We start from the raw sequence: 57671 nt of genomic DNA, 5'->3' as shown, positions 1-57671 counted from the left end.
TTCAATGCCTGGAGTACCTGCTGGGTGGTACCAAATGCATTCACCTTACCATTGGCTAATAGTAACAACTTACTAGTCATCGATAGCAAGTTGGTTCGATGCGTAATCAATACCACCGTTTTTTGGCGTTCCCTAAGTAAAGCAACCGCTTTATTCAGAGCCAATTCGCCGGCATCATCCAGATTAGAGTTAGGTTCATCAAGGACAATCAGAGACGGGTCGCCATATAGTGCCCTTGCCAGGCCAATACGTTGTTTTTGTCCCCCTGAAAGCCCGCTACCACCGTTACCAATCACGGAGTCATAGCCATGAGGGAAACGCAATATAAGTTCGTGTACCCCAGCAAGTTTCGCCGCAGCAATAACTTTCTCAGCATCGACGTCATTAAATCGAGCAATGTTTTCCGCGATGGTACCGGCAAACAATTCAATATCTTGCGGAAGGTAGCCTATGTAAGGACCAAGTTCATCTTTATTCCACTGATAGATATCAGCGCCATCCAGACGCACAATTCCTTCGCTTACAGGCCAGATTCCAACTAACAATCGTGCCAGCGTCGATTTTCCCGATGCGCTGGGCCCAATGATGCCCAGCACATCGCCAACCTGTAAGTTGAATGACACACCATGTAATACCGCTTCGCCTTGCGCGCCAGGCGGTATCGCAGAAACATTTTCCACACTCAGCGCCCCTTGAGGTTTCGGCAGAGACATACCTGTACCCCGAAGAGGATTGCGATCCAATAATTTCACTAATCGCTGATAAGATAGTTTAGCGGAACTCCAGCTTTTCCAGACGTTAATGACTTGTTCGATAGGCGCAAGCGTCCTGCCCATCAGAATAGAACCCGCGATCATCATCCCCGGAGTAATATGCCCATCAATAGCTAACCAGCCACCAAGTCCAAGAACCAGGGATTGCAAAGAAAGACGTACAAATTTAGTAATAGAACTGATTCGGGAAGCGCGTTCGCTCGCAATTCGCTGACTTTTCAGGAATCGCTGATGCAAGCTAAACCACCGACCTTTGATATTCGGTAACATGCCCAATGCTTCAATAACTTCCGCATTGCGCAGATTAGTGCTGGCAAGACTGCCGGATTGCAGCGCGAACTTACTCGCTTCAGCCAGTGGTTCTTTAGAAACCATTTCATTCACAATGGCCAAAGCTATCAGTATTAGAGAACCAATTAATGCGAACAACCCCAACCACGGATTGAACAGAAAAATAACCAGCAGATATATCGGGAACCAAGGAGCATCAAAAAAAGCAAAAAGCGCGCTGCCAGTCAAAAACTGACGCATGTTGGTCAGATCATTGAGCATCTGCCCTGCATCAGCAGATTTGTTTTTGAGATTATCCTCGTATGCCGCAGTATAAACACGCGTATTTAAGCGCATATCAAGCTGCGCACCAATGCGTATCACTACCATGCTACGAATATACTCTAACAATGCCATCATACCGAACATGGCCAGCATGATGAGAGTTAGCATCAGCAGAGTGATTTCATTACCAGAGGGCAGCACCCGGTCGTAAACCTGGAGCATATAAATCGAAGGTACCAACATTAAAATATTTATGAATGCGGTAAAAACACCAACGGTCCAGAATATTTTACTGCGTGTGCGTATAACATCCGCAATTTCATTGCGCGGTAAATAGTGCTCCACTGCTTTTTCCCTTAATTTTGTGTACCTTCAGCCACACCTCTACCAACAGTAGAGCAATCAGATCCCAACAACTCAGGCTGGAGATATTTATAATATATAGATAGGAAAGCACTAAAATATCAAGCTACTAAAAAAATATTTTTCGTAAACCATGGAAAATACAATGTTAATTAAAATACGATAGAGATCACAATAGAAAGGGGAAAGTTCCCCCTTTCTATTTATAAAACATCTATCACATCACACTACTTAAGCATAGTGTAAAGTATCAACCAACTGCTGATGGGTTTGCCCGTTGAGATACACTACCGTATCGTTCGCATCCAGAGTATGGTCGTTGTTGTTATCAATGATCAAATAGTTACTGGCTTCATGGGAGTTATCTGTCCAGACCACCGATGCCACCCCAACTTTCGAGGTGAGATCACCAGTACCACCAATACCAAGGATTTGCCCTAACAGGCCGACAACGCCGCCAACCACACCACCAACTAGTGTACCCAACAACGCGTCAACAACATCCGTCGTACGTACACCATAATCAGCTACCTGGGTATGCGTGGCGTCATTATTAATAGTAAGGCCTGAAGTAGTGTCAAAAATGCTATCTTTACCGCTATTAAAATCCGAAATGGTGACACCCGAATTGATGGTACTCGCTTTCAGTTGATAGAGATTCGCCCCATTACCTCCTGAAACAACCGTGTTACCCAGGACCTTGAAGGTATCCGCAGCGCCAGTTCCCTGCACCGTTAAGTTGTGACCGCCATCCAATCCCAAAAGCGTAATAAGGGTTGTTGTCACAGCTGAGCCAGGAAGAATAGTCAGGAGTTGATAAAGAATCCCTTTACCTGTCCCCCCCACATTGGCTTCCAGATTCAACCCTGCAGAATTTGCCGAGGCATTAATAGTCTCCAGGTTTCCGTAACCGGTGCCGACCGTTAGATTAAGCAAATGGTCTCCGGTAACATTGATTGTCTGTACTTGACTACTGGTTCCCGCCAGCGAAATGGAGTTAGCAAAATTGCCTGTACCACCAGAACCAATATTCAATGTTGTCAATGAGGTACCGAGTACTGAATTACTGCTGTTAAGAGCTAGCGACCCCGCATTAATATCGCTATTACTGGTTGCTGTGAAGTTAACATTGAAATGGTCAGTAGCATTTTGCAAGAACGTGATATCCACGCTGCTGGTAGATGTCGCATCCCCCGTTACTTCTAGCTGTGCAGAAGTACCACCCGCAGCATTGATGACATGGACCTGATCAGCATAACCTGAGAGGACAAAACCCTGTGAACCTATAGTTGAAGTTGCTGTTGGTTGAACTACGGTATTGATTATTCCTGTAACACTAGATTCAGAACTTGCTTTCCCAGTCAGGATACCAAAATCAAACGTATGGTTTGCTGCAGTTGAACCATTGTCCACGCTTGCTTTTCCAATATAACCAGCTAAGTCAAGCTTTTCAAAATTAGAAAATTGGTTTGTATTCGTGGTGACAGTAAAAGTTTTGTTGACCCCCCCCAAGCCACTAGACGTTACCGCAACATTTTTTGTTATGAGGTTAGCAGATATCGTGTCTACTCCAGCACCACCATCAGCTCTAATAGAAGTACTTACGGTATTAGCTCCAGTAGTTGCATTCCCAGTCCATTTCAGAGAATCATTACCATTGCCAAGATTGAATTGTCCATTTGCAACAGCAACATTAGTAGCAAGTGTTACTACATCAGCTCCTGAACTCGCGTTCAAAATTACACTACCGTTATTAACGGTAACATTAACACCAGGATTAACGCCATTATCAGATAAATTAATCGTAGACGCGCTATTACCGTTAATAACCAGATTTGCAAGATGGTCAGCAAACTTCAAATTTACTGTATCGGCTGAGTTGGCGTTCAGTTGTATATTGGTTAGTACTGCAGTCTCAGCATTGCTGATTTGATGGCTATTATCTGTATTAACTGTTCCAGTTGCGTTACCACCACCTGCAGTTGTCGTCAGTATTGCTCCGGTTTTGTATATCAGTCCCGTACCAATTTGATATTCAAATGCATGTTGAGCACTCACTGTTACAGCATCAGTTGCGGTAGAACTGCGGAGGTCATTGAGAATGGCCTTGGTGATCGCAACCTTGTCCGAGCCTAAAGCACTATAAGTAGCAAGTTGTTGTGCTGTAGGATCAACACTGTAAACCCCCTTGTATATATGCTTAATAAAAGCATCACCCGTTAACTGGGCTCCCTTGGAATTGAATTCAGCAGAACTAAGCATACCGCCCAACGCATTATCAAATGTTTTTCCTGAACTAGTAAGCGTCGAGGTCCACCCTCGTAACCCACTCATGTCAACAGAACGGCCAGCTATGGCCAAATAGGCTGAGACAACTTGCTCTTGTTGGGCTAAAGACTGACTCCATACATCCCAAGCCGCGGTCCCATAACCTTTATACATCATACCATCAAGAGTTTGATCCAGACTATGCTGCGAAGCAAGAGTTGAGCTATCAAACTCATTATAATTTAATAAGTTACTAATAGCCGTATAAATTGCCGTATTTAAATCAGTCGACTGGAGATATCCTTGCAGAACAGAATCAGCGGGAGGTGTTCCATAAAGTGTTGTATAGACGCCTTTCAGAATATCTAAACTACTTTTTCCTGCATAAAGAGCTTGTCCAGCACTGGAGGCTATCAAGTTACCAACATATTGCTGTTCGGTTAGAGTACCGTAGATGAACCCCTTAGATGCTGCATCAAATGCAGTATCACTAGTATAAGAATGATTACCCAGAACAACATATTGAATTGCTGCGACTATTTTTTGATTCAATAAGTATTGATAAGCCATTTTATAATCCTCAAAATTTCTGTGGCAATTGCTGCATGTTGCTGACACGCCGAACCGATAACAGAAAAAACATGTCTTAGCATTATAAGCAAAGTCTAAAAAATCATTTTTGTCAAAGCCACCAGAGAAATTATAATCATAATATATAACAATAAGTTACAACCCCACCCAAAGGTCGTTAAAACATTAATACGACTAAAAAACCCTCACGTTAATAATAAGGTTGTTCTTTTAAAAATTAATATGAGACACTGACCCGCAGTTTTTAATTACCTTTTGTAAGTATCCCGCATAATTGATCTCCTCTTGTGATTGTTCTCCTCCCTGAAAACAGTGCCAGGCTAAACTGAAGTTTCCGGTCTTTCTTCCATCTTCCAAAGAAGCACATCGCCATGGAAAGGACCACTATAACGAAGAACAAATTTCGTTTGCGCTGAAACAGGCCGAAACCAGCACCCACGTCGGGGAAGTCTGCCGAAGGATGGGCATTTCTGAAGCCACTTTTTATAATTGGAAGAAGAGATTCGCCGGTCTGGGCGTAACGGAACTGCGGCGTCTGCGGCAGCTGGAGGATGAAAATCAGCGACTGAAGAAACTGGTGGCTGACCAGAGTCTGGACAAGAGATGCTGCAGGAGGTACTGAAACAAAAGTTCTGAGGCCGGCTCAGAAGCGTCACGAGGTGCGTTTTCTGCGGGAGGCTTACCATACCGGTGTCCGACAGGAGCTGACTGTAGTCGATAATTTTAGTCGGGAGTGTCTCGCGATCCATGCCGGAAAGTCGCTGAAAGGTGCGGATGTGGTCGGTGTGATGGAAGGTTTGCGGGTACTGGGCAAGCGCCTATCGGTACGTATTCAGACAAATAAAGGCAGCGAGTTTATTTCGGAAAGTCTGGATAAATGGGCGTATGAGCACGGTGTCACAATGGACTTCTCCCGCCCCGGAAAACCATCGGATAACCCGTTTATTAAATCATTTAACGGCAGGCTGCGGGATGAATGCCTGAACATTCACTGGTTCCCTCGCTGGAAGATGCGCAGGACAAACTCGACAACTGGTGTAGGGAATATAATCATGAGAGAACGCATTCATCATTAAATGACATGACTCCGGCTGAATTCATCCGAAGACGAAGATCTCTGATTTAGTGTAAGTATCCCGCATAATCATGCCATTCATAATTTGAGATCATCCGGCATAATCAATCTGCCTACGAACGAGATCGCTATGCGTAAAGCCCGCTTTACTGAGCATCAGATCATCGCTGTGATTAAGTCGGTTGAAGGCGCACGAAGCGTTAAAGATATCTACCGGGAGGCCGGTATATATGAAGCCACCAAACTACAACTGGAATTCCAGATATGGCAGTATGGAAGATTGGATATAAAAAAATCAAGGATCATGAGGATGAGAACCGCCGTCTCAAACAGATGTTTGCCGACCTGAGCCTGGAGAACCGGGCGCTGAAAGACGTTATCGAAAAAAAGCTTTAAAACCAGCCTGTAAGCGTAAGCTGGTCATTCATCTGATAATGACATTTGGACTCAGAATCCGTAAGGCCTGCCGGAGTCTGAACCTGAGCAGAACGGTTCAACATTACCGTCCGGATATCTCCCGTGACGAACCCATTATTGTCGCGTTGCAGGCAGTGGCCGAGCGATACTCACGATACGGTTTTCCGATACTTTTTCAGGTTCTGAGGCGGCAGGGACAACCGTGGAATCACAAAAGGATCCATCGTATTTAATGTCTGTTGAAACTGAATTTTCGCCGTAAGAGCAAACAGCGATTGCCAGTGCGTAATCCCTCGCCACTGGCCACGCTGGAAGCACTGAACCACAGCTGGTCTATCGACTTTATGTATGATGCCCTGGTTTGTGGCCGCCGTTTTCGCACGTTCAATGTCGTTGATGACTTTAACCGTGAGGCGTTGTCGATTGAAATCGCTCTGAATCTGCCAGCTCTGCGCGTGGTCCGTGTACTCGACAGGATCGCGACAAATTGCGGCTATCCTGTCATGCTACGCATGGATAATAGTCCGGAATTTATCTCACTGGCACTGCCTAATGGGCAGAGAAATATGCAGTAAAACTGGAGGTTATCTAGCCGGGTAAGCCGACACAGAACGCTTTATTGATCACTTTAACCGAACATACCGTACAGAAATACTCGATTTTTATCTGTTCAGAACGCTGAATGAAGTGCGGGAAATCACTGAAAGATGGGTGTAAGGATATAACTGTGAACGCCAATAGGAGTCACTAAACAATATGACACCGGAGGAATACCGACAGCACCATTATTTAGCCGGAATCTCAAAAAATGCATGAAACTAAAACGAGTCTATATATGCTTATAATTAAGTGTTTTTATTTTGAATGGAAAAGGGGGAGTAATATTTGATTTTTACAGCTAATAAAAATGAAGATAATAATTCACAAATCAAATTTCCCATGCGAGTATATCGACAATTCAATAAAATAACCACAAGGTACAAATACTTTTAAGCTGGCTATGTCGAAGCAAACAGTAGCTAAGTGATTAAGCAAACTATAATATATAAAGAAATTACTCAACCTGAAAGTGATTTATTGATGATATTTTCAGAAAATGATAAGGAATTGATGGCAGATATTGGATTTTGCTAAAGACCTGCCATCTGATACCAAATTATCAGTCGTTACCAAATAAATCCCTGGTATATACTTTGCTTTTTACGTTCATTAATTCCTCAGCCATACGATTCGAAATTATGACATCAGCTTTATTTTTGAACTCTTCTAAGTCTCGAACAACACGTGAGTTAAAGAATTCATCTTCTTTCATTACTGGTTCATAGATTATAACTGGTATCCCCTTAGCCTTAATTCGCTTCATTATTCCCTGAATCGAAGAAGCGCGGAAGTTATCTGAACCACTTTTCATTATCAAACGATAAACACCAACTACCTTCGGCTTACGAGCAAGGATTGAATCAGCAATAAAATCCTTGCGTGTACGATTTGCATCTACAATCGCAGAAATAATATTGTTTGGTACCGACTCATAATTCGCCAGAAGTTGTTTGGTATCTTTTGGCAAACAATATCCGCCGTAGCCAAACGATGGATTATTATAATGGTCTCCAATTCTTGGGTCCAAACAAACCCCTTCAATAATCTGTTTACTGTTTAACCCTTGGCACTCAGCATAGCTATCAAGTTCGTTAAAGTAAGCAACACGGAGTGCAAGGTATGTGTTGGCAAATAACTTAATTGCCTCTGCTTCTGTGGAATCAGTGAAGAGTAATGGAATATTATTTTTGAGAGCTCCTTCTTGCAATAGGCGAGAAAATCGCTCAGCTCGCTCAGAACATTCGCCAATTACAATACGTGACGGGTACAAGTTATCATATAAAGCACGACCTTCACGCAAGAACTCAGGGGAAAATATAACGTTATCTATTCCCATTCGTTCCTTAATTTCGCGAGTAAACCCAACTGGGATAGTAGATTTAATAATCATTACCGCATTGGGATTGATCTCAGTCACATCACGAATAACAGCTTCAACTGTAGATGTATTAAAATAATTCGTCTTCGGATCGTAATCGGTTGGCGTTGCAATAATGACATAGTCCGCATCACGATATGCATCGTGCTTATCGGTAGTCGCTCGAAAATTAAGTGGTTTATCTGATAGATATTCTTGAATTTCTTTATCAACAATTGGCGAAATCTTTTGATTAAGCATATCCACTTTGGATTGAATAATATCTAATGCAACAACTTCATGATTCTGAGCAATTAGTATGCCATTTGATAAACCAACATAACCTGTACCAGATATAGTAATTTTCATTCGATTGCACTTCAATTAGTTAATGAGATTACGGAATGTAAGCCGTATTATTAATCAACACATTTAGTGTTCCCCTCCAGCATCCACGCATGCCAAGAAATCACTATAAGTAATTAAGTGATGTGAAAATTCTATTAAAGCAGAGGCGTCGCGAGGAGCGGAATTTTAAAGCCCAGCAGTTGGCCCGCTGGGCATAGAGTGAGAACTTTCCGAGATTAATCTAACCACTCGGTATGGAAGATACCTTCTTTATCAGTACGCTTATAGGTATGCGCCCCGAAGTAGTCTCGCTGTGCCTGAATCAGGTTTGCAGGCAAAACAGCAGAGCGATAGCTATCATAATAAGCAATAGCAGCGGAGAAAGTTGGGACTGGAATACCATTCTGTACAGCATAGGCCACAACATCGCGCAAGGCTTGTTGATACTCGTCAGCAATTTTTTTGAAATATGGCGCTAGCAGCAGGTTCGCAATATCCGCATTTTGTGCATAAGCATCGGTTATTTTTTGTAAGAATTGAGCACGAATGATACATCCCGCACGGAAGATCTTGGCAATTTCACCATAGTGAAGATTCCAATTATACTCATTAGATGCAGCACGCAACTGCGAAAACCCTTGAGCATATGATACAATTTTACCTAAGTAAAGAGCACGACGAACCTTCTCAATAAACTCAAGTTTATCGCCTGCTGGTTGTGGTTGCGGACCACTAAGAACTTTCGATGCAGCTACACGCTGCTCTTTAATGGACGAGATATACCGAGCAAATACAGATTCTGTAATAAGGGACAGCGGTTCGCCAAGGTCGAGGGAACTCTGGCTCGTCCATTTTCCAGTACCTTTATTCGCAGCCTCATCCAGAATGACATCTACAAGATATTTACCATCTGCATCTTTTTTGGTAAAAATATCTTTAGTTATATCAATTAGATAGCTATTCAGCTCGCCTTCATTCCATTTGGTGAAGGTTTCTGCAAGCTCATCATTAGAAAGAGCAAGACCGCCTTTCAGCAAAGCGTACGCTTCAGCTATCAGCTGCATATCACCGTACTCAATGCCATTATGAACCATCTTAACGTAGTGGCCTGCGCCATCTGCGCCAATATATGCGACGCACGGTTCGCCATCATCTGCGCGAGCAGCAATCTGCTCAAGAATTGGTGCAACTAATTCATAGGCTTCTTTCTGACCGCCAGGCATAATCGACGGCCCTTTTAATGCTCCTTCTTCTCCACCAGAAACACCAGTACCAATAAAATTAAACCCTTCGGCAGAAAGTTCACGGTTACGGCGGATGGTATCCTGGTAGAATGTGTTACCACCATCAATAATGATATCACCCTTATCAAGATATGGCTTCAAAGAGTCGATTGCGCTGTCAGTGCCAGAGCCTGCTTTCACCATCAACAGAATACGGCGAGGTGTTTCAAGTGATTCGACAAACTCTTTAACTGTATAATATGGAACCAATTTCTTGCTGGGATTCTCAGCGATAACCTCTTCGGTCTTTTCACGGGAGCGGTTGAATACGGAGACGGTATAACCACGGCTTTCGATGTTTAGTGCAAGATTGCGTCCCATCACTGCCATACCGACAACCCCAATCTGTTGCTTGGACATTACATACTCCTGTCTGATGTGATCACTGCGATACGTTCGCAGATAGAATTTAACGATTCTAACTCAAAGCGCGCAAGGAACATAGGTCATAAAAAGCAATGAGCACAATACATTAAATATACCTAAACTCAAAAAAACAGGTGCAGAAGAGCAAAATATCTACAACCAACCATAAACATATTATCTCAATGATTTAATATCCTCTCTATAATAATGAAATTGAATTCAAGGCAGAATATTTTTTTCAATACAAACTATAAGCCCAAGCATCTAGAGTAGAGAATATAACACGTTTTCTAAATTGGCAGTAATCATGGTAATAATACACCCGATGTAACTAAAACAATACATCCTCATGAATACAGTATACTTAAATTGTTATTTAACGTTCGATGAGCAACCGTTTCAAATATTCCCCATATTCAGTCTTCTTCAGACACTCAGCTTGGGCAGCAACACCCTCAGCTGATAGCCATTTATTACGCCAAGCTATCTCTTCCAAGCACGCGACTTTAAGTCCTTGACGTTTTTCAATTGTATGGATAAATTGGGAGGCTTCTATCATACTATCGTGCGTTCCAGTATCTAACCACGCAAAACCTCGGCCTAACAATTCAACTTGTAGTTCCCCTCGTTTCAAATACATCTGATTTAAGGTAGTAATCTCCAATTCTCCACGATCGGACGGCCGAACTTCTTTTGCCATGTCTACAACATTGTTATCGTAAAAATACAATCCTGTGACTGCCCAATCAGACTTAGGTTTCAAAGGTTTCTCTTCAAGAGATATCGCCTTAAAGTTTTTATCAAACTCCACCACACCAAATCGCTCTGGATCAAGTACTTTATAGCCAAAAACTGTCGCTCCGGAAGTTTTGACAGCCAGCTCTTCTAGTTTTTTACTAAAACTCTGACCAAAAAATATGTTATCACCTAATATTAATGCACAAGTATCATTTCCAATAAATTTCTCACCAATAATAAATGCTTGGGCCAAACCATCAGGTGATGGTTGCACAGCATACGAGAAATTAACACCAAATTTTGAACCATCACCAAGTAAACGTTGAAAAGCAGGTAGGTCTTCTGGCGTAGAAATAATAAGAATATCACGTATTCCAGAAAGCATCAGTACCGAAACAGGATAATAAATCATTGGTTTATCATAAATTGGTAATAGCTGTTTGGAAACACCTTGCGTAATTGGATAAAGACGCGTGCCAGAACCACCGGCTAGAACAATACCTTTCATTTTTTCACCTTATTATTTATTCAGACCAAGACGCTCACCTGCGTAAGAACCATCAAGCACACGTTGCCACCAGGTCTGATTGTTCAAATACCAATGCACCGTTTTTTCGATGCCGCTTTCAAATGTTTCTTGAGGTACCCATCCCAGCTCTCGCTGAATTTTTGAGGCATCAATAGCATAGCGTAAGTCATGACCTGGGCGGTCCGCAACAAAAGTAATCAACTCCGCGAAACTACTTATATTATTAGGCTTCTTCTCTAGAATACTGTCAAGAATAGAACAAATAGCAAGAACGACATCAATGTTTCTACGTTCATTATGCCCACCAATATTATAGGTTTCTCCACTCTTTCCTTTTGTCGCGACTGTATATAATGCTCGGGCGTGATCTTCAACATACAACCAGTCGCGAATTTGCTCGCCATTACCATAAACAGGTAGAGGTTTACCAGCCAAAGCATTCAGGATCGTCAACGGAATTAGCTTCTCGGGAAAGTGATATGGCCCATAATTGTTGGAGCAATTAGTTATTACGACAGGCAAACCATAAGTTCTGTTCCAGGCACGCACTAAATGATCGCTACCAGCTTTAGAGGCAGAATATGGACTACTTGGCGCATATGATGTTTCCTCTGTAAAGAGGGCATCTGTACCATCAAGGTCACCATAAACTTCGTCTGTAGATATATGATGAAACCGGAATATATTTTTCATAGAAGTATCCAGGGAAGACCAGTAATTACGTGCAGCTTCTAATAAAATGAAAGTACCGACCAAGTTGGTTTGAATAAAAGCTGCCGGTCCATCAATAGAGCGGTCTACATGGCTCTCAGCGGCAAGATGCATCACTATATCTGGTTGGAATTCGCTGAATTGCGTTGCAACGGCTATTGCATCAGTAATATCTGTGCAAGAAAAAGAGTAGCGCTCGTTATCTACGACAGAAGACAAGGATTCTAGGTTCCCTGCATAAGTCAGACTGTCTAAGACCCGCACCTCGTCCTGAGTATTATCAATGATATTACGTACAACAGCAGACCCAATAAAACCAGCGCCACCAGTAACAAGAATTTTCATATTTACTTACCTAGATTATCTATATCAAATGTAAACAAAAATAGAGCATAACATAGTAGACACTATAAAATCGCATACGTATCTATAAATCTTATAAAAATATTGTACTTCATGTTTGATGGTCAAATAAGTTATTCATTATAACGCCTTCCTTTTCATCAAATTCACCAACAAGCCTCTCTTTTTAAAGAAAAATAGCATCAATACTACTACCCAGTAATATTTCAAATACATGCTGTAATTTCGCCCCCAGAGAGCCTCTACCATCGCACCAAAAACACACAGAAAGGTAAAAAAATATAAGTCTAAGCGCGGCATTTTTTTCCAACTGAGTATTGAAAATTCAGTTCGAAAAACAAGAAAAAACCAAAAAGTTAAGCAAGTACTGACTGCCGCACCAGAGGCTCCATACTTGGGAACCATTACATAGTTTAATACAAGGTTAATACCCAATGCTAATAATGATGCAAGCATAGAATAAGACGTTTTTTTACTAATACCAATTCCAACTACCGTAGTTTCCGATAGTGTATATAGCAAAGGATATCCCAAGCATGCTAACAGAATAAACTTAACATCAGCATAAGTAGTAGGTATGAAAAAATCCACAAGCCAAGAAAATAATCCTGCGATACAAAATACAGTTACAACAACCAATAATATATATTGCGATGCTTTATTAACTAACTTAATACTTTCTTCATCATCATTAGATATTTTATACACCATTGGTGCCCAAAGCGTGGAGAAAATATTCTGTATTATACTTGCAGCATTTGCAAAACTTATAGCTACAGAAAATATAGCCAACTGTTCGAATGTTGACAAACTGCGTAAAAAAATGCGATCCATGGCAGTTACGCCCCAAAAGGCTATCCCCCCCCATATTAATGGGAAACCGAAAAAAAACATATCCTTCAATTTTTGATAGTCAACCTTTGAAGAGATTGCTGCTATCCAGTCTTTTTTTGTAATTAATAAAATCACAAGTAAAGTAGATAAAAAGCCGAAAAGGTTAGCCCATAACAATTGGGGAAAATCATGTTTCTCCCAAAAAAAATAAAAAAATAGAAAACAACCAATAACGACAAGCTTTGGAATCAGCTGACTTAATGAAAAATAAACACCACGTCCTTCCATTCTAAGAACAAGTGATAAAAACCTCAAACTAAAGTTGATAATAATAATAAAAATTGATAAAAAACCAATCTCGGAAGAATCAACCCCAAATAGCAATGAGGATAAATAGCCTGGCTTTATAAGGAATACTGCAGCTGTAAGCAGTATTAATAACAACCCTGGAATCACTGATATCTTGAGTAACTTGGCTTTATCTTCACTTTCATGATACTGGCGAACGTACGCCTGATCTAGCCCCAAACAATAAATTAAAACAGAGAAAGATATAGCTACATTCAACATTCCAAAACGGCCAACATCTTCAGGAGAATATAACCAAGTCATCAATGGCAAAGTAACGAACCCTAAAAAAGCTGCCCCTACTGGCCCAATTGCGAATGATAAAATAACTTTAAGTTTCAATACCTCCCCCTTACTTGTTCATCAGAGTATATATAATTTTTTTTGTTTTTTTCAATAATGTGGAATTTGACCACAAGCTCTCAACTATAGTCCTATTATTCACAACTTCTAATTGAGATAAAGGAGAAAACAAAAGCTGGGGATTATTTTCAAGCTCCTGAACTGAAAAAACTGTCACTCCGTTTCTTTTAAGATATATAAAAGTTGGGTTTTCTTCACGAATAAACACCTTCGCTCCCATATAAAGCATGCTTATTATATTACCAACCCCCTGCTGTCTCACGTGATTCATAATAACAAATCCACATGAACTAATTTTATTCATGTAATCATCAATAGGCATGAATTTGAGTAGAACATCAGCATGCTCACCAAGCAATTCATTTGCCATTCTACCAATTTTTTCTCCATATATTTTATCACCATAGTTAAGTGGGATGATAAACTTCCTTCCCTGTAAGTTTATATTCCTTAGCGTACGAAAAATCTCCAGGTGGTTATTCGTATTAGTTGCACTATTCCCTACTAATACATTATTACCAATAGCACCGACATCATCGGAGCTAGAAACATAGTAAGACAAATCTTTTTCAGCAGGGCTATAATTCCAGTCGACTTGTTCAGGAAAAGATTTCCACGCGCGACAATTTCTTAAAGTCTGATATTCATCTTGTAATACAGGCGAGAAATACTGTATTTTTTCAATAACCCGAGACTGTCTCCATCTCGGGTAGAGAATTGCATCCTTGAGGATTTGTGTTAAGTTTCTTTTTTGGGACTCCTCTTTATAAAAAGAATAGGTATCTTGAAGCAACCATTTTTCATCGCCACCAATTAAATCATAATAATCATATCCCCATCCCAACCATACAATGGGGATATTTTTATCTAATCTCTCGATTGTTCTATACCAAATTTTGGCCAATGCATGAACAACTACTATATCAAAGTGACCAATATCTGAAAAATTGACTCCTAAAAGTGACTCTTTGGCTCCGACACAGATATCAACTGGTCTTTTAATATGTACTATAGGTTTCCCTTTATTGTATACACAAAGTGAATTCTGTTCAGGGAAGGCTATTTCGAAAATATTAACCGCTCGGTCTATAAACTTCTCATCTGTACAAAGATGTAATATATTTATCTTTTCCATCATTAAATTTTTGCTTTTTTTAGCATCTCTTCAAGATGCAATAAATCTTTTTTTCGCTCTTTTAGAGGACGTGCCGGCGTCCCTCCATATATGAGAAAAGCCTGGCAATCAGTATTAACTAAACTTAGCGCTCCTATAGCAACACCGTCCTCAATATTTACGCCAGGTAGCACGACACTACCGCAACCAATTATGACATGTTTCCCTATGAAAACATCTGCATGCAATACACGAGTATACTCTTCACTAACTGTTGGATTAGTCATAAACTCGCCACTATAATCATCATTGCTGCTATAAATCGCAACTCTAGATGATACATTAGCAAAATCAGAAAGGGTAACCTTCCCTGCACCAATAATTGAACTATTAATCGCTAAATGAATATTGTTTCCAATAAGAATGCCGCCTTCTCCTGCTGATAGAACGCAAAAGTCGTCGATCCTCACATTATTACCTATCGAAATTTTCTTGCAATTATATAAAGATGCTTTTTTGGAAATTTTAACATTATTGCCAATTTCACAAAATCCTAAGCCGGCCAATTCAGCATTTGTATAATATGCCATTACGCCCCCCATACCAGTGAAATTACTCGCTCTTGATCTTCTTTTGTCAATGTAGGATATATTGGCAGACAAAGAACCTTACGTGCTATTTCATTGGCAACAGGAAGATTTTCCTTAGATGCTGACTTCATTCCTTTATACATTGAAAAATCGCTAATCAAAGGATAGAAATAACGGCGGGAATACACGTTATTTTCCTTCAAAAAATCATAGAGTTCCTCTCTATTCATGCGGAAATCATCCTCTACTAAAATAGGGAAGTATGCATAGTTAGCATTCACTTGTCCTGATTGAGGTACTACAGTAATTCCTTTTAATTCAGAGAAAGCCTCGCGATATCTTTCATCAATTTCTTTGCGACGTAAGATGGTATCATCAACATATTTAAGTTGTAGCAAACCAAATGCTGCATTAATTTCGCTCATCTTACCATTGATGCCGGGAGCTACAACAGTTGTCTCATCGACAATTCCGAAGTTTTTGAGGTTATTAATTCTTGTCTTTGTTTTCTGATCTGGACAAATAATAGCACCACCTTCAAAAGTATTAAAAACTTTTGTAGCATGAAAACTGATGGCACTTAAATCGCCATGTCTAAGTATACTCCCCCCCTTATCAGTCACACCAAATGCATGAGCTGCATCATAAATAACCTTTAAATTATAGTTGTCGGCGATTTCCTGAATACGCTCTACATCACAAGGATTACCATAACAATGCACCGGCATGATTGCTGTTGTTTGAGGTGTAATTGCAGCTTCAATTTTTTCCGGATCAATGTTTAATGTAACCGGATCTATATCTACAAAGATAGGTTTAATTCCATGCCATAATAAAGAATGTGCAGTTGCGACAAATGAATATGGTGTAGTTATTACTTCCCCCGTAATCCTAAGCGCCTGCAGAGCGGTAAGAAGCGCGATAGTTCCATTATTAAACAAGGCAATTTCATTTACTCCCAAATGATGACAAAGCTCTTTTTCTAGATCTTGGTGCATAGGGCCACCATTCGTCAGAACTTTATTCTCCCAAATATTCTCCAAATACGGAATAAATTCATTCAGTTCTGGAAGATAAGGTTGTGTTACATATATATTCTTGTTTTTCATATAGTTTTCGTCTTTATGTTAATTTTTAAGTTAATGACCAGCAAGTACTTTGACAAAAGTATCTTGCTGAGTTTTTTTTACTGAATTTAACTAGAAATTACTCAAGGTAACTAAGTATTTCTTTGGTTTTGTTTTCCATAAGTACTTTATCCGCTTTCGACTCCACGTTCAGACGAACGACTGGTTCTGTATTAGATGTACGCAAGTTAAATCGCCATTCAGGGTATTGGATACTTATGCCATCTATAGTATTTACTTCCACCGCTCCTGGCTCATATCGAGCTCGAATACGTGAAATAGAATCCGCAGCATTGATCAATTTACGGTTAATTTCTCCGGAAGCAGGAAAAGCTGCTTGTCGATCGGAAACTAGCGACTTCAGGGAGCTTTTTTTCAGGCATAATAACTCCGCCACCAATAACCACGGGATCATACCACTGTCGCAATACGAAAAATCACGGAAGTAATGATGTGCACTCATTTCCCCCCCATAAATTGCATCCTCCTGACGCATTCTCTCCTTAATAAATGCATGCCCCGTCTTAGACATTACTGGTATTCCACCACAGCGATTCACTATATCGACCGTATTCCATGTCAAGCGGGGATCATGGATAATTTTTGCGCCAGGTTGTTTCTGTAGAAATGCTTCTGCTAGCAGGCCAACAATGTAATACCCCTCAATAAATTCCGCCTCGTTATCGAAAAGAAAGCAACGATCAAAATCACCGTCAAAAGCGATACCCATATCTGCTCGATGATCACGAACCGCGTCAGCTGTATCTTTACGGCATTCGGGGAGCAAGGGGTTGGGAATACCATTCGGGAAATTACCATCCGCTTGATGATGTACCTTCACAAAAGTCACAGGGGAACCAGCTGATAAGAAGCGTTTTTCAATTTCATCAATAACGTGACCCGCAGCACCATTACCAGAATTAACAATCAATTTAAGAGGACGGGTAAAATTAGCCAAGTTTATGTAGCCCATCAAGTGATCAACATATTCTTTTAAGATAGAAATATGACGCAAGGTACCGCGACAATCCTTATCTACAGGCCCAAACCGATTCTCTTCTGCAAGACGCTGAATATCACGCAGTCCCGTATCACCACTGATTGGCTTCGCATCTTCACGTACCAACTTCATCCCATTATAATTCATTGGATTATGGCTGGCTGTAACCTCAATGCCCCCATCGACACCAAGATGAAAAGTAGCAAAATAAATCTCCTCAGTCCCGCTTACGCCAATATCAAGCACATCAGTACCAGCATCCATTAAGCCATGGGCTAAAGCTAATTTTAGAGCTTCACTGGTTAAGCGTACGTCACCACCAACTACAACCTGCTTTGGCTTGAGTAACTCGCCATAAGCGCGGCCAATCCGATATGCGATATCTTCATTGAGTTCTTCGCCCAACTCCCCACGAATATCATAGGCCTTAAAGCATGTTAACTGTTTCATTTTTCCATTTGTCCCTAAAAATTAGCAACGACCATACTGATCTTTAATCCGGATAATATCATCCTCACCAAGATAAGAACCCGACTGAATTTCGAGCACTTCCAGTGGAATACGACCAGGGTTTTCCAAACAGTGCTCTGCTCCAATAGGTATAAATGTTGACTGATTTTCTGTCAGGAGAAACCGTTTCCCATTTACGGTCACTTGGCCCGTACCGGTTAGAATAACCCAATGCTCTGCTCGATGATGATGCATCTGCATAGATAAAGCTCCGCCAGGTTTGACGGTAATACGGTTCACGTTAAAACGAGGAGTCTGTACAACTACATCACTTCTCCCCCATGGTCGATATATTTCTCGATGCCGTTTGTATTCGCTACGCTGGTTCTGCTTGAGATATTCCACCGCCTTCTTCACGTCCTGAGAGCGATCTTTGTCCATAACTAACACAGCATCTTTAGTACTGACTATCACCAAATTGTCTACACCGATTGCTGCAACCAATCGTTCATCACTATTTATGTAACAATTTTCACTATCATGAATCCATGTATCGCCATTAAGCACATTCCCCTGTGCATCTTTAAGACTGACATCCCATAAAGCCGACCAGGAACCTACATCGTTCCATTCAGCATCTAAACCTATAACTACCGCATCGGCAGTCTTTTCCATCACTGCATAGTCAACTGATTCATCAGGACATTCGCAAAATTTATCATACGGTACACTGATGAAATCATTACTTATATCAGCAGCGTTGACCGCGGATGTGCAAGCCGCAAGAATATCAGGTCGGAACTTCTCTAATTCTGATAAATATTTTTTTGCGCGGAACATAAACATACCACTATTCCAGTAGTACTCACCTGAGGCTAAATAGGCTTCAGCGCGTTCCTGATCGGGTTTCTCAACGAAGCGAGCTACCTGATAAGGTGTATGTTCGCTATCCGTAAGTGCATTACCTCGCTGAATATAACCATAACCAGTCTCGGCCATATTCGGAACAATACCGAAGGTAACCAGGTGTCCTTCTTCTGCGTATTTCTCCGCCACATTGATAGCATCATGGAACAAAGGTGCATTATTAATGACATGGTCTGCTGCTAATACCAGCATTAATGGATCTTCACCGTGTCTGGTCGCCTGTAGCGCAGCTAATGCAATAGCAGGAGCAGTGTTACGTCCCACGGGCTCAAGAATAATATTACTTGATAACTTATTCAGCTGACGCAATTGCTCAGCAACCAAAAAGCGATGTTCATCATTGCAAATGACCATTGGTTCATGAATGTCCAGCCCAGATAAACGAGTTATAGTTTCCTGCAGCATTGATTTCTGTCCATACAAACGCAGAAACTGTTTTGGGTATAGTTCACGAGACATTGGCCAAAGACGACTACCTGTTCCACCGGCCATAATTACAGGAAGTAACATGTTAATATTCCTTAAAAAGTATTGAGCTCTATGCGCAATGGCAAATTAGATTGAGTATAATTTCATATTTTCAAAATTCATCCCCACCTCTTTGGGTACGAAATCAACTATGTATTACAAATCGAAACTTGCAGGTTAGTATTTAAAAAACATCATCATATACGTTTAAGCAATAGCAAATTGCCAAAGCTAATCTTTATAGACCTTAACATCCTAAACCTTAAATTTAAGCTCGATTTATTACTTAAATGAAGTATGCCGTATTAAGTTTATAAATGCTTCTTGAAAAAATTGTACCCAGGGGAAACTTATCGTTCAATCACCGCATCAATAAACTTATTTGTTATATTTTCCACTGAATAACGACGAGCATTTATTCTCGCTTTCATCCTGTAATCATATAATTTTGCATCATCAAGTAGAATAACCTGCTTCATTATCTTGACCCATGATTCTATAAGATGCGGTTGCGGAACATAAATTGCACTATCACCCATAGTTTCTCTCAAAACAGGGATATCTGATGCTATAACTAGTTTACCATGATACTGAGCCTCTATAGGCGTTCTTCCAAATCCTTCATGCAGCGACGGCATGATAAAAAAATCACATGATGAAAGATAAAACTCAAGGTTCTGGTTATCAGCAAAATCAATGATTTTATATTCCAATGCGGAATCGGAAAGTATTGCCAATAATTCCTCTCGATTCTCTTCAACAATAGGCTTACCTATTTTAGTAAATCTTATATTATTATCGCGACCTAACTCAGCTAGAGCACTAACAGCTACATTAAGATTCTTACGAGCTTCTTCACTACCCACATACAAAAATGAAATGATATGCTCTTTAGTTGCAGCATTATTTCCCGGCATTCCAGAATCAATTACATTTGAAAAATCGAAGGAGTTTGGAATAACTACACGAACTTTTCCCTTTGCCTTTCCTGATGATTGAAAAGTTGTTAGGTATGCTTGCCTGCTGAATTCACTTGGGAAAACAATAGTTCTGGAGAAAGTAGTGAACAGCATAACTATCTTCATATAGAAATACTTCAACTTTTCTATGAGCGAATCGGCTGAATTTTCTTCAGGTACATGATGAAATATTAGCACGGCTCTTTTTTTGAACAAATCACAAAATGGAATCAAAAAAGAGTAGGCTTCTTCATATAGAATCACATGTCTATATTTATACGAGAACAACATTAAATAAATAGGTAAGTATATAAACTGATATAAATACCTCATGACGGAGCGGGATTTAAAAGGGATATATAAAACATCATCAATATATCCTTTGCTTGATAGCCCTTTAATTAAGTTAGTGCTGTAAAGACCAATGCCTGATAATTTTTTGTCGCGGGGCCCCAACACCCAAAGATTTTTTTTATTACGCATTGTTCCCCCGCAAAAACTCAAGAAAATTATCGCTTACAATATCCTCAGAATAAATTTTATCAATTACTTCATAAGCAGCTGAACTTATGTTTCTAATCAAAGGGTCATCAGAATCAATTTGGCTTATTTTCAAAATACTCTGAACATAATCTTCATCGCTTTCACAGAGAAGATAATGAATATTCTCTGTGATAGGAATACCTTCAGCCCCAATACTATTTGTCATTACAAGAGTTCTACACTGCATAGCCTCGATTATTTTAATTTTTATTCCTGTGCCAAAGGAAAAAGGCGATATAAGACATTTAGCCTGAAATAACTTCTCATGTAAATCCTCTACCCTCCCGCATAATTTGACATTGCCGATACCATTACATATAACCATTGCCCGCTGGTCATAGTCACCATAAACGTTAATACTTATGTTCTTAACTCTATCATCTGAAAAAATTCTTACAATGTTTTTTAGACAAGACAAATTATGGTTAGATTTTAAATTCCCAACAAATATTAAATCGTCCAACTTTCTATCTAACGCTCTATGAGTCAAACCATTTGGTAGACAAGGCGGATTGTCATAAATCTTACCAGGGTATCTAATTCTACTCTTAAAATCATTAGCTTCAAGTTTAGAAGTAAAGGAAAATCGATGAAACTTTGTAGAAAGAAAATTCTCCCTTTCAAAAATCTTTCTTTCTTCATATTTTAATAAAAAATCCTTAAGCAAAATTGCGACTTTAGAAAACACGACGGGATATTTACTAGCATAAGTACCAAGGAGATTAAAGTTATCGCTATGGATATCCCTCATTCGTTTATATCTAGTACTTAGTAAGTCATCATACTCTAACAACTTCACTGGGAAATTAATATTTTCCACTAAATGTGCCATTCTCACCATATCGACCAAGACGAGATCGAAGTTCCCAGACGCTAATTCTTTCTCTATAGCTTTGCTTTGCTTTTCAGAATAAAAAAGACATTCCTGTATGGAAAGTTGTCTTCTTGACAGCAAATTAAAGAGAAAAGTTTTTGTATCTACTTTCTTTAACGGAAATAACTCAACATTGCTTAATAATGAATCTCTTTTTATTTCACTTTCTTTGATTTTGCCATCATCATAGTATGCCAATTTCACTTTAAAACCATTATTAAGCATGATCTTTATATTTTGCTTAAGAATATACTCTCTTCCAGAGTAACCAATTGGTAGTCTCGATACCAAATAAAAAATATTATTCAAAATATCCTCTCACGTCAAACTTAATACTTGGAATATAGCAAACCTAAATCTGTTAGCGTACCGTCAGAATTTATCAAAACATCATATCTCAAATCGCAACTCTCTGATGTATTATTCTTGGGAGAAAACCAACTATATTTTTCAACATACTGTTGGCTATTAAGGAACTCCAGGGCGTTCCGGAGAAAATCAGACACCTTCCTTTGATTCTCAAGAGAGTTATCTGAACATGGAATACGAATACCAAATTCAGTAATCCATAAATTACTTTTATACTTATTATGGATATATAAAACATCTCTTTTGAATTTATTTATATCAGGCAAGCCGTACCAATGCATAGCAACAGCATTCATTGGTTTAGAATTGAAAGACATTGAATTAAAATTTGTAAGCCAGTTATTCCATGGATTTTGCGGAGCTGGACTAATAACCTTAATATTCTGCAACTTATTCATTACATTTTTGAATAAGCTAGCCGCCTCCTCCGGGCTGATAGATTTAGTCAGCGCTCCCGACACATCAGGCTCATTAAAAAGTAATACATAAGGATATGAGGTTACCGCATTGATATTTTTCAGTGTTTTCTTATTACCAAGCATTGGCACATATAATATCCCATGAGGCATACCCCGCTCTGGATAGATCCCCCAATTATAGTACCACTGCACATTAAGTTTTTTAAAGCCTGTTGTGTATCCCTTATTCAAACTATTTCCCGGTATAACGCCAAGGCCTTTTTTTTCACTATATGCAAAAGCTTTTGATGAATTAACAGCACATATAAAACTTAATAAACACCACAAAAATATAGTTTTACGTCGCATAATTATTAATCCAACTCAAGTAATAGAAAAGTTGATCACTGTACCAAGGGTAATACATCCAAATATTAAAATCCTCAGCAATCCCACCATTCAAACGCCCAGGAACAAGCAAGCTAAATAAAATAAAGAATATCAACAAAAGATGAACATATCCGATTTGTTTCTTGAATGCCCCATATATGCACAATGGGAAAAGAAAACCGGGTATAACTAGAAAGAATCTACTCGCATTTGGTAATAGCAATAGTGGAATTGTATACACACTACCCCAAAAACAAAACTTAGCCATTTTAAACAGCCAATCATTATCACTAATAACTTGACTATTACTTTTAATTAAATTCCACCTAACCAGTACGAGCAAAAGTATTATATAAAAAAACTTACCATTCTTTACCGCGTCTACAATTGAATTTTTCGCAGCAGTTTCATAATAGACCAATTTACTACCAAAAAAAGATAAATGTAGTGCATCAAATAAAGATATTAATATTGAAGGTTTAAATGTCAAAATTGATACCATTATCATAAAAGTCATAGCACCAATTAAGATGTATAGCGTTCGCCCCCTAGAGAACATTAAATAGAAAACAAAAATAAAAAGTGAACTAGTGTGGAAGGTTATCGATAACACTAAAAGAAATATGGCTTTCTTCTTGCTATTATCCTCCCACAAAAAAATGGCCATCAACATTAAGGGTGTTGCTATTTCTTGCCTTAAAAACTGTGATAGAAACCCCACTTGCAAAAATGACAATGATATTGCCAGTATTAACCCCTTGTGCTTTGAAGGAATTTTAGGTAGTAAAAAGTGCAATATCCAAATGAGATACAAAGATGTTGATAATATTACGGAGAATAGCAAAACTATTCTCGGTTTTAAATCAGGAATGAACTGTAGGAGAAAGTGCATATATGCACCATAGCCAATCTCAACACCCATCCAAGTACCAAAAATACCGTACCCTTCTTTTTGTGATGCGACTATAGTCATATATATACCTGTCAAGTCATCACTTGCTGAGATTCCAATCTCTCTGGAAGTTACTGTAAATATAATCATTAAAATAGCAATGATAGAAAGTAAATTCCGAAAAAGCTTAACATCCGAAAATTTAGTCGCTAATAAAGCAATTGCCATCCAAAAAGCTATATGAGGACTTATGCAGACACCTACAGCCAGAAATAATAATAATATTGCAGGACAAATAAGATGCGTAAAACTATTAAAGTTTTCATAGCCTGTTTTATATGTTATCATAATGTTAAATTTATTCTATTTATTCAGTGGATAATAACATTTTCAATTTATTCACTTTATATGACCAACTATGTTCCTGTAGGTCAATTTGATAGTTGGTCCCATTACTTTCTTTTGCAAGATTGTATTTTTGAATAAGATCCTCATTATCATTATACTTAAACAGTGGCCCTGATTTTTTATATTTTTCTTCAACATCGACTGCACCATATACAACAACCAAGCCACATGATATGTACTCCCATAGCTTCATTGGACTTCTTCCCCTATTCAGATCATTATTTTTAAGGAGTAATAAACCGATACAATGTTTTTTCAACAATGAAGGTGTATGCTGATAATCAACTGCCCCGAAAAAAGTAACATTGCTTCGATTTTTAGATATTAACTGAACTTGTTGTTGATACTCTTGCGCTATCGGCCCATAGATATCAAACTTATCGTCAGGGTACTCATTTGCTAAATAATTGAGAGCATCAAAATCAAAGCGCTTATCTAGGGCTCCAATATAGATAGCATCCCGTCTGTTATCGGGAGTATTTTCATTATTAAATATGCTATCGTCATATCCGTTGCTCAGAACTTCCAATATTTTTTTATCTTTTATCAACATTTCATAGTTAGTCTTTAAATAGTGCATCACTACTTCTGATGTTGCAATAACCCCATCACACTTTGTAAGAATATCTTTTTCATAATAATTAATCTTATCACCATCCATCAACTCATAAATATCTGTTGGACGATAAATCAGACTGCTATGTGGAATGACATTAACGTACGGTGAGAAGTATGGTGAATCACATATAATCACGTCATACTTTTTTTCATTATTATGCAAACTCAACTTTAAAAAAAATCTATTAATTGCGATTATGAATTTATTATTTTTAAGCGTTATCGGGAATAGAAAAAACGATTTGAAATCTAATACATTTTTTTTTAGTTGTTCAACACCATCTGTCGACTTTCCTGATAATTTATGAAGCAGTGTATATGGGAAGCCAAGATACTCAACTTCACAATCATTACTTAGTCCATTCGCATAGTGGTGGCTTCCAATTTTGAAATTGGAAATTCTGCGAGTATGGCTTAATATTAAAATTCTCATTTTAATCCTTTTAGTAGTTTAATATGCACCATCTTTTTTGAGAACAACACCAATAGTTTTAAATAATATAGCTATATCGTTCCACATCGACCAATTCTTTACATACCATGCATCAAGATAAACACGAGTATCATAGTCAACATCACTGCGTCCACTTACCTGCCAAAGTCCAGTCATTCCTGGTTTACTCAGCAAATAGTAATCTACCTCATCATTATATCTTTCCAGCTCTGCAGTAATGATTGGTCTTGGCCCCACCAGACTCATTTCACCTTTGAGTACATTAAATAATTGTGGAAGTTCATCCAGACTTGTTCTACGCAGGAAATGTCCAATCTTGGTTATGCGTGGGTCGTTTTTTAATTTAAATGTTGCATCCCATTCTAATTTTGCAACCGGGTCAGTTTCCAGCAAATTCTCTAATACCTCCTTCGAGTTTACAACCATAGAGCGAAACTTGAGACATTTAAATGGTTTTCCATCTTTACCAACTCGTACATGTCCGTAAATAGCTGCACCGCCATCCTGTCGAACCTTTTTACTGATATAAATAAGTAAAGGAGAAAGTAAAATAATAATACCTAAGGAACCGACAATATCAAATGATCGTTTAACAATACGAGAAGACCATTTGGCCAAATTTTGCTGTACTCGAAAGATCATAACTTCATGGCTAAATATAAATGACATATCCGTGCTGTCTAATGGCATCCCACGTAAAGTTGGAATTACAGAGACATATCGAAAACCACGAATCATAAATTGACGCAACCAGTTATTACGCATTTCACCTTCATGAGCTTCGACAGCGACGATGAATTGAGTTCGTTTATCAATAGTTGCAAGCCACATATCGTCAGGTTTAATTACTGGGATACCATCAATAGCATTGATAGCTTCTTCTCTACTAGAAATAAACCCAACAATCTTTAGCCCTAAATTATTTTCGCTCTTGATTGCTTTATATGCATCCTGTGCATTTTTTTCATCACCAATAATCCATGTATCCCGCATCCACAATCCGCATGCGTTAAGTACATATTTAACTGACATTCGAGCCAAAGGGCAAAGAGCTGCGGCAAAAATCCAAGTAACTAGCCATACATAACGTGAAAAATACCATTTTGCAAATGCAATTACCGCTATTTCAATGACGGCAAAAATTATTAATGTTCGTAAAATTTCTTTTAATTCAAACCAAAAAGTTTTACGATAAAAATAGTGACGAAGTCGTACTCCATACCAAAGCACACAGCATACACCTAACAACCAATGTAGGCCGATCCATCCTTCAATCTGGTCTTCGGGAACCCTCAAGTTATAATCTTCAAGGGTGATTGATAATACCCCTAATGCTAAATATAGTGATAACGTAAAGCTGGCAAAATCAGCCAGCGCCAATGCGACGCTACAACCTAAATTTCTTGAAAAATAAGACATAATTCCCTCATCTACGGCTCGGGTCAATAAAAAGGCAGGTTACTTTGAGAGATATTAAAGGACTCTGTATATTACAGAGTCCAATAAAAGTTAGTCATTTTTCTTATCGGAATAGGAATAGCCGTAGTGACTATATCCATACCCATAATAACTACTAGCTTTTTTCATGACCCCATTGAGAATACAACCTTTTATTTGAACACCGCTCTGTTCAAAACGCCGCATACTAACTTCAATTTCTTTAGTGGTATTCGCCTCAAACCTAGCAACAAGTAAACAAGTCCCCACATATCTCCCAATTATCGCAGCATCTGTAACCGCAAGAATTGGAGGTGTATCGATGATGACTAGATCATATTGTTGCTCCGCCCATTTCAATAACCCTTCAAAACGAGGATGCATCAATAACTCTGCTGGGTTTGGCGGGATTTGACCACGGCCAATATAATCAAATTCTCCAGCAGCAACTTTTTCAATGACAGCTTCGACTGGTGCTTGTCCAGACAGGATATCTGAAAGCCCTTTATCTAATTTACGGCCAAAAATCTTATGAACGTATCCTTTCCGCAAGTCTGCATCTATGAATAGTACTCTCTTACCAGTTAAAGCAATTGTCGCAGCCAAGTTACTACTAATAAAGGTTTTTCCGGCATTTGGACTAGCACCTGAAATCATTAGAATGTTATTTTTTGCTTCCATCATGGCGAAGTGTAAGCTGGTTCGTAAGCTACGAATTGCCTCTACGGCCAAGTCTGCAGGGTTTTCTACTGCAAGCAATGTGTCAGACTGATTTTTACGTAACTGAGCGGATTTACGATTATTCTTCGAATGCCATTCGGAAATAGGAACACTCGCATAAACGTTAATGCCGATTTCTTCCAATTGTTCAGGCGACTCAATCCCACGGCGTAGAAAAACACGCAGCAATACCAAGCCAACCGCGATAAATAATCCCAATACCAGCCCAACTGCAATTATCATCAATTTTTGTGGCTTAACCGGTTTTGGTTCAGTTACTGCATTATCAATAATTCGAACGTTGCCGATTGCACTTGATTTAGCAATACTTAATTCCTGCTGTCGATTAAGTAATTGCATGTATACTGCGCGACCAGACTCAACATCACGACTTAAGCGGAGTACTTCTTGCTGAGTCGATGGCATACCACTTACTCTCTTATTTAACTTGCCCTTTTCCTGCTGCAAGATATTCCTTTTCTCCATCAAGGCTTTATAAGTGGGGTGCTCTTTCGTATATAACTGAGAGATTTCGGCTTCACGGAAAGTTAGCTCGTTAAGTTGATTATCAACATTTACTATCTGATCCAGCACAGATTTTGCTTCCATATTCAAATCTACTGAATCTTTTTGTCTACGGTAAGCATTCAATTTGTCTTCAGCAATATCCAAATCGTTGCGCACTACTGGCAACTGCTGATTCAGAAAATCAAGACTCTTCGCATCTTGTGCCGCTTGTCGAGCAATGTTTTGTGCTAAGTAATTCTGACTTATGCTATCAAGAATTTGAGAAATTAAATCAGGATTATCTCCAGTTAACGTTAGCGTCAACATCCCTGTGTCTTTACCCTGATCGGAGACATTGAATATTCTCTGAAGATCAGCAATAGCCTTTAGCTTTGTAAATTGTCGAATGATAAACTGATCTCCTGGTTCTGCATCAATTGCATTAACCTGAAGGGATATACCATGTTCATTTAGCAGTGTTCCTACAGTACCATTAGCGGTGAAGTCTTTTCCATCTACCTGATAGTGTTGTTTATCTTTCACCGTGATCATGATATTTGGCACTTCGTCATCATCAGTATTACTTGGTAAGTAAAGACGGCTAACAGTGACCGTCTTTGGTTTCTCACCCATTATTCTTGCAATACCACGGCCAACCAGTGGAAAATACTTTTGTGTCACTTGGGCTTGTAGGTTCAGATCGTCAACGGTCTTGCCAAGAATCATTCGTGATTGTAAAAGAGCAATTTCTGGCGCCGATTGCGGTTGGCTATCTGGCAACATTTGACTAATATTGCTCAAAATTGCATTACCCTGCTTCTGTTCTACCTGGATTAATGCGTCCGACTGGTAGATTGGAGTAGCTAGCAATGCATAGAGAATCGCCAATAGTGTGAATACGGCGGTTACAGAAATGATTAATTTACGATGATCGATTAATTCACCTAGAAGGCGCCCCAAGTCAATTTCATCGGAGTCCGGCGTTGCCGGTTTATTAGTTGTGGCTGAAGTCATGCAATATTTCCCTGAAAATTATCCACCTAGCTTGGCAGCCCAAGACTGGCTTGCTAGCTCAATTAGCTGGTACACCGAATTAAACGCTTCGTCACTTTTGCGGTAAGGGTCAGGAATCTCTTTACCATTGAGCCAATGACCAAAAAGCATCGTTTTACCCCGCACTTCTGGAGCAATTCGGCTCACCTGTTCCAAATGACTAACCTCCATTACCAACAACAGATCATACTGTCGTCCAAGTGCAGAGGTAAATTGAGTTCCTTTGTGACCAGCCAGAGAAACACCGTGTTTCTCTGCAACCCGGATAGCAGAAGCATCTGCTTCATGGTTGACTAAAGCCCCAACCCCAGCAGAATCAATTCTTTTTTCTGGCAATGCCCTTCGTAGCAGGCGTTCACCGATTGGTGAGCGGCAAATATTGCCAGTACAAATAACCAGTATTGAATCAAACATTAGTTATGGCCACGTTTTGATATAGCGAGTAGTTTCGGTTAGATCATGTACCCCTGTGATTGTGGGCACAAGTTGGGAAATAACTCTATTCCAGCGAACCAATGGCGCAGTAGTAACATAGACGATATCATATGGCTGTAACTGGAATTCAGTACCCAATACCATGGCTGACGCATCCTTGGCATTAAGTTGGTAAATATTAGCTATCTTCCCCTGCTTATCCCCTTTCACTTGGCGAATCACGAAGACCCCTGACGCATCACTCATTGATTGAGAAATACCTTCAGCATTACCCAATGCTTCCGCTAACGTCATACCGCTACGATCCATTTTCAGAGTACTTTGTTTGCCAACTTCGCCCATCACAAAGACTTTTAGATCATCGTTACGTGGAACAAATAAAATATCCCCGGGATAGAGCAATTGGTTTTGAGACAGATCACCTTTCTGCATCAATGCGTACAATGAAATTTTTGTGTCTTTGCCATTGTGCGTGAGCACAACATTACGCCAGTCCGCATCAGGCGCCAAGCCACCAGCCGCATTAATTGCGTCCATAACCGTCAAAGGGATGTTAGTTATTGGTTGCTGACCGGACTTCGCAACTTCACCGGTCACATATACTTTTTGCGAACGGAATGCTGCAACACTGACATCAACTTGCGGGCTTTCAATATAGGTTGCCAGACGTCCCATGATAATTTGACGTACTTCACTTAAAGTTTTACCAGCAACCTGAACTTTACCTATGTAAGGATAGAAAATACTACCATCAGAGTTAACCCAGTTCCCCGTATCGCTCGCACTGCGATACTGCCCCGCAGGTGTCGTTAATTCTGGATGATCCCATACTGTAACCATTAGTACATCGCCTACACCTATATGGTATTCATAACTTTTCAGCAAACTATCTAGTTGTGGGTTCGAACGCGCTATAACCTGTGCTGGGCGAAGTTTATCGATAAGACCTGGAGTCATAGGATAAACATTGACCAGTTTATCAATATCATAATCACTATCAGGTAATTCCACCACATTCTTGCGCAGATCATTTAACCCCTGGCCTGGAATGATTGTGCAGCCGGATAACAAACCAACGACTAAGGCCACAGCCGAAAATTTAACAATTTTATTCTTCATAATGTCATATCATCAATAAACCAAAATTTGCCCAATTGCCGAATGCAGCTCAAATCACTCTGTACAGTACTTACACATGCGTTCGTCACCATACGTCTTTTAGCAGCATTCAGTTATAAATTAAATGGAATTTCTATCCCTGCGCTGGCACCGACATCGTCGCTATCGCTACTATCGGCATTGGTGTACCAAAGATTAGTGTTCAAGCGAACAGATTTATAAACATCACCACTCCAGCCCAACTGTATTCCTTTTAATGTATCTGAGTTCTGAAAAGCTTTATTAATACTCTGGTTTTCCGGGTTAACTTTCGCGTAAACCAGGCGGGTACTCCAGCGCTGATTATCTTCAGTAACCAATTCAACCTTACCCGCAAACAGCTGCCCATCACCTCCCATGGCATCGCCTAACGGATAGCCTTGCTGGTAATAGCCATCTTTATATATATGATGCTGGTAACTGTAGTTTGTACGACTCATATTAGTACGTGTGTCATGTACTTCCACATACCAGTTAACCGCATCTTTACCCCAACCATGATGACCTTCGATACCGCCAAGATACATATTCGCGGAAGGTAAGAATCCTGATTCATCTTCGCCAATCATTTGGCCGTAGAAACTGATCGGCCATCCCAGAGTGGGCTCAAGTTTGAATTTGAAATCAAAACCTGCAAGCTGGTTGCCTGGTTCATTTGGATCATTTGATGAAGTATTGTCTTTACCCGTAAACCCATCCCAGAAACTGCTAAACGATTCTGGCCGCCCTTCCCCACCCCACTGCATAATACGTGAAGCGCCAAGCTCAAGTGACTGAAAAGGGGTGAAAGTAAGACGACCACCGAGGATCTTAGCATGAGGCACAGCCGTATACTGGTTCATCTGGCTGGCGGAAATTTGATACTGCCACGGACCAATCCAGCGTAGCCACCATGTCTCCGGAGCAGCTTGCTCTGCGCGCTGCATTAAAAAACCGGTCATCGGTCTGGCTGCATCTCCGCGGATCAGGCTGCCTTCATAACCAGGCCCCCACCATTGCGGCACCTGACCAAATGATAACCACTGGTTCCAGAATTTGACGGCACCATATGCGCCATTGGCATTAAAACGTGAACCGTTGCTAATACGTTCGCCGCCTTCAACATTGCCCTGCAGATGCACATCCCACCACTCACCGCTGTTATTAAAAGCGAGAGAGAGCGAGTTATCTGCCGGCTGGCTTTGGCCAAAGCCCTGTGGCGTGCCTGGTTGGTCAGTCGACGTATAGCCGCTAACGCGAAAATCCGCCTTAAGATTAGAAAGCCGCTGATTGATACGTGCCAGTACGACTTGTTCAGAGGAATATGAAGGTTTTGCTTTTTTCAACGCTCGAGTGATTTCTTCCTGACTGAGCGGCCAGGTGGAAAGACTGAGATGAATGACCCCACGATCGGAAAGCCATGCCAGATCGTTACGGAGTTCATTATCATTTTGCACCAATCCAGCTGCATATACCTGTGAGCTAACTGATGCAACCAGACCCAAAGCAAGTGCGATACGAGCAATTTTCATCATTGTTCAAGTTCCATTTACGAGTCCCTTCCCACCAGGTGGGTACGGCAATGGGGATTTTTAAGAATCAGGAGCTTATGAGTTCGACAAGCCTATTTTTTACAACAGCGATCCATTGCCTCGATAGACAACATCCTCAAAGTACGAGCGGTTTGCTGTAAACGGATGTGAACTTAACGCATTCATAATGTAAGCGATATTGGTTGCCAAGGCTACTTTCACGGCCTCAATAATGTGCACATGATCAGAAGTTGATGACGTAGCTCGGCGTAGGGCTGATTTACTCAGGCCTTTTCAATACGAGGAGGACCGTGGAACTGGATACGCTACCGCCCTTGGCTTAACAGCTACCAACGCACTGTACCTCTTATCCAGCAATTTTCTTTACGTCCTGTTGTTGCTTAATTAACCACAACTATTATTTTTACCGCCCCGAGTTTACGAGATTCTTCCTGCAAATGGCAGTATAAATTTAACCACACAGACCTGTTAAGATGTTATTTTTTCATTTTCCCCGGCAGGATTTCATCCGTTAATAAGATTATTTAATGGATTCTTTCCCCATCCGACATGATATTACCATTGCAACAGTATGGATACGTAACTACATGATTTTAAAGAAAATAAAATAATCCGTATGTTTAATGCAATAAAACAACCATAGAGCAGTCAACTACAAAATATGATAGCCATCTTTACCCACTTCGTTTATGGGTTCCAGAAAGATAACTCTGATTTCCGAAATTCCGTTTTGATTTAAGAATCATCCTATCTGTAATATCATGATAGTTCGTGCTTTCAAGTATCCTGTTAACATTATTATGTTTCATCTTTATGAAAGCCACGATTCTATTATCCCTTCATTGTCCACAGGCTAGCTATTTATCATACCAATCAGCCCAGCTGATAATGTACAGCTTTGCCGAATTGCATGATTAATATATATGCTTATGCAGATCGGCTCTGGTGAACGGTTTGTCAAATGGGCCGATCATGGTTGCAACTTCCCCCAGCAGCGATTGTGTTGGCGCTTTAGCCCCGGTGTTTAACAGCACGAGGGGAATGATTACCATGCTCAGCGCTCCTGCCCATGAGATCTGCGCAGTGCGCGATGAATGCGTACGCCATTGCAACAGCAGAAAAATCAAACTCCCGCAGGCTCCGAGGATAAATCCACTCACTACTTCCGATACCGAATGTGCATGAATCATCAAACGGGAATAGCCAACTATGGCAGCAAGGACATAACCTACGAATACGGCGCTACAGCGGACGGAGAAAGGCGCCCGTGAGGTTAACAGCCATAAAAGGATTGGCCAAAAAGCGGTCGAAAGTGCGGTATGTCCGCTGAAACCGGTAAAATCGATTTCCCGTATGCCAATACCCCAGCCCATAAAAGCCAGCTTTGAAATACACACGACAGTACCCGTAATGCCAAAAAGCAACGCCCATTGCCAGGCCAGCGTCCGGGATGCTTTACGCAGCGCCAGCACCGCAAACAGCACCACTGCACTAGGCAGTAGCACGGTACTATCACCAAAAAAAGAGACTAATTGCCAGTTCATTTACGCTTCATCCTTTGACGATACATCCCTTTTCCCTGTATCTTATCCATGATCTCCCTATGGGCATACTCATCCATTAACATTACGTTTTTAAGCATGTATCACCGTTGTTTAATGGGTAAACATGATCTCAGTCAAGTTTTATTTCGCATCGCTAGCTTTTGTTGCGTAAATTTCGTTAAGAAAGCTCATACTAAGCAACTATCAGCTAAGCATTATTTTGACTCATCTGACCAAATGCCCGGCTCACGCCCTGCCAATCATCGATAAGCCATCAAATCCACATACTTGATAAGATTCAACTGAGATGAAAATCTCATTGCATTTACTGCACCGAATGACGAAAAACCTCGGTTTCATTTCAGTTGGATCTTGTTACGCTGGCGCGACACCCAACATCTTGCTGTTATCTGCACGCCAGCTCTCGCTCGTATTAAGCGCTCAGTTTCACGCCAGCAGCTTCTTGATGCTCTCGCGGAATTTGGTCCCTTCTTTATGGTTACGTAAGCCGTAACTCACAAAAGCCTGCATGTAACCCATTTTTTTGCCGCAGTCGTAACTCTCACCGGTCATCAACATGGCATCGACAGACTGTTTCTTTGCCAGTGCCGCAATAGCGTCCGTTAATTGAATACGACCCCAGGCGCCAGGTTCAGTACGCTCAAGCTCTTCCCAGATATCAGCAGACAGCACATAACGTCCTACGGCCATCAGGTCAGAGTCGAGCGTTTGCGGCTCGTCTGGTTTTTCAATAAATTCAACAATACGGCCAATCTCTCCTTCCACTTTCAAGCCATCTTTGGTTTGAATGACGGAATATTCTGAGAGATCGCCAGGCATTCGTTTGGCCAGAACCTGGCTGCGACCGGTTTCATTGAAACGCGCAACCATTGCCGCCAGGTTATAACGCAGCGGATCGGCGCTTGCGCCATCAAGAATGATATCCGGTAACACCACAACAAACGGATTATTGCCAACCGCCGGGCGCGCACAGAGGATAGAATGCCCCAGGCCCAGTTGCTGGCCCTGACGAACGTTCATTATCGTTACGCCTGGCGGACAAATCGCCTGAACTTCGGCTAATAGTTGACGCTTAACACGCTGCTCGAGTAGCGCTTCCAGCTCATAGGAGGTATCAAAATGGTTTTCTACAGCATTCTTAGATGAATGGGTGACCAGCACAATTTCTTTGATTCCGGCGGCGACAATCTCATCGACGATATACTGAACCATCGGCTTATCAACGATCGGCAGCATCTCTTTCGGTATCGCTTTGGTTGCAGGCAACATATGCATCCCTAACCCTGCTACCGGAATAATTGCTTTCAAACTCACCATTATTTCATCCACCTATATGGTTATAAACTTTCGAATTTTTGTCAGAACGTTGATGTCACTGGCATTTGTTTGTGATGGTACAGCATCGTGTCGCGCACGACTTTAACCAAAATCCTAAATTACTCTCTTAGTCCAAGAATACACGCAAAAAATGCTAGCTGACAGGTCGCTTTAAGAAAATTCTCACGTGTTTGTCCTGGTCAATCGGCCTTCGAATAAACAGAGCAAGAAAAACGCTTAATCCATTGTTATTAAACAATAATAATTGACCAATGTTACTGGCGATAAGCTACTTACTTTGCAGATTTAACACCTTCTTTCTTAAAAATCACCGTGGTAAGCCACTACAGAAAAAGTCAAATCCCATGCGAACGAGCAATTTGGCGATAGCAATCAGCAAAATCGTCTAAACTTTGGACAAAAGCTTCGCTAACTAACCTTCTTACCCGTGGATTAACCCCTTGACCATCGCTGATACTGCTGATTTTATGCAACATTGAGCCATGTTAAGGGTCTTATTAAACGCAGGTCCTGACAAGCTACGGAATTCAGTAGGAATATTCCCCTTAATAACATTTTGGTGAAAAATACGGCAATATTTTGACTTTACCCGCTGTTAATAACCCCTTCTTATCCCTGCTATTACCGCACAGTAATTACAGGGATTTCTAATTAATTCCAAATCAGCCCAGATCGATCTTAAACACCCGATATTTAGCGGTGGTTAATTACGTTACCGCTTTCGTTTGATATGCCAGATTGGTGCGCGTTGCCGCGATAAATCGTTGCATTTTACCTGGCGCTTATCCATGATCGATAGATCATACGATTATGTTGTAAAGGTTCTAAGTGATTATGGAATGGATTGCCGATCCCTCGATCTGGGCTGGTCTCATTACACTGGTGGTTATCGAACTGGTTCTGGGGATAGATAACCTGGTATTTATTGCGATCCTTGCTGAAAAGCTTCCCCCGGCACAGCGCGATCGCGCTCGCGTTACCGGCCTGCTATTGGCAATGGTGATGCGTCTGGTACTGCTGGCGTCAATTTCCTGGTTAGTCACCCTCACGACACCGCTCTTCAACTGGCATGACTTAAGCTTCAGCGCCCGCGATTTGATCATGTTATTTGGTGGACTGTTCCTGCTGTTTAAAGCAACCGTTGAGCTTAATGAGCGGCTGGAAGGAAAAGACAGTAATAACCCCACCCAGCGTAAAGGCGCGAAGTTCTGGGGCGTGGTGGCGCAAATAGTCGTACTTGATGCTATTTTCTCGCTGGATTCGGTCATTACCGCCGTGGGTATGGTTGATCACCTGGCGGTGATGATGGCAGCGGTCATCATTGCCATTACGCTGATGCTGATGGCCAGCAAAGCTCTCACACGCTTTGTCAACAGCCACCCTACGATCGTCATTCTGTGCCTGAGTTTCCTGCTGATGATCGGTTTTAGTCTGATCGCCGAAGGATTTGGCTTCCCAATCCCGAAAGGCTATCTGTATGCCGCCATCGGTTTCTCGGTGATGATCGAATCGTTCAACCAGTTAGCCATCTTCAATCGCCGCCGTTTCCTCTCGGCCAATCTGACCATGCGACAGCGGACGACTGAAGCCGTGATGAATCTGCTAAGCGGGCGCAAAGAGAATGCTGAGCTTGATACCGAGACGGCAACCATGGTCGCCGACCAGGGCGAAAGTCCGTTGTTTAATCCGCAGGAACGCTTAATGATTGAGCGCGTACTGAATCTGAATCAACGTACCGTCAGCAGCATTATGACTTCACGTCATGATATTGAGCACATCGACTTAAGCGCGCCTGAAGAGGAAGTCCGCGCGCTGCTGGAGAAAAACCAGCATACCCGTATTGTCGTCACCGGCGGCAACGATAACGAAGATCTGTTGGGTGTTGTTCATGTTATCGACCTGCTACAGCAGTCGTTACGCAATGAGCCGCTGGATTTACACGTTCTGCTACGCCAACCGCTTATTTTTCCGGAAACCTTGCCGTTGCTCCCGGCGCTGGAGCAGTTTCGCCAGGCGCGGACGCACTTTGCTTTTGTGGTTGACGAATTTGGCTCCGTTGAAGGCCTGGTAACCATCAGCGATGTTATGGAAACCATTGCGGGTAATCTGCCTAATGAAGTCGAGGAGATCGATGCTCGTCATGACATTCACAAAAACGCCGATGGCAGCTGGACCGCTAACGGCCATATGCCGCTGGAAGATCTGGTTCAATACGTTCCGCTGCCGTTGGATGATAAACGTGAATATCACACAATAGCCGGATTATTGATGGAATATTTGCAGCACATTCCTGCCGCTGGCGAAGAAGTGAAAATCGGCGGTTATACGCTGCGTACTCTGGAAGTGGAAAGCCACAGGGTGCAGAAAGTACAGATTATCCCGCCGGTTGAAGTAGAAGATGAATTAGATTATGAAGTGTGAATGAAGTTATGTGGTGATTAGCTCAAAACCGCCGCGAGCTGCTCGCGGCGGTTTAATGATTACAGCTTATCAAGCAGTTTCTTCACATCTTTGCCGTTCTGGCTATTACTGTTGCGTTCCGCCCACTCATTCAAACGCTGTCTGGCTTCGTCCTGCAACTGCTTACGCAGGATCTGATCTACCTGTAGGCTATAGCTTAGCGACTGCCACTTGCCATAGATACGTAGCGGGATTGCCGTCTGCTTGAGACGATCAATAAGCTTGCTTTCGCCTTTCCAACCACCTAACACCCGCACGTTGAAATGCATGTCGCAATCCTCTGCTTGCAGATTCAGATTACCTTGCCCGGTCAACGCCATCATTGCCGACTGTCCCTGCAAGCCGTTAAGCGTGATTTGGCCATTATTCAGGGTCAAATCACTGCTTAATGCGTCAAGCTGGGTCGCGTTATCGAAGTTTTCCTGCGCCTGTACATTAGTGCTCCTCGCCACAGCCTGTTGTACTAGCTGCTGGAAGTTGAGCCCTTCAGTACGCGTATCCTTCATCTGCAGCTGTGCCTGTCCCTGCCAGTTGCGACGGAAGTCTTCTGCATCAATGCGCGGCCCCGAGAAATCACCTTTCAGAGATAATTTCCCCGTCAGGTTAATCGGGTAGTTAAACGCCTGCAAAATGGTACCGATTTCCACATTATCCAGTTGTGGCTGGAAAGCGGCATGCGAAGTGTTGCCTCTGACATCCAGCATCCCTGGTAACGAGAGACGTCCCTCTCCCAGACTACCCTCCAGTTGTTTCACCGTCAGCAGCCCCTGCTGGTTAGTGATATCACTCTTCACCTGGCTGAATCGCATACCACGCCACTGCACCTGGTCCGCCGACAGCGCCAGTTGGCCGTTAAAGCCAAGCAAACTATGATAATCCTGCTGAATATCGCTATCAGCAATCACAGGGCGTAGCTGTCTCGGCTGGCTTTGTCCACGCTGATCGACATTCCCTTCATTGGCCGTCGCGCTTTGCGCAAGCAAACTATCCAGATTCAGGGTGGTCGCCTGCAGGTTTAGCGCCCAGTCAGGTTTCTCCCCCAGTACAACACTACCGCTGCCGGTAATTGCGCTGCCATTAGCAGTGAGATTGAGATTGTTGAAATCGAGTTTTTTCGCTTCTTCGATCCAGCTGGCTTGCAAACTTCCCTGCCCGCTTAGGCCGTCCGGCGGCAACTCCGCCCCACGGACCTGCCAGTTGAGCTGCGAAAAATCCGCTTTCAAAGAGTGAGGGTAATCGCCGCCCTGAACCTGGGCGGTAAAGGACAACGTTAAGTCACGTTGATCGCGATTGACCCTGCCGGAGAAATCTACCGTCGCCAGATGGTTGTCATCCTGCTCCATCTGTAAGCGTATATCGCGCACGGTAACCTGTTCGCCATTTTCATGCTGGAAGAACAGGACGCTATCGGCCACCTGCAGTTTACGGACATCGTAGGACCATCCGCGATCTTGCGGCGCCTGCGGCAACGTATTGTCATGTGGCACCACCGGCGCGTTCTGGTTACGCACCGCTTCCGTTTTCGCGGTAAGCTGAATGACCGCGCCTTTCAACATCACCTGCTTCACCTGCAGTTGGTGAGAAAGTAGCGGCATCAGCGCAACATCCAGCCGCATGTTATCGGCACGCACCACCGGTTCGGAAGCGCCTGGCGCCGTCAGCGCCATACGACCGGAGAGAATACTCAGCTGCGGCCAAACATGCCAACGCAGCGGCCCGTCAAGCTTCAGTTGATAGCCGCTACGCTCCGCCACTTCCTGCACCATATAGTTGCGGAAGTCATTAGGGTTGACCAGCAGCACCAGCGCAGCGAGCCCCGCAACAATGACGGTCAACAAGATCATCAGCGTGGTCAGAATTCGTCTCATGGCATCCTCGATAAGCCGCTAACTTTATCAATCCTTGTCGATTCGACTCGCTACCGCGCCCTGCTGGTCGCGATATTTGGCATCTTCACGGCGGTTATATGGCCGCGCCGCCGGGCCCGAAAGCGGCTCAAAGCTCAGCGCGCCAATGGGCATTCCCGGTCGCAACGCCAATGGCAGCTTGCCGGAATTATAGAATTCCAGCACGATGCAGCCAGACCAGCCCGGATCAATACGGTGCGCAGTGACGTGTACCATCAGCCCCAGGCGCGCCAGTGACGAACGGCCATCAAGCCAGCCGACGAGGTCAGCCGGAAGCGTTACTGACTCATAAGTCACAGCCAGCGCTAATTCTCCTGGATGAAGATAGAAAGCCTCGCCTTCCGGCAGTACGATCTCTTCGCTCATTACCCGGTCCAGCGCCGCGCTCACTTCCGCCTTCGGGCCGCTCAGGTCAATAAACGGCGCCGTATGACCGCGAAAGGTACGGAATTTATTGCCTAAGCGAACGTCAACGGTGGCGCCGTTAATTCGATCCACCGGCGGGCGCGGGCTGATTGCCAGGCGCCCTTCATCCAACCAGGCTTCTATATCTCGGTCACACAGACGCATGAGCTTTCTCCTTTAAGGCATCTAGCCCTTACGCTTTCCGGGAATAAGGGCAATTGGGATTCTCTTTGCACGTTACACAATTAGTACGTGTTATTCAAAGAACTGACTGATTTTGGCCTTCAGAATATCGATGGCAATACGGTTTTTACCGCCGCGCGGGACAATGATGTCAGCATATTGCTTGGAAGGTTCAATAAATTGCAGGAACATTGGCCGCACCGTCTTCTGATACTGCGCCATCACCGAGTCCATGGAACGGCCACGCTCGTTAACATCACGCTTGATGCGGCGCATCAGACAGATATCCAGCGGGGTATCGACGAAAATAGAGAAGTTTAATTCATTGCGCAGTCTGGCATCCGTCAACAGCAGGATCCCTTCGAGAATGATCACTTTCTTCGGTTGAATATGAATAGTTTCCGGCATACGCGTATGTTCAACGTAGCTATACACGGGCAATTCAATTGGCTGGCCGCTTTTCAGCGTCTGTAAATGCTGGAACAGCAAGCTATGATCCATTGAGCTTGGATGGTCATAGTTGGTTTTTACACGCTCTTCCATCGACAGATGGCTTTGATCTTTGTAATAGCTGTCTTCTGGAATAACGCCAATATGCTCATCGCCAACTTGTTCACGTAATTCACGATAAAGTGTGCTGGCGATAAGGCTTTTGCCCGAAGCCGATGCGCCGGCGATGCCTACAATGACGCACTGATGAGACGTATCAGTCATAAATTTTTGCGACCTGATTAACCTGGATGTAGATGGAGGGTGACGGTTGACCGTCAAACGCGGCAATTATAGGGATTTCAGGGCGGCGATACCAGTGATATGCGCCCTGTACGCCTATTCCTCGTCCGGCGCCCAGCCTTCGGTGTACCAGATATGCAACAAAGCATAGGAGCGCCAGGGTTGCCAGCGGCTGGCATAGCGCGCGATACGCGCAGGAGTCATTCCGGGAAAACGCTGTTTAATCAGATAGTCATCGGGCAGAAAAATATCTTTTGCCTGCCAACCGCGCAGCGCATAGTAATTCGCCGTCCAGCGACCGATGCCCGGCAGACTCTGCAATTGTTTCATGCCGGTTGCCATATCAGCAGGCGTCGTCAACGGCAATTCTCCGCTCAATGCCGCTTTGCCAAGGTGAATTAACGCTTCCGCGCGGCGAAGCGGCATCCCTAACGCCTTGAGCGCCAAAGGGTCGGCTTGCGCCAGTTTCTGCGGTTCGGGAAAAATAACATAACCAGGCGCTTCGCTTAACGCTTCCCCATAGACCGCGGCCACTTTCGCCGTCAGCTTCGCCGCCATCGCTACGCTCACCAGTTGCCCCAATACCGCGCGCACCGCCTGTTCAAACGCATCCAGCGCCCCCGGCAAGCGAAGTCCTGGTCGCGGCTGCGCCAGTTTGCCTAAGGTTTGCGTGATCTCAAATGGATCGCATGCCAAATCAAACAGTTGCGCTACGCGCGCCATACACTGGTCTGCTACCGGTAACAGCCCATGAGAGAGCGTCACCTGGAACCCCTGGCTGCGTTCATCCGGTTTAACGGTAATCAACCCACGATGCCCATCTAAACTGAAGCTGCGGGTATATTGATCTTCATGGAAGGTTTCAATTCCCGCCACCGCACGCGCGCTGAGAAACGCGAACATCCATTGCCAGTCATAGGGCGCTCGCCAGGATAATAATGTCATGCACTCTCCTTATTAATCGCAACAAGCATAGATGCTCTAAGCCTGCTGCGCCTTGCTTTTAAATTCCAGTTGTCGGCATGGCGGCAATCCGCTAAAGTCGCCCCCCTTCTTCACTGGCATGGGGATTTTTCAGGTCATGTTTATTGGTTTTGACTATGGTACCGCCAACTGTTCGGTCGCCGTCATGCAGGATAATGCGCCACGGCTTTTAACGCTGGAAAACGGTAGCCCGCTGCTGCCATCAATGCTTTGCGCCCCGACGCGCGAAGCGGTCAGCGAATGGCTATACCGCCATCATAATGTCCCGGCCGACGGTGCAGAAAATCAGGCGCTACTTCGACGCGCCATTAATTATAACCGTGATGAAGATATCGAAGTCCTGGGCAACAGCGTCCAGTTCGGCCTCGCCTCACTGCATCAATACGTTGACGATCCGGAAGAGGTCTACTTCGTTAAGTCGCCAAAATCGTTTCTTGGCGCCAATGGCCTTAAACCCCAGCAGGTCGCGTTATTTGAAGATCTGGTCTGCGCGATGATGCTACATATTAAACAGCAGGCGCAGTCTCAGCTTAGTGAACAGATTACCCAGACGGTTATTGGTCGACCAATTAACTTCCAGGGTCTTGGCGGCGATGATGCTAACGCTCAGGCACAGGGTATTCTCGAACGCGCGGCGACGCGAGCAGGATTCAACGATGTCGTGTTTCAGTTTGAACCCGTTGCGGCGGGGTTAGATTTTGAAGCCACGCTCAATGATGAAAAACGCGTGCTGGTCGTCGATATTGGCGGCGGCACCACCGACTGCTCACTGCTGTTGATGGGGCCGCAATGGCGGCAGAAAGCCGACCGTCAGGATAGCCTGCTGGGCCACAGCGGCTGCCGTATCGGCGGTAACGATCTGGATATCGCCCTGGCCTTCAAATGCCTGATGCCGTTACTCGGCATGGGCGGTGAAACGGAAAAAGGCATTGCGCTGCCGGTACTGCCCTGGTGGAATGCGGTGGCGATTAACGACGTCCCGGCGCAGAGCGATTTTTACAGCGCCGCCAACGGACGTATGCTCAATGACCTGCTGCGCGACGCTCGCGATGCCGACAAGGTCGCACTGCTGCTTAAAGTCTGGCGTCAGCGCCTGAGCTATCGCCTGGTACGCAGCGCGGAAGAGAGCAAAATCGCCCTTTCCGCTCAGCCGGATTTCAACGCCGAACTGCCGTTTATTAGCGATGAGCTGGCTACCGCTATCAGCCAGCAGGGGCTGGAAGAGGCGCTCAATCAACCGCTGGCTCGCATTATGGAGCAGGTAAAGTTAGCGCTGGAAAGCAGTCAAGAAACCCCGGACGTTATCTATCTTACCGGCGGTAGCGCGCGATCGCCATTAATTAAAAAGGCGCTGGCCGCACAGCTGCCGGGGATACCGATCGCCGGCGGCGATGATTTTGGTTCCGTTACCGCCGGGCTTGCCCGCTGGGCGCAGGTGGTTTTCGCCTGAAACGCGAGCGCCATCCGGTAACCTGAGTTGACTTTGCCGCTTTTTCGTCCTAACTTGCAGGATGAAGGGTAAGGGAGGATTTCTCCTCCCCCTGGCGTCTTAGTAAGCCGGTAAGCTAATCACTAAGAGTATCACCAGTATGATGACCAGGTTCATCATAACCCTTTCCTTATTTAAGGCCCCTTCCTCAGGAGGGGCTTTCCTGTATTTAGCCTCCGCTAAATCAAGCTGACGTTACCATGCCGCGTCTGACACATTTCTTTTCAGCGTTCGGCTTTGCGAGCCTCCTCGTGAAAGCCCGCCAATTCAGACCTTTCCATACGCGCTTTTCATAATTCCTCCATTTTTGCGGGGCGTTCCGTTACTAAACTAGTATCATTCAGCGAAAGCTTCAGAATGAGATAGCAAAATAATGAAAAGCAGTAACACACTTCGTTGGGGAATGGTCCTGACGGTAATTTTGGTGGCGGGAGCCGCCTATTGGTTCTGGTACGATCGCGCCGAAGAGACAACCGCAGGCGCTGCTGGCTCAAGTCAGCAAGGAGCAAAGGCGCCTGCCGGGGCGCGTCATGGGCGTTTTGGGGCCACGCTGGCCCCGGTGCAGGCGGCAACCGCCACCAGCGAATCCGTCCCCCGCTACCTTACTGGCCTGGGGACTATCGCCGCGGCGAACACCGTGACCGTGCGCAGTCGGGTTGACGGCCAGTTACTGAGTATCCATTTCCAGGAAGGTCAGCAGGTAAAAGCCGGCGATCTGCTGGCGCAAATCGATCCCAGCCAGTTCAAGGTCGCGCTGGCCCAGGCGCAGGGGCAGCTTGCCAAAGATAACGCCACCCTCGCTAACGCGCGCCGCGATCTCGCTCGCTATCAACAACTGGTGAAAACCAATCTTATCTCCCGTCAGGAGCTGGATACCCAGCAGTCGCTGGTGGTTGAATCCGCCGGTACGGTTAAAGCCGATCAGGCCGCCGTCGCCAGTGCGCAACTGCAGCTGAACTGGACCCGCATCACCGCGCCGATTGACGGCCGCGTGGGCCTGAAACAGGTCGACATCGGCAACCAAATCTCCAGTGGCGACACTACCGGCATTGTCGTTCTCACGCAAACTCACCCTATCGATTTGGTCTTTACCCTGCCGGAAAGCGATATCGCCACCGTGGTACAGGCGCAGAAAGCCGGTAAAACGCTGAGCGTCGAGGCCTGGGACCGAACCAATAAACAGAAGATCAGTACAGGCAGCCTGCTGAGCCTCGATAACCAAATCGATGCCACCACCGGCACCATTAAACTTAAAGCGCGCTTTAATAACCTCGATGACGCGCTGTTCCCGAATCAGTTCGTCAATGCCAGAATGCTGGTGGATACCGAGCAGGATGCAGTAGTGATCCCCACCGCCGCGCTACAAATGGGCAACGAGGGGCACTTCGTGTGGGTGCTGAACAGTGAGAATAAAGTCAGTAAACATACGGTTACGCCGGGTATTCAGGATAGCCAAAAAGTGGTGATTAACGCCGGGCTGTCAGCGGGCGACCGGGTGGTGACCGATGGTATCGATCGCCTGACGGAAGGCGCTAAGGTCGAAGTCGTCGAAGCTCACAGCGCCGTGCAGGAACAACCTACCACCCGCCCGAGTGGTAAAAACGGAGCGGGCGCCTGATGCAAGTATTACCCCCAAGCAGTACGGGCGGCCCTTCCCGGCTGTTTATTATGCGTCCGGTGGCGACAACGCTATTGATGGTCGCCATTCTGCTGGCCGGTATTATCGGCTATCGCTTCCTGCCGGTCTCCGCGCTGCCGGAAGTTGACTACCCGACCATTCAGGTAGTAACGCTCTACCCCGGCGCCAGCCCGGATGTGGTGACGTCATCGATTACCGCACCGCTGGAACGCCAGTTTGGCCAGATGTCCGGCCTTAAGCAGATGTCCTCACAAAGCTCGGGCGGCGCGTCGGTCATTACTCTGCAGTTCCAGTTGACCCTGGCGCTGGATGTCGCCGAACAGGAAGTGCAGGCGGCCATCAACGCCGCGACCAACCTGCTGCCGTCTGATTTACCCAACCCGCCGGTTTACAGCAAAGTGAACCCGGCGGATCCGCCGATCATGACCCTGGCCGTGACCTCCAGCGCGATGCCGATGACGCAGGTTGAAGATATGGTGGAAACTCGGGTAGCGCAGAAGATATCTCAGGTTTCCGGGGTCGGCCTGGTGACGCTGGCCGGCGGCCAACGTCCTGCGGTGCGCGTTAAGCTCAATGCCCAGGCGATCGCCGCATTAGGTTTGACCAGCGAAACCGTGCGTACCGCCATTACCAGCGCCAACGTGAATTCAGCAAAAGGTAGCCTTGACGGCCCGGCCCGCGCGGTCACCCTTTCCGCCAACGATCAGATGCAGTCGGCGGAAGATTACCGTCGGCTGATTATCGCCTATCAGAACGGCGCGCCGATCCGTCTTGGCGATATCGCGACCATCGAACAGGGCGCCGAGAACGCCTGGCTGGGGGCGTGGGCCAATAAGCAGCGGGCGATCGTGATGAACGTCCAACGCCAGCCGGGAGCGAACATCATCGCCACTGCCGACAGCATCCGCCAGATGCTACCGCAACTGACCGAGAGCCTGCCTAAATCCGTTAAGGTACAGGTGCTTTCTGACCGCACCACCAATATTCGCGCGTCGGTCAGCGATACCCAGTTCGAATTGCTGCTGGCCATCGCGCTGGTGGTGATGATCATTTATCTCTTCCTGCGCAATGTCCCGGCGACTATCATCCCCGGCGTCGCCGTGCCGCTGTCGCTGGTCGGCACCTTCGCGGTTATGGTGTTCCTTGATTTTTCAATTAATAACCTGACGCTAATGGCGCTGACCATCGCCACCGGCTTCGTGGTCGATGACGCCATCGTAGTCATCGAAAACATCTCCCGCTACATTGAAAAGGGTGAGAAACCGCTTGCCGCCGCGCTGAAAGGCGCGGGGGAAATCGGCTTCACGATTATTTCATTAACCTTCTCGCTGATTGCCGTACTGATTCCGCTGCTGTTTATGGGTGATATCGTTGGGCGATTGTTCCGTGAATTCGCCATTACCCTGGCGGTGGCGATTCTGATTTCGGCGGTGGTCTCGCTGACCCTGACGCCGATGATGTGCGCGCGGATGTTAAGCCACGAATCGCTGCGCAAACAAAACCGCTTTTCGCGGGCCAGCGAGCGTTTCTTCGAGCGGGTGATTGCCGTCTATGGCCGCTGGCTAAGCCGGGTACTAAACCACCCATGGCTAACGTTGAGCGTGGCGTTAAGCACCCTGGCGTTATCGATTCTGCTGTGGGTCTTTATCCCGAAAGGCTTCTTCCCAATCCAGGATAACGGCATTATTCAAGGCACGTTACAGGCCCCGCAGTCGGTGTCGTTCGCCAGTATGGCGCAACGCCAGCAGCAGGTATCCGATCTGATTCTGAAAGATCCGGCGGTTGAAAGCCTGACGTCGTTCGTCGGCGTTGATGGCACCAATCCGGCGCTGAACAGCGCGCGTCTGCAGATTAACCTCAAACCACTGGATGAACGCGACGATCGCGTGCAAACGGTCATCAGCCGTCTGCAGCAATCGGTGGCTAGCGTACCGGGTATTGAGCTTTATCTCCAGCCAACGCAGGATCTGACTATCGATACCACCGTCAGTCGCACTCAGTATCAGTTTACCCTGCAGGCTAACTCGCTTGATGCGCTGAGCAACTGGGTGCCGCAATTGCTGTCGCGCCTGCAATCCTTACCCCAGCTTGCCGACGTCAGCAGCGACTGGCAGGATAAAGGGCTCGCGGCTTATATTAATGTCGATCGCGATAGCGCCAGCCGGCTGGGTATTTCCATGGCGGATGTCGATAACGCGCTGTATAACGCCTTTGGCCAACGGCTGATCTCGACAATTTATACCCAGGCCAACCAATATCGCGTGGTACTGGAGCACGACACCCAGGCAACGCCGGGGCTGGCGGCGCTGGATAATATTCGCCTCACCAGCAGCGACGGCGGCATTGTGCCGCTGAAGTCTATCGCCACTGTCGAGCAGCGTTTTACCCCGCTGTCGGTGAACCATCTCGATCAGTTCCCGGTGACCACCATTTCATTCAACGTGCCGGATAACTACTCCCTCGGCGAAGCGGTAGAGGCTATTTTGTCAGCCGAGCAGTCGCTGGATTTCCCAAGCGACATCCGCACCCAGTTCCAGGGCAGTTCGCTCGCGTTCCAGTCGGCGCTCGGTAGCACCGTCTGGCTGGTCGTCGCGGCGGTCGTCGCCATGTATATCGTCCTCGGCGTGCTGTACGAAAGCTTCATTCATCCCATCACCATTCTTTCTACCCTGCCGACCGCTGGCGTCGGGGCGCTGCTGGCGCTATGGCTGGCCGGTAGCGAGCTGGATGTGATTGCCATCATCGGCATCATTCTGCTGATTGGTATCGTGAAGAAAAACGCCATCATGATGATTGACTTTGCCCTCGCCGCCGAGCGCGAGCAGGGAATGCCGCCGCGCGAAGCCATTTATCAGGCCTGCCTGCTGCGCTTCCGTCCGATTCTGATGACCACCCTCGCCGCCCTGCTCGGCGCGCTGCCCTTGATGCTCAGCACCGGCGTCGGCGCCGAGTTACGCCGCCCATTGGGGATTGGTATGGTTGGCGGTCTGATGCTCAGCCAGGTACTGACGTTATTCACCACGCCGGTGATTTATCTGCTGTTCGACCGGCTATCGCTGTATATGAAGAGCCGCTTCCCGCGTCGTGAAGAGGAGGCGTAAGTGAAGTTCTTCGCTCTCTTCATTTATCGGCCGGTGGCGACGATTCTTATCTCGCTGGCGATTACCCTATGCGGGATCCTCGGATTCCGCCTGCTGCCGGTCGCGCCGCTGCCGCAGGTGGATTTCCCGGTGATCATGATTAGCGCCTCGCTGCCCGGCGCCTCGCCGGAAACCATGGCCTCGTCGGTGGCAACACCGCTGGAACGCTCGCTGGGGCGCATTGCCGGGGTCAATGAAATGACCTCGTCGAGCTCGCTTGGCAGTACCCGCATCATCATGGAGTTTAATTTCGATCGCGATATTAACGGCGCCGCCCGTGACGTGCAGGCGGCGATTAATGCCGCGCAAAGTCTGCTGCCGAGCGGGATGCCCAGCCGCCCCACGTATCGCAAAGCTAACCCGTCCGATGCGCCGATCATGATCCTGACGCTCACCTCGGATACCTATTCGCAAGGCGAGTTGTACGATTTCGCGTCAACCCAGCTGGCGCAAACCATCGCGCAGATTGACGGCGTCGGCGATGTCGACGTCGGCGGCAGCTCACTGCCGGCGGTGCGCGTCGACCTTAACCCGCAGGCGCTATTTAACCAGGGCGTCTCACTGGATGCCGTGCGCAGCGCCATTGATAACGCCAACGTGCGTCGCCCGCAGGGCGCGCTGGAAGATAAGACCCACCGCTGGCAGGTGCAGACCAACGATGAATTGAAAACCGCGGCGGAATATTTGCCGGTGATCGTCCACTACAATAACGGCGCGGCGGTACGCCTTGGCGACGTAGCAAAAGTGACGGATTCAGTGCAGGATGTGCGTAACGCCGGGATGACCAACGCCAAACCGGCGATCCTGTTGATGATCCGCAAGCTGCCGGAAGCCAACATCATTCAGACGGTTGATAGCATTCGCGCCCGCCTGCCGGAACTACAGCGTACCATCCCCGCCGCCATTGATTTACAGATTGCGCAGGATCGTTCGCCCACCATCCGCGCTTCGCTGGAAGAGGTCGAACAAACGCTGGTGATTTCGGTCGCGCTGGTGATTCTGGTGGTCTTTCTGTTTTTGCGCTCCGGGCGCGCAACGCTTATCCCGGCCGTCGCCGTGCCGGTATCGTTAATCGGTACCTTTGCCGCGATGTATTTGTGCGGCTTCAGCCTCAATAATCTGTCGTTAATGGCGCTGACCATCGCCACCGGTTTCGTTGTCGATGACGCCATCGTGGTGCTGGAGAATATTTCCCGCCATCTTGAGGCGGGAATGAAACCGCTGCAGGCCGCGTTACAGGGCAGCCGTGAAGTCGGCTTTACCGTGCTGTCGATGAGCCTGTCGCTGGTGGCGGTGTTCTTACCGCTGCTGCTGATGGGCGGCCTGCCGGGTCGTCTGCTGCGCGAGTTCGCCGTCACGCTATCAGTAGCGATCGGTATTTCGCTCGCCGTGTCGCTCACGCTGACGCCAATGATGTGCGGCTGGCTGCTGAAAAGCGGCAAACCTCATGAACCAACGCGCAAGCGTGGCTTTGGCCGCCTGCTGGTCACTATTCAGGGCGGCTATGGCAAATCGTTAAAATGGGTGCTGAAGCATAGTCGACTGACTGGCCTGGTGCTGCTCGGTACGATAGCGCTCAGCGTGTGGCTGTATATCGCTATTCCGAAAACCTTCTTCCCGGAGCAGGACACCGGGGTGCTGATGGGCGGCATTCAGGCGGATCAGAGCATTTCTTTCCAGGCGATGCGCGGCAAACTGCAGGACTTTATGAAGATCATCCGCGAGGATCCGGCGGTCGATAACGTAACCGGTTTTACCGGCGGCTCGCGGGTGAATAGCGGTATGATGTTTATCACCCTGAAACCGCGCGACCAACGCCACGAAACGGCGCAGCAAATCATCGACCGGCTGCGGAAAAAACTGGCGAAAGAGCCCGGCGCTAATCTGTTCCTGATGGCGGTGCAGGATATCCGCGTTGGCGGACGTCAGTCGAACGCCAGCTATCAGTACACCCTGTTATCGGACGATCTGTCGGCGCTGCGTGAATGGGAGCCAAAAATCCGCAAGGCGCTGGCGGCACTGCCGGAGTTGGCTGACGTTAACTCGGATCAGCAAGATAACGGCGCGGAGATGGATCTGGTCTACGACCGCGACACCATGTCACGCCTGGGCGTCAGCGTGCAGGATGCCAACAGCCTGTTAAACAACGCTTTCGGCCAGCGGCAGATCTCGACCATCTATCAACCTTTGAACCAGTACAAAGTGGTGATGGAAGTCGATCCGCTTTATACCCAGGACGTTAGCGCGCTGGAGCAAATGTTTGTCATTAGTAACGACGGTAAACCCATCCCGCTGTCATACTTCGCCAAATGGCAACCGGCGAACGCACCGCTTTCGGTCAACCACCAGGGGCTATCGGCCGCCTCGACCATCTCCTTCAACCTGCCGACCGGCAAATCGCTGTCGGAAGCCAGCGACGCCATTGACCGGGCGATGACCCAGCTTGGCGTGCCGTCGAGCGTGCGAGGATCGTTTGCCGGCACCGCACAGGTATTCCAGCAGACGATGAACTCACAGGTGATCCTGATTATCGCCGCCATCGCCACGGTGTATATCGTGCTGGGGATCCTCTACGAAAGCTACGTGCATCCGTTAACCATTCTCTCAACCCTGCCGTCAGCGGGGGTTGGCGCGCTGCTGGCACTGGAATTGTTCGGCGCCCCATTCAGCCTAATCGCCCTGATAGGGATCATGCTATTAATTGGCATCGTAAAGAAAAACGCCATCATGATGGTCGATTTCGCCCTTGAAGCGCAGCGTACCGGCAATCTTCCGCCGGAAGAAGCGATATTCCAGGCCTGTTTGCTGCGTTTTCGCCCGATCATGATGACCACCCTGGCGGCGCTATTCGGCGCGCTGCCGCTGGTGCTATCGGGCGGGGATGGTTCAGAGCTGCGGCAGCCATTGGGGATCACCATCGTCGGCGGTCTGGTCATGAGCCAGTTGCTGACGCTGTACACCACCCCGGTGGTCTATTTGTTCTTTGATCGTCTGCGGCTGCGTTTTACGCGCAAGCCTGCTCAACCGGTAAGCGAATAAGATGACAGATCTGCCCGCCAGCGTACGCTGGCAGTTATGGATTGTGGCCTTCGGCTTCTTTATGCAGTCCCTGGATACCACCATCGTCAACACCGCCCTGCCCTCGATGGCCAATAGCCTTGGGGAGAGCCCGCTGCACATGCATATGGTAGTGGTCTCGTATGTGCTTACGGTGGCGGTCATGCTGCCGGCCAGCGGCTGGCTGGCGGACCGGGTTGGCGTGCGCAATATCTTTTTCAGCGCCATTGTGTTGTTTACCGCCGGTTCGCTGTTCTGCGCCCAGGCCAGCACTCTCGATCAGTTAGTGATGTCCCGCGTACTGCAAGGCGTCGGCGGTGCGATGATGGTGCCGGTCGGGCGGCTAACGGTGATGAAAATCGTTCCGCGCGATCAGTATATGGCGGCGATGACCTTCGTCACCCTGCCCGGCCAGGTTGGACCACTGCTCGGCCCGGCGCTTGGCGGGGTACTGGTCGAATATGCTTCCTGGCACTGGATATTCTTGATTAACATCCCGGTTGGCATCATCGGCGCTATCGCCACATTATGCCTGATGCCGAACTACACCCTGCAGACCCGGCGCTTTGATATCCTTGGTTTTATTCTGCTGGCGACAGGAATGGCCGCCCTGACGCTGGCGCTCGACGGCAAAAAAGGGCTCGGAATCTCGCCGCTGCTGCTCGCTGTGCTGGTCACCGGTGGCCTGATGGCGATAGTTTTTTATTTGTGGCACGCCCGTGACAACGTTAACGCCTTATTTAGCCTCAATCTGTTTCGCAACAAAACCTTCTCGCTCGGTCTTGGCGGCAGCTTCGCCGGGCGTATCGGCAGCGGGATGTTACCGTTTATGACCCCGGTATTCCTGCAAATTGGCCTCGGCTTCTCGCCGTTCCACGCCGGGCTGATGATGATCCCCATGGTGCTGGGCAGCATGGGGATGAAACGCATCGTGGTGCAGGTAGTGAATCGCTTTGGCTATCGCCGCGTGCTGGTTTTCGCGACGCTCGGCCTGGCGCTGGTGAGTTTACTGTTCATGGCCGTCGCACTGGCCGGCTGGTACTGGCTGCTGCCGCTGGTGCTGTTCCTGCAGGGCATGATTAACTCCAGCCGTTTCTCGTCGATGAATACTCTGACGCTAAAAGACCTGCCTGATGAGTTGGCCAGCAGCGGTAACAGCCTGCTCTCAATGGTCATGCAGCTCTCGATGAGTATCGGCGTGACTATCGCCGGGCTACTGCTCGGCATGTACGGCCAGCAGCATATCAGCGCCGATGCGCCAGCTGTCCATCAGGTTTTCCTCTATACCTATCTGAGCATGGCGGTGATTATCGCTCTCCCGGCGCTCATCTTTTCCCGTGTACCGAACGATGTCGGCAGCAACACCGTCATCCGCCGACGCAAAAGGAGTGAATCGTGAAACTTTGGCGCCCGGGTATCACCGGTAAGCTGTTCCTGGCTATTTTCGCCACCTGTATCGTGCTGCTGATTAGCATGCATTGGGCAGTGCGCATCAGCTTTGAGCGCGGCTTTATCGACTATATTAAACGCGGTAATGAACAACGACTAACGATGCTCGGCGACGCGCTGAGTGAACAGTACGAGCAGCACGGCGACTGGAAATTTTTGCGCAACAACGATCGTTTTATCTTCCAGTTACTGCGCACCTTCGAGCGCGATAACGACGAACGTCCACCGGGTGGGCCGGGGCCGCATGGCGAGCCAGGGCCAATGCCCGGCCCTGGCCCGCGGCCCGATATGCCGCCGCACGGCTGGCGCACGCAATTTTGGGTTGTCGATCAACAAGGGCGCGTGCTGGTAGGCCCGCGGGCGCCGGTCCCGCAGGACGGTACCCGCCGTAACATTGTCGTCGACGGCGTGACCGTCGGGGCGGTGATCGCCTCGCCGGTTGAGCGGCTCACGCGCAACACGGATATCAATTTCGACCGCCAGCAAAAACGCACCAGTTGGCTGATTGTCGCCCTTGCCACCCTCCTCGCCGCGCTGGCCACCTTCCCGCTGGCCCGCGGGCTGCTGGCGCCGGTCAAACGGCTGGTGGAAGGCACCCATAAGCTGGCGGCGGGCGATTTCTCCACCCGCGTCACGGTCACCGGCGGGGATGAACTGGGTCGTCTGGCGCAGGATTTTAACCAGCTTGCCAGTACGCTTGAGCGTAACCAACAGATGCGCCGCGATTTAATGGCCGATATTTCGCATGAACTCCGCACGCCGCTAGCGGTCCTGCGCGGTGAGCTGGAGGCTATTCAGGACGGAGTGCGTAAATTCACCCCGGATTCGATCTCTTCGCTGCAGGCGGAAGTCGGCACGCTTACCAAGCTGGTGGACGATCTGCATCAGTTGTCGATGTCCGATGAAGGCGCGTTAGCCTACCAGAAAGAGTCGGTGGATTTAATTGCGCTGCTGGAGGTCGCCGCAGGTGCATTCCGTGAACGCTTCGCCAGCCGGGGTTTAACCATCGGCGTCTCGCTGCCGGATAACGCTATCGTTTTCGGCGATCGCGATCGTCTGATGCAGCTGTTCAATAACCTGCTGGAAAACAGCCTACGCTATACCGACAGCGGCGGCCGCCTGCAGATTGACGCCAAACAAAATGGTCGCATGTTGACGCTCGATTTCGCCGATAGCGGCCCCGGCGTTAGCGACGAGCAGCTGGCGCGGCTCTGTGAGCGTTTTTATCGCACCGAGGGCTCACGCAACCGGGCCAGCGGTGGATCCGGTCTTGGGCTGGCAATCTGTATGAATATCGTCGCCGCCCACGGCGGCAGCCTGAACGCCGGTCATTCGCCTTTTGGCGGGGTTAGCATTAAAGTAGAGTTACCTCTGGAACAGGATTTATCGAGGGATGTATGAGCGAATTACCTATTGATGAAAACACGCCGCGCATTTTAATCGTGGAAGACGAGCCCAAACTCGGTCAGTTGTTGATCGACTATTTGCAAGCTGCGAGCTATGCGCCAACGCTCATTGCGCATGGCGATCAGGTACTGCCCTACGTCCGCCAGACGCCCCCGCATTTGATCCTGCTGGATTTAATGCTGCCGGGCACCGACGGCCTGACCCTGTGCCGCGAAATTCGCCGATTTTCCGAGATACCGATTGTGATGGTCACTGCCAAAATCGAGGAGATCGATCGCCTGCTGGGGCTGGAAATCGGCGCCGATGACTATATCTGCAAACCGTACAGCCCGCGTGAAGTCGTGGCCCGCGTGAAGACGATCCTGCGTCGCTGTAAACCACAGCGCGACCTGCAGGCTCTGGATGCGCAAAGTCCGCTAATTGTTGACGAAAGCCGCTTCCAGGCCTCGTGGCGCGAAAAAATGCTGGACCTGACTCCCGCCGAGTTTCGGCTATTAAAAACGCTGTCGCAGGAGCCGGGTAAAGTCTTCTCCCGCGAACAACTGCTCAATCATCTGTACGACGATTATCGCGTAGTTACCGACCGTACCATCGACAGCCATATTAAAAATCTGCGCCGTAAGCTGGAATCGCTGGACGCGGAGCAGTCGTTTATTCGCGCCGTCTACGGCGTTGGCTATCGCTGGGAAGCCGACGCCTGTAGAATGGCTTGAACATCGCGCCTCTTAGCGCAGAGAGGCGCGAAGGTTTACTCCCTCTTTCCACAGCGCTACAATGCCCGCCCTTAATGTGGGGACACTCCCCCGAATCGCCGTACCTGGTGCGGCGAGTCTGACCTGTCATCAGAACGAGAAAATCATGTTTAAACCGGAACTTCTTTCCCCGGCGGGAACGCTGAAAAATATGCGTTACGCTTTCGCTTATGGCGCCGATGCGGTCTACGCCGGCCAGCCGCGTTACTCACTGCGCGTACGCAACAACGAATTCAACCACGAAAACCTGCAGCTCGGCATCAATGAGGCCCATGAGCTGGGGAAAAAATTCTATGTGGTGGTTAACATCGCGCCGCATAACGCCAAGCTGAAAACGTTCATTCGCGATCTCAAACCGGTAGTGGAAATGGGCCCGGACGCGCTGATTATGTCCGATCCTGGTTTAATCATGCTGGTGCGGGAAAACTTCCCTGATATGCCGATCCACCTGTCGGTACAGGCCAACGCCGTCAACTGGGCGACGGTGAAATTCTGGCAGCAAATGGGGTTGACCCGCGTGATCCTCTCCCGCGAACTGTCGCTGGACGAGATCGCCGAAATTCGCAGCCAGGTGCCGGAGATGGAAATCGAGATTTTCGTCCACGGCGCGCTGTGCATGGCCTACTCCGGCCGCTGCCTGCTCTCCGGCTATATCAATAAACGTGACCCTAACCAGGGCACCTGTACCAACGCCTGCCGCTGGGAGTACAACGTCCAGGAAGGCAAAGAAGATGACGTGGGTAATATCGTCCACAAGCATGAACCTATCCCGGTGCAGAACGTTGAACCGACTCTCGGTATCGGCGCGCCAACCGACCAGGTATTTATGATTGAGGAAGCCAAACGTCCGGGCGAGTATATGACCGCCTTTGAGGATGAGCATGGCACTTACATCATGAACTCCAAAGATCTGCGCGCTATTGCCCACGTTGAGCGTCTGACCCAGATGGGCGTTCATTCGCTGAAGATTGAAGGCCGCACCAAATCCTTCTACTACTGCGCGCGCACCGCCCAGGTGTACCGTAAAGCGATCGACGACGCCGCCGCCGGTAAACCGTTCGACACCAGTCTACTGGAGACGCTGGAAGGTCTGGCCCACCGCGGCTATACCGAAGGCTTCCTGCGCCGCCACACCCACGACGACTATCAGAATTATGAATACGGCTATTCGGTTTCTGAACGCCAGCAGTTTGTCGGCGAATTCACCGGCAAGCGTCATGGTCATCTGGCCGAAGTGGCGGTGAAAAATAAGTTCTCGGTCGGCGACAGCCTGGAGGTCATGACTCCGCAAGGTAACGTCAACTTTACGCTCGAACATATAGAGAACGCCAAAGGCGAAGCAATGCCGGTCGCGCCGGGAGACGGTTATATCGTCTGGCTGCCACTGCCGGAGGATATGGCGCTGGAGTATGGGTTGCTGATGCGTAATTTTAACGGCGAGTCGACGCGCAATCCGCATAAAAATTAGTTTATTGGCGTTATTTTTTCATTATGTATGGATATTAGAATCGGATCACATACCGTTTCGTTCGAAGCAGGTATCATCCATTTCGCTGAAAAACATAACCCATAAATGCTAGCTGTACCAGGAACCACCTCCTTAGCCTGCGTAATCTCCCTTACGCGGGCTTATTTTTTATGCATCCCATTTTCCCGACTTTCTTATTCCATGACGCCATTCATGCGATACACTGAGGATGACGACTAAGAATGAGGCGATAAAGGATGACCCAATTTCCAGCCAGCTTATTAATTCTCAACGGTAAAGGCGCGAATGAGCCACAACTGCGCGAAGCCGTTAATCTCCTGCGTGAAGAAGGTATCGAGATACATGTCCGCGTAACCTGGGAAAAAGGCGATGCGATTCGTTTTGTCGAGGAAGCCGAAACGCTCAAGGTGGCGACGGTAATTGCCGGAGGCGGCGATGGCACGATTAATGAAGTTGCCACCGCGCTGGTTCAGCGCGGTGGCAACATGGCGCTGGGATTACTCCCCCTCGGCACAGCCAATGATTTTGCCACCAGCGTCGGCATCCCGCAGGATTTAGCCAGCGCGCTGAAGCTGGCGATAGCCGGGCGCGATGTCCCTATTGATGTGGTACGCGTTAACAACGAGGCCGGGTTTATCAATATGGCCACCGGCGGCTTTGGCACCCGTATCACCACCGAAACGCCGGAAAAACTGAAAGCCGCGCTCGGCGGCGTCTCCTATCTGATTCACGGTCTGACCCGCATGGATACCCTGAAGCCGGACCGCTGCGAAATTCGCGGCGAGAACTTTCACTGGCAGGGTGACGCGCTGGTTATCGGCATCGGCAATGGCCGTCAGGCCGGCGGCGGCCAGCAACTGTGTCCTGAGGCATTAATTAACGACGGGCTACTGCATCTGCGTATTTTCACCGGCGAAGAGTTGCTGCCTGCGCTGTTTAGCACCCTCGCTAATCCCGATAATTCGCCAAATCTGATCGATGGCGTATCGCCGTGGTTTGAAGTCACCGCCGCCCATGAAATGACCTTCAACCTGGATGGAGAACCGCTGAGCGGCAAATCCTTCCGTATGGAGATCCTCGGCGAGGCGCTACGCTGCCGTCTGCCGCCGGACTGTATGTTACTGCGTTAAAACATCAGGGCGGGATATACCCGCCCTGATAACGTTATGAATATTCTACCCCTTCCCTGACGCCGCTTGCCTTACGGGCAAAGCCCGGCTGATCGACACGAATAAACGGGCACAGACAAAACGCCAGCAGATAGAGCGCGGTATAGGCCACCACCACGCCGATGGTGCTGAAGTGCGGCAGCAGAACCACCGCAATCGCCGGCGCGAGGAAGTTCGACAGCCCGGCCGACAGGTTGTAGA

Annotated in this window: 38 protein-coding genes and 3 pseudogenes (1 of these 41 running past the window's edge); 12 read left to right on the top strand and 29 right to left on the bottom strand. The window is 46.3% G+C overall.

Features of this window, described 5'->3' with window-relative positions:
- Both ABLV07_RS04425 and ABLV07_RS04420 read right to left on the bottom strand, forming a co-directional pair.
- Positions 1-1673: the 5' portion of a type I secretion system permease/ATPase gene (locus ABLV07_RS04425; protein WP_157195247.1), read on the bottom strand. 103 nt of this gene lie to the left of the window's left edge; the window shows 1673 of its 1776 coding nt (coding positions 1-1673); it begins with the start codon at positions 1671-1673; its stop codon lies beyond the left edge, outside the window.
- Between the two features lie 249 nt (positions 1674-1922).
- Positions 1923-4529 carry a DUF4214 domain-containing protein gene (locus ABLV07_RS04420; RefSeq protein WP_157195246.1) on the bottom strand — a complete coding sequence of 869 codons (2607 nt, stop codon included), beginning with the start codon at positions 4527-4529 and terminating at the stop codon, positions 1923-1925.
- A 421-nt stretch (positions 4530-4950) separates the two neighbouring features.
- On the opposite strand from ABLV07_RS04420, the pseudogene ABLV07_RS04415 reads away from it, so the two are divergent.
- Together ABLV07_RS04415 and ABLV07_RS04410 are read left to right on the top strand one after the other, a co-directional pair.
- Positions 4951-5676 (top strand): annotated as a pseudogene (locus tag ABLV07_RS04415) (integrase core domain-containing protein).
- Positions 5677-5755: 79 nt separating this feature from the next.
- Positions 5756-6858: pseudogene (locus ABLV07_RS04410) on the top strand (IS3 family transposase).
- 343 nt (positions 6859-7201) lie between these two features.
- Here ABLV07_RS04410 and ugd read toward each other — a convergent pair.
- The 22 genes from ugd to galF all read right to left on the bottom strand — a co-directional run bounded on the left by ugd (position 7202) and on the right by galF (position 35187).
- A complete protein-coding gene (gene ugd / locus ABLV07_RS04405; RefSeq protein ID WP_126027218.1) occupies positions 7202-8368 on the bottom strand; it encodes a UDP-glucose 6-dehydrogenase in 1167 nt (388 codons plus the stop codon).
- A gap of 215 nt (positions 8369-8583) precedes the next feature.
- Positions 8584-9990 carry an NADP-dependent phosphogluconate dehydrogenase gene (gndA, locus tag ABLV07_RS04400; RefSeq protein WP_126027217.1) on the bottom strand — a complete coding sequence of 469 codons (1407 nt, stop codon included), beginning with the start codon at positions 9988-9990 and terminating at the stop codon, positions 8584-8586.
- A gap of 382 nt (positions 9991-10372) precedes the next feature.
- A complete protein-coding gene (gene rfbA / locus ABLV07_RS04395) occupies positions 10373-11242 on the bottom strand; it encodes a glucose-1-phosphate thymidylyltransferase RfbA (protein ID WP_126027216.1) in 870 nt (289 codons plus the stop codon).
- Positions 11243-11254: 12 nt separating this feature from the next.
- On the bottom strand, positions 11255-12319 hold the full coding sequence (gene rfbB / locus ABLV07_RS04390) for a dTDP-glucose 4,6-dehydratase (protein ID WP_348853553.1): 1065 nt from the start codon (positions 12317-12319) through the stop codon (positions 11255-11257).
- A 138-nt stretch (positions 12320-12457) separates the two neighbouring features.
- Positions 12458-13861, bottom strand: coding sequence for an oligosaccharide flippase family protein (locus ABLV07_RS04385; RefSeq protein ID WP_213199933.1), 1404 nt, complete (start codon positions 13859-13861; stop codon positions 12458-12460).
- Positions 13862-13871: 10 nt separating this feature from the next.
- The gene (locus ABLV07_RS04380; RefSeq protein ID WP_126027213.1) at positions 13872-15020 is read right to left on the bottom strand and encodes a TDP-N-acetylfucosamine:lipid II N-acetylfucosaminyltransferase; all 1149 of its coding nucleotides are present in this window, start codon (positions 15018-15020) and stop codon (positions 13872-13874) included.
- A complete protein-coding gene (locus ABLV07_RS04375; protein WP_126027212.1) occupies positions 15020-15586 on the bottom strand; it encodes an acyltransferase in 567 nt (188 codons plus the stop codon). Before ABLV07_RS04375 ends, ABLV07_RS04380 begins: the two co-directional genes overlap by 1 nt.
- A complete protein-coding gene (locus tag ABLV07_RS04370; protein WP_126027211.1) occupies positions 15586-16695 on the bottom strand; it encodes a DegT/DnrJ/EryC1/StrS family aminotransferase in 1110 nt (369 codons plus the stop codon). The genes ABLV07_RS04375 and ABLV07_RS04370 overlap by 1 nt, the downstream gene beginning before the upstream one ends.
- A 97-nt stretch (positions 16696-16792) precedes the next feature.
- Positions 16793-18163, bottom strand: a complete 1371-nt coding sequence (gene rfbK / locus ABLV07_RS04365) for an O9 family phosphomannomutase RfbK (protein WP_126027210.1) — start codon at positions 18161-18163, stop codon at positions 16793-16795.
- A gap of 21 nt (positions 18164-18184) precedes the next feature.
- Positions 18185-19600, bottom strand: a complete 1416-nt coding sequence (locus ABLV07_RS04360) for a mannose-1-phosphate guanylyltransferase/mannose-6-phosphate isomerase (protein WP_126027209.1) — start codon at positions 19598-19600, stop codon at positions 18185-18187.
- A gap of 308 nt (positions 19601-19908) precedes the next feature.
- Positions 19909-21000 carry a glycosyltransferase gene (locus ABLV07_RS04355; RefSeq protein WP_213199932.1) on the bottom strand — a complete coding sequence of 364 codons (1092 nt, stop codon included), beginning with the start codon at positions 20998-21000 and terminating at the stop codon, positions 19909-19911.
- The gene (locus tag ABLV07_RS04350) at positions 20993-22243 is read right to left on the bottom strand and encodes a glycosyltransferase (RefSeq protein ID WP_213199931.1); all 1251 of its coding nucleotides are present in this window, start codon (positions 22241-22243) and stop codon (positions 20993-20995) included. Before ABLV07_RS04350 ends, ABLV07_RS04355 begins: the two co-directional genes overlap by 8 nt.
- A gap of 20 nt (positions 22244-22263) precedes the next feature.
- Entirely contained in the window at positions 22264-23070 is an 807-nt protein-coding gene (locus ABLV07_RS04345; protein WP_213199930.1) for a glycosyl hydrolase, read from the bottom strand.
- On the bottom strand, positions 23060-24331 hold the full coding sequence (locus ABLV07_RS04340; protein ID WP_213199929.1) for an EpsG family protein: 1272 nt from the start codon (positions 24329-24331) through the stop codon (positions 23060-23062). The genes ABLV07_RS04345 and ABLV07_RS04340 overlap by 11 nt, the downstream gene beginning before the upstream one ends.
- Positions 24332-24350: 19 nt before the next feature.
- Positions 24351-25442 (bottom strand): glycosyltransferase, encoded by a 1092-nt coding sequence (locus tag ABLV07_RS04335; protein ID WP_213199928.1) that lies wholly within the window; start codon positions 25440-25442, stop codon positions 24351-24353.
- An 18-nt stretch (positions 25443-25460) separates the two neighbouring features.
- On the bottom strand, positions 25461-26882 hold the full coding sequence (gene wbaP / locus ABLV07_RS04330; protein WP_230132853.1) for an undecaprenyl-phosphate galactose phosphotransferase WbaP: 1422 nt from the start codon (positions 26880-26882) through the stop codon (positions 25461-25463).
- Positions 26883-26972: 90 nt separating this feature from the next.
- Positions 26973-29141 (bottom strand): polysaccharide biosynthesis tyrosine autokinase, encoded by a 2169-nt coding sequence (locus ABLV07_RS04325; RefSeq protein WP_126027645.1) that lies wholly within the window; start codon positions 29139-29141, stop codon positions 26973-26975.
- A gap of 18 nt (positions 29142-29159) precedes the next feature.
- Positions 29160-29594 carry a protein tyrosine phosphatase gene (locus ABLV07_RS04320; protein WP_126027646.1) on the bottom strand — a complete coding sequence of 145 codons (435 nt, stop codon included), beginning with the start codon at positions 29592-29594 and terminating at the stop codon, positions 29160-29162.
- A 3-nt stretch (positions 29595-29597) separates the two neighbouring features.
- Complete coding sequence (locus tag ABLV07_RS04315) at positions 29598-30734, bottom strand: polysaccharide export protein (protein ID WP_213199926.1); 1137 nt, start codon at positions 30732-30734, stop codon at positions 29598-29600.
- Between the two features lie 113 nt (positions 30735-30847).
- Positions 30848-32287 carry a capsule assembly Wzi family protein gene (locus ABLV07_RS04310; RefSeq protein WP_213199925.1) on the bottom strand — a complete coding sequence of 480 codons (1440 nt, stop codon included), beginning with the start codon at positions 32285-32287 and terminating at the stop codon, positions 30848-30850.
- Positions 32288-33219: 932 nt separating this feature from the next.
- Positions 33220-33849 carry a phosphatase PAP2 family protein gene (locus tag ABLV07_RS04305; RefSeq protein ID WP_230132852.1) on the bottom strand — a complete coding sequence of 210 codons (630 nt, stop codon included), beginning with the start codon at positions 33847-33849 and terminating at the stop codon, positions 33220-33222.
- A 447-nt stretch (positions 33850-34296) separates the two neighbouring features.
- Positions 34297-35187, bottom strand: coding sequence for a UTP--glucose-1-phosphate uridylyltransferase GalF (galF, locus tag ABLV07_RS04300; protein ID WP_015706060.1), 891 nt, complete (start codon positions 35185-35187; stop codon positions 34297-34299).
- Between the two features lie 855 nt (positions 35188-36042).
- Between galF and ABLV07_RS04295 the strand changes: the two genes are divergently transcribed.
- Positions 36043-37629 (top strand): TerC family protein, encoded by a 1587-nt coding sequence (locus tag ABLV07_RS04295; RefSeq protein ID WP_015706061.1) that lies wholly within the window; start codon positions 36043-36045, stop codon positions 37627-37629.
- Positions 37630-37688: 59 nt separating this feature from the next.
- Here ABLV07_RS04295 and asmA read toward each other — a convergent pair whose 3' ends face one another.
- The 4 genes from asmA to alkA all read right to left on the bottom strand — a co-directional run bounded on the left by asmA (position 37689) and on the right by alkA (position 41840).
- Positions 37689-39536 carry an outer membrane assembly protein AsmA gene (gene asmA, locus ABLV07_RS04290; protein ID WP_032714938.1) on the bottom strand — a complete coding sequence of 616 codons (1848 nt, stop codon included), beginning with the start codon at positions 39534-39536 and terminating at the stop codon, positions 37689-37691.
- 27 nt (positions 39537-39563) lie between these two features.
- Positions 39564-40145: a dCTP deaminase gene (gene dcd / locus ABLV07_RS04285; RefSeq protein ID WP_015365790.1), complete on the bottom strand. Its 582-nt coding sequence runs from the start codon at positions 40143-40145 to the stop codon at positions 39564-39566.
- Positions 40146-40235: 90 nt separating this feature from the next.
- A complete protein-coding gene (udk, locus tag ABLV07_RS04280; protein ID WP_015365789.1) occupies positions 40236-40877 on the bottom strand; it encodes a uridine kinase in 642 nt (213 codons plus the stop codon).
- A 114-nt stretch (positions 40878-40991) separates the two neighbouring features.
- Positions 40992-41840, bottom strand: a complete 849-nt coding sequence (alkA, locus tag ABLV07_RS04275; protein ID WP_086630398.1) for a DNA-3-methyladenine glycosylase 2 — start codon at positions 41838-41840, stop codon at positions 40992-40994.
- Positions 41841-41976: 136 nt separating this feature from the next.
- Between alkA and yegD the strand changes: the two genes are divergently transcribed.
- From yegD to yegS, 9 genes are all read left to right on the top strand, one after another.
- Positions 41977-43329: a molecular chaperone gene (gene yegD, locus ABLV07_RS04270; protein ID WP_126027652.1), complete on the top strand. Its 1353-nt coding sequence runs from the start codon at positions 41977-41979 to the stop codon at positions 43327-43329.
- A gap of 412 nt (positions 43330-43741) precedes the next feature.
- Positions 43742-44986, top strand: coding sequence for an MdtA/MuxA family multidrug efflux RND transporter periplasmic adaptor subunit (locus tag ABLV07_RS04265; RefSeq protein WP_126027653.1), 1245 nt, complete (start codon positions 43742-43744; stop codon positions 44984-44986).
- Positions 44986-48108, top strand: coding sequence for an MdtB/MuxB family multidrug efflux RND transporter permease subunit (locus tag ABLV07_RS04260; RefSeq protein ID WP_046883247.1), 3123 nt, complete (start codon positions 44986-44988; stop codon positions 48106-48108). The genes ABLV07_RS04265 and ABLV07_RS04260 overlap by 1 nt, the downstream gene beginning before the upstream one ends.
- Positions 48109-51186: a multidrug efflux RND transporter permease subunit MdtC gene (gene mdtC, locus ABLV07_RS04255; protein WP_045412842.1), complete on the top strand. Its 3078-nt coding sequence runs from the start codon at positions 48109-48111 to the stop codon at positions 51184-51186.
- Position 51187: 1 nt separating this feature from the next.
- Complete coding sequence (locus tag ABLV07_RS04250; protein WP_101739581.1) at positions 51188-52603, top strand: MFS transporter; 1416 nt, start codon at positions 51188-51190, stop codon at positions 52601-52603.
- Positions 52600-54054, top strand: coding sequence for a two-component system sensor histidine kinase BaeS (baeS, locus tag ABLV07_RS04245; protein ID WP_015706068.1), 1455 nt, complete (start codon positions 52600-52602; stop codon positions 54052-54054). Before ABLV07_RS04250 ends, baeS begins: the two co-directional genes overlap by 4 nt.
- Positions 54051-54773 carry a two-component system response regulator BaeR gene (gene baeR, locus ABLV07_RS04240; protein WP_015365781.1) on the top strand — a complete coding sequence of 241 codons (723 nt, stop codon included), beginning with the start codon at positions 54051-54053 and terminating at the stop codon, positions 54771-54773. Before baeS ends, baeR begins: the two co-directional genes overlap by 4 nt.
- Before the next feature lie 145 nt (positions 54774-54918).
- Positions 54919-56280, top strand: coding sequence for a tRNA 5-hydroxyuridine modification protein YegQ (yegQ, locus tag ABLV07_RS04235; RefSeq protein ID WP_015706069.1), 1362 nt, complete (start codon positions 54919-54921; stop codon positions 56278-56280).
- A gap of 257 nt (positions 56281-56537) precedes the next feature.
- A complete protein-coding gene (yegS, locus tag ABLV07_RS04230) occupies positions 56538-57431 on the top strand; it encodes a lipid kinase YegS (RefSeq protein WP_047047321.1) in 894 nt (297 codons plus the stop codon).
- A 34-nt stretch (positions 57432-57465) separates the two neighbouring features.
- Here the strand turns inward: yegS and ABLV07_RS04225 are convergent.
- Positions 57466-57671, bottom strand: a pseudogene (locus ABLV07_RS04225) (cytochrome C biogenesis protein CcdA); the annotation flags it as partial.

It is taken from the genome of Klebsiella sp. CN_Kp097 (assembly GCF_040064495.1).
In the GTDB taxonomy this organism is placed as follows: domain Bacteria; phylum Pseudomonadota; class Gammaproteobacteria; order Enterobacterales; family Enterobacteriaceae; genus Klebsiella; species Klebsiella aerogenes.
Note: the sequence above shows the minus strand (reverse complement) of the source record. Positions and strands in the feature narration are given on the sequence as shown.

Coding starts and splice junctions, on each gene's coding strand:
- ABLV07_RS04345 (WP_213199930.1), bottom strand. CDS start 23,070: ATGCGACGTAAAACTATATTTTTGTGGTGTTTATTAAGTTTTATATGT.
- wbaP (WP_230132853.1), bottom strand. CDS start 26,882: ATGTCTTATTTTTCAAGAAATTTAGGTTGTAGCGTCGCATTGGCGCTG.
- ABLV07_RS04340 (WP_213199929.1), bottom strand. CDS start 24,331: ATGATAACATATAAAACAGGCTATGAAAACTTTAATAGTTTTACGCAT.
- ABLV07_RS04375 (WP_126027212.1), bottom strand. CDS start 15,586: ATGGCATATTATACAAATGCTGAATTGGCCGGCTTAGGATTTTGTGAA.
- yegQ (WP_015706069.1), top strand. CDS start 54,919: ATGTTTAAACCGGAACTTCTTTCCCCGGCGGGAACGCTGAAAAATATG.
- ABLV07_RS04370 (WP_126027211.1), bottom strand. CDS start 16,695: ATGAAAAACAAGAATATATATGTAACACAACCTTATCTTCCAGAACTG.
- ABLV07_RS04335 (WP_213199928.1), bottom strand. CDS start 25,442: ATGAGAATTTTAATATTAAGCCATACTCGCAGAATTTCCAATTTCAAA.
- gndA (WP_126027217.1), bottom strand. CDS start 9,990: ATGTCCAAGCAACAGATTGGGGTTGTCGGTATGGCAGTGATGGGACGC.
- yegD (WP_126027652.1), top strand. CDS start 41,977: ATGTTTATTGGTTTTGACTATGGTACCGCCAACTGTTCGGTCGCCGTC.
- ABLV07_RS04380 (WP_126027213.1), bottom strand. CDS start 15,020: ATGATGGAAAAGATAAATATATTACATCTTTGTACAGATGAGAAGTTT.
- ABLV07_RS04420 (WP_157195246.1), bottom strand. CDS start 4,529: ATGGCTTATCAATACTTATTGAATCAAAAAATAGTCGCAGCAATTCAA.
- ABLV07_RS04315 (WP_213199926.1), bottom strand. CDS start 30,734: ATGAAGAATAAAATTGTTAAATTTTCGGCTGTGGCCTTAGTCGTTGGT.
- ABLV07_RS04355 (WP_213199932.1), bottom strand. CDS start 21,000: ATGCGTAATAAAAAAAATCTTTGGGTGTTGGGGCCCCGCGACAAAAAA.
- ABLV07_RS04320 (WP_126027646.1), bottom strand. CDS start 29,594: ATGTTTGATTCAATACTGGTTATTTGTACTGGCAATATTTGCCGCTCA.
- ABLV07_RS04295 (WP_015706061.1), top strand. CDS start 36,043: ATGGAATGGATTGCCGATCCCTCGATCTGGGCTGGTCTCATTACACTG.
- asmA (WP_032714938.1), bottom strand. CDS start 39,536: ATGAGACGAATTCTGACCACGCTGATGATCTTGTTGACCGTCATTGTT.
- ABLV07_RS04325 (WP_126027645.1), bottom strand. CDS start 29,141: ATGACTTCAGCCACAACTAATAAACCGGCAACGCCGGACTCCGATGAA.
- ABLV07_RS04305 (WP_230132852.1), bottom strand. CDS start 33,849: ATGAACTGGCAATTAGTCTCTTTTTTTGGTGATAGTACCGTGCTACTG.
- ABLV07_RS04310 (WP_213199925.1), bottom strand. CDS start 32,287: ATGATGAAAATTGCTCGTATCGCACTTGCTTTGGGTCTGGTTGCATCA.
- alkA (WP_086630398.1), bottom strand. CDS start 41,840: ATGACATTATTATCCTGGCGAGCGCCCTATGACTGGCAATGGATGTTC.
- rfbA (WP_126027216.1), bottom strand. CDS start 11,242: ATGAAAGGTATTGTTCTAGCCGGTGGTTCTGGCACGCGTCTTTATCCA.
- baeR (WP_015365781.1), top strand. CDS start 54,051: ATGAGCGAATTACCTATTGATGAAAACACGCCGCGCATTTTAATCGTG.
- ABLV07_RS04260 (WP_046883247.1), top strand. CDS start 44,986: ATGCAAGTATTACCCCCAAGCAGTACGGGCGGCCCTTCCCGGCTGTTT.
- rfbK (WP_126027210.1), bottom strand. CDS start 18,163: ATGAAACAGTTAACATGCTTTAAGGCCTATGATATTCGTGGGGAGTTG.
- ABLV07_RS04265 (WP_126027653.1), top strand. CDS start 43,742: ATGAAAAGCAGTAACACACTTCGTTGGGGAATGGTCCTGACGGTAATT.
- ABLV07_RS04360 (WP_126027209.1), bottom strand. CDS start 19,600: ATGTTACTTCCTGTAATTATGGCCGGTGGAACAGGTAGTCGTCTTTGG.
- ugd (WP_126027218.1), bottom strand. CDS start 8,368: ATGAAAATTACTATATCTGGTACAGGTTATGTTGGTTTATCAAATGGC.
- ABLV07_RS04250 (WP_101739581.1), top strand. CDS start 51,188: ATGACAGATCTGCCCGCCAGCGTACGCTGGCAGTTATGGATTGTGGCC.
- dcd (WP_015365790.1), bottom strand. CDS start 40,145: ATGCGTCTGTGTGACCGAGATATAGAAGCCTGGTTGGATGAAGGGCGC.
- rfbB (WP_348853553.1), bottom strand. CDS start 12,319: ATGAAAATTCTTGTTACTGGTGGCGCTGGTTTTATTGGGTCTGCTGTT.
- yegS (WP_047047321.1), top strand. CDS start 56,538: ATGACCCAATTTCCAGCCAGCTTATTAATTCTCAACGGTAAAGGCGCG.
- galF (WP_015706060.1), bottom strand. CDS start 35,187: ATGGTGAGTTTGAAAGCAATTATTCCGGTAGCAGGGTTAGGGATGCAT.
- udk (WP_015365789.1), bottom strand. CDS start 40,877: ATGACTGATACGTCTCATCAGTGCGTCATTGTAGGCATCGCCGGCGCA.